The sequence below is a fragment of the Pseudomonas sp. 8AS genome (genome assembly GCF_902506505.1).
Classification (GTDB): domain Bacteria; phylum Pseudomonadota; class Gammaproteobacteria; order Pseudomonadales; family Pseudomonadaceae; genus Aquipseudomonas.
This window is the reverse complement of record NZ_LR733406.1, coordinates 1,405,515-1,460,397: the sequence shown is the minus strand read 5'-3', so window position 1 is coordinate 1,460,397 and position 54,883 is coordinate 1,405,515. Positions and strand designations below refer to the sequence as shown.

The following is a 54,883-nucleotide window of genomic DNA, read 5'->3' as shown; positions in this document are numbered from 1 at the left end:
GGCGGGTGGTCAAAGCCCTGGACTGGTTCCAGGAGCGCGGCTGGATCGAACTGGAAAGCAAGCAGATGACCGAGGTCTACGCCCTGCTCGACCCGCACTTCGACCCGCAGCAACTGAGCGAAGAACTGCACGCCTACTTCCGCCAGCAGGAAGCCAGCGAGATCGCCCGCATCCAGGCCATGCTCGAGCTGTTCGCCAGCGACCAGTGCCTGAGCCAGCGCCTGGCCGCCTACTTCGGCGACGCCCAGGCGCCGCAGCGCTGCGGCCACTGCTCGGTGTGCCACGGCCGGGTCGCCCGGCTGCCGGCGCCACCGGCGCTGCGCCCGCTGGCCGAGCAGGACTGCCAGGCCCTGTGCGGCGCCTTCGACCAGCGCCACCGGGACGCCAAGGGCCAGCCGCCCAGCGCCGAATGCCTGACCCGCTTTCTCTGCGGCATCAGCGTGCCGCTCTTCACCAAGCTCAAGGCCCGGCAGATTCCCGGCTTCGCCGCACTGGAGGACTACCCCTACGCCGAGGTGCGCGCCTGGCTCGAACAGCAGGCCTAGGCCTCAAGCCTCAGCCGCCGCGGGTCAGGCCGAACAGCAGATCAGCCACACCCCTGGTGCGCTGCGAGGTATCGGCGGTGGAGCCGCTGGACTGCTCCAGAACACCGAGCAGGGTGCCGTCAGCCCCGGCCCAGCACCACGATCTGCTCGATCAGCCACTGCAACGCCGCGTCGCGCTGGCGCAGGCCGAGGCTGACGATATCCAGGTGGAAGGGGCCGACCTCGAACGGCAGCGCGTGCAGCTGCAGCGGCAGCAGGCCGGCGAAGTAGTGCGCCAGGCGGCTGGGCAGCACGGCCACCAGCTCGCTGCTGGCGACTATGTGCGCGGCCTGCAGGTAGTTAGGCGTGGTGTAGAGGATATTGCGCGCCAGGCCCTGCTCGCCCAGCCACTGGTCGACCATGCCGCGGGTCTGCCCGCCGTGCACCCACAGGTGACGCAGGCCGAGGAAGCCGTCGAGATCGAGGCCTGCCGCAAGCTGCGGATGCTCGCGCCGGGCCACCAGCTGCAGGGTTTCACTGACCCACTGCTGGCGCTGAAAGCGTGCCGGCACCTGCTCGAAGCGGCCCAGCACCAGGTCCAGCTCGCCCTTGTCCAGCGCCTCGGCCGGCAGGCTGGGCGACAGGTGCTGGATGTCGATCTGCAGCCCCGGCGCCCGCTCGGCCAGCACGGCGAGCAGGCGCGGCATGAGGATCAGCTCGACATAGTCGGTGACCGCAATGCGAAAGCGCTGGCGGCTGCTGGCCGGGTCGAAGGGCGCGCCCTCGCCGAGGCTCTGCTCGATGCGCTGCAGGGCATCGCGGATCGGCGTTTCCAGGGCCAGGGCCCGCGGCGTCGGCTGCATGGCCCGGCCGACGCGCACCAGCAGCGGGTCGTCGAGCAGGTCGCGCAGGCGGCCCAGCGCATTGCTCACCGCCGGCTGGCTGAGCGCCAGGCGCTCGGCGGCGCGCGACACGTTGCGCTCGCGCAGCAGGGCATCGAGCACGCGCAGCAGGTTGAGGTCGAAGGTCAATATATTCACTTGCTGAATTCAACTTATCACAAGACAAAATTTCCCAAATAGTAGCCCGGTACTTAAGGTGCGTCAGTTCCGTTTTGTGTGACTGACTTCTTCTGTGGGGGCACTCGATGAGCAACAACTACACCATCCAGCAGGCCGCCGTGATCGGCGCCGGCACCATGGGCCGCGGCATCGTCATCAGCCTGGCCAACGCCAGCATCCCGGTGCTGTGGCTGGACAACAACCCGCAGATGGTCGAAGCCGGCCTCAAGATGGCCGAAGACACCTGGGCCCAGCACGTCGCCAAGGGCCGCATCAGCACCGGCGAGGCCAGCCTGCGCCGCGCGCGCATCCAGCAAGTCGGCAACTACTCCGACCTGGCCGACGCCGATCTGGTGATCGAGGCGGTCTACGAGAACCTCGAACTCAAGCAGCAGATCTTCCGCAGCCTGGACGCCGTTCTGAAACCGGGCGCGATCCTCGCCAGCAACACCTCGGCGCTGGATATCGACGCCATCGCCGCCGTCACCAAGCGCCCGCAGGATGTGCTCGGCCTGCACTTCTTCAGCCCGGCACACATCATGAAGCTGCTGGAGATCGTGCGCGGCGCCAAGACCGCTCCAGCCGTACTGGATGCCGCCCTGGCCCTCGGCCAGCGCATCGGCAAGGTCAGCGTGGTGGCCGGCAACTGCGACGGTTTCATCGGCAACCGCATGCTGCATACCTACGTGTTCGAGGCGCGCAGCCTGCTGCTCGAAGGCGCCTACCCGCATCAGGTGGACAGCGCCCTGCAGGGCTTCGGCTTCGCCATGGGGCCGTTCCGCATGTACGACGTGGTCGGCATCGACCTGGAATGGCGCGCCCGCGAACTGGCCGGCAAGGGCCAGGACGTGGCCCAGGTGCAGGTCGACAACCGCCTGTGCGAACTGGGCCGCTTCGGCCAGAAGTCCGGCAAGGGCTATTACCTCTACGCGCCGGGCAGCCGCCAGGCCGAGCACGATCCGCAAGTGGATGCCCTGGTGCAGCGCGAAGCCGAACGCCTCGGCTACCAGCGCCGCAGCATCGGCGCGGAGGAAATCCTCGAACGCTGCCTGCTGGCCCTGGTCAACGAAGGCGCGAAGATCCTCGAAGAGAACATCGCCGAGAGCAGCCACGACATCGATCTGGTGTATCTGAACGGCTACGGTTTCCCGGTCGACAAGAACGGCCCGACGGCCTGGGCCGACGCCCAGGGCGTGGCCGCCATCCGCGAGCGCCTGCTGCAGCTGGCCGAGCGCTTCGGCGCCCACTGGCAGCCGACCAAACTGATCGAAAAACTGGCCGCCAGCGGCAAGCGCTTCGCCGACGTCAAGGAGGGCAACGTATGACCTATCAGGCTCCCCTGCGCGACATGCGCTTCGTCATGCATGAACTGTTCGATGTCGCCGGCCACTGCGCACGCCTGGGCAACGGCCTGGACCGCGAGCTGATCGACGGCGTGCTGGAAGAAGCCGCCGCCTTCGCCGCGGGCGAGATCGCCCCGCTCAACCGCAACAGCGACGAGGAAGGTTGCCAGCTGGTCGACGGCAAGGTCACCACACCCAAGGGCTTTCGCGCCGCCTACCAGCAATTCGTCGACAACGGCTGGGCCAGCATGACCGGGCCGACCGAGTTCGGCGGCCAGGGCTTCCCGCAGCTGGTGGCCTTCGCCTTCCACGAAATGCTGATGTCTGCCTCGCTGTCGTTCCGCGTCTACTCCGGCCTCACCGAAGGTGCCGTGCTGGCCCTGCACAGGCACGGCAGCGACGATCTCAAGGACGCCTACCTGGCCAAGATGGTCAGCGGCCAGTGGACCGGCACCATGTGCCTGACCGAACCCCAGGCCGGCACCGACCTGGCCCTGCTCAGAACCCGCGCCGAGCCCCAGGCCAACGGCAGCTATCGGGTCACGGGGAGCAAGATCTTTATCAGCGGCGGCGAGCAGGACCTGTCCGAGAACATCGTCCACCTGGTGCTGGCGCGCCTGCCGGACGCCCCTGCCGGGGTGAAGGGCATCAGCCTGCTGCTGGTGCCCAAGTTCATCGCCACCGCCGAAGGCGGCCTGGGTGCGAGGAACGCCCTGAGCTGCGGCGCCATCGAGCACAAGATGGGCATCAAGGGTGCCTCCACCTGCGTGATGAACTTCGACGGCGCCACCGGCTGGCTGGTCGGCGAGGCCAACCAGGGCCTGGCGTGCATGTTCACAATGATGAACGACGCGCGCTTCCAGGTCGGCCTGCAGGGCCTGGGCATCGGCGAGGCGGCCTTCCAGGGCGCCTTGAGATACGCGAAGGAACGTCTGCAATCGCGCGGCCTGAACGGCGCCGTGGCACCGGAGAAGGCGGCCGACCCGATCATCAATCACCCGGATGTACGGCGCATGCTGCTGACCCAGAAGAGCCTGGTCGAGGGCTGCCGCATGCTGGCCGCCTACACCGCGCGCCAGCTCGACCTGGAACACGGCACAGGCGATGCGGCCGAGCGCAAGGCCGCCGGCAAGCGCGCGGCGTTGCTGATCCCGATCGTCAAGGCGTTCTTCACCGACATGGGCCAGGAAGTGGCCAGCCATGCGGTGCAGGTCTACGGCGGCCACGGTTTCATCCGCGAGTGGGGCATGGAACAGCTGATGCGCGATAGCCGCATCACCCAGCTCTACGAGGGCACCAACGGTATCCAGGCCCTCGACCTGATCCGCCGCAAGCTGCTCGGCGATGGCGGTGCCGAACTCGGTGCGCTGATCGCCGAGTTCAGCGAACTGTGCGACGACCAGGCTGGGCGCCCGGCGCTGAGCGCGATGGCCCGCACGCTGCAGGCGCGCCTGGGCGAATGGCGCGAGCTGACGGCCGAGGTGATCGCCCGCAGCCAGCGCGACGTGCAGGAAATCGGCGCGGTCTCGGTGGACTTCCTGCAGTACTCGGCCTATGTGCTATTGGCCGGCTTCTGGCTGCAGGCCGCCGCCACCGCGCAGGATGCCCTGGACGCCGGCAGCGGCGAAGCCGCGTTCTACCAGGCCAAGCTGCACAGCGCGACCTTCTACCTGCGCCGCGTGCTGCCGCGCGCCAGCAGCCACCGCGAGGCTCTGCTGGGCGGCGCGGCGTGCCTGATGGCGATGCCGGAGGAAAGCTTCGCGCTCTGAGGCCGGCTCACGCACCCGCAGTACCGCCCAGCAAGTAGCCCGGATTGCCTCCGGGCCATAACAAGAGGATCGACCATGCAGCCCTTCAGCTTCGCCACCACCGCGCAGATCCTCTGCGAAAGCGGCTCGGCCCGGCGCCTGGCTGAGCTGTGCCGCGAGCGTGGCGCCAGCCGGGTACTGATCGTCAGCGACCCCGGCATCACCCGCTTCGGCCTGCTCGACGGCGTGCTGCCCGGCTTCGCCCAGGCCGGCGTGGCCGTGGAAGTGTTCGACCAGGTGATCGCCGACCCGCCCGAGCCCATCGTGCTCAATGCCGTGGAGCGCGCCCGCGCGCTGGGCGCCGACCTGGTGGTCGGCTTCGGCGGCGGCAGCTCGATGGACGTGGCCAAGCTGATCGCCCTGCTCGCCCATCCGAGCAACAGCCAAGCGCTGAAAGACATCTACGGCGTGGGCAATGCCCGTGGCCAGCGCCTGCCGCTGATCCAGGTGCCGACCACCGCCGGCACCGGCTCGGAGGTGACACAGATCGCCATCATCACCACTGGCGAGACCACCAAGATGGGCGTGGTCTCACCGCTGCTGCTGCCGGACCTGGCCCTGCTCGACGCCGAACTGACCCTCGGCCTGCCGCCGGCGGTGACCGCCGCCACCGGCATCGACGCCATGGTCCACGCCATCGAGGCCTACACCAGCAAGCTGAAGAAGAACCCGCTGTCCGACCTGCTGGCCCGCGAGGCCCTGCGCCTGCTCGCCGCCAACCTGCACGAGGCGGTGCACAACGGGCAGAACCGCGAGGCACGCCAGGCCATGCTGCTGGGCGCCCTGCTGGCCGGCCAGGCCTTCGCCAACGCGCCGGTGGCGGCGGTACACGCCCTGGCCTATCCGCTGGGCGGGCACTTCCATATCCCCCACGGCCTGTCCAACGCCCTGGTGCTGCCCCATGTGCTGCGCTTCAACGCGGCAACGGCCGCGCCGCTGTATGCCGAGCTGGTGCCGCTGCTGCTCGGCGAGCGCTTCCAGGGCGGCAGCACGGAACAGCGCTGTACCGCCTTCATCGCCGAGCTGGCCGCGCTGAGTGAACGCTGCGGCCTGCCCAGCCGCCTGCGCGACGCCGGCGTGCCGCAGGCCATGCTGCCGACTCTGGCCAGCGACGCCATGCAGCAGCAGCGCCTGCTGGTGAACAATCCGCGCGAGGTGAACGAGGCCGACGCCCTGGCCATCTACCGGGCGGCGTACTGATCTTCCACCCCAGCCGGGTAGCTCGATGAAACACGATCCACCCGGCGAATGCTGGAGCCGGCCAATAGCCCGCAATACAGCCCACGAATCAAAGTATCCCGCGCACCACCCAGGCCTTAGGGTGATGCGCAAGCACGAGGACCGAGCATGAACCCACCGCAGCACTTGCGCGGCGACTACGCCCACTTCCAGCCGATCACCACGCGCTGGCACGACAACGACCTCTACGGTCACGTCAACAACGTCGTCTACTACGGCTTCTTCGACAGCGCGGTGAACAGCTACCTGATCGAGGTCGGCGGCCTGGATATCCACGAGGGCGAGGTGATCGGCTTCGTGGTCAGCTCGTCGTGCGACTACTTCGCCTCCATCGCCTTCCCCGAGCGCATCGAGGTCGGCCTGCGCGTCGGCACGCTGGGCAACAGCTCGGTGCAGTACGAACTGGCCATTTTCAAACAGGGCGAAGACCAGGCCTGCGCCGCCGGACGCTTCGTCCATGTATTCGTCGACCGCACCAGCAACCGCCCGGTGCCGATTCCCGAAACCCTGCGCACGGCGCTTGCCCGCCTGCTGCGCGACTGACACGACCACCACAGAGGATTCTGCCATGCAAGACGCCGTCATCGTCTCCACCGCCCGCACGCCGATCGCCAAGGCCTTCCGCGGCGCCTTCAACGACCTCAAGTCGCCGAGCATGGCCGCCGTCGCCATCCGTGCCGCGGTCGAGCGTTCCGGCATCGAGCCGGGCGAGATCGAAGACTTGGTGATGGGCACCGCCATGCAGGGCGGCACCGCCTCCACCAACCTGGCGCGCCTGTCGTTGCTGGCCGCCGGCCTGCCGCTGTCGGTCAGCGGGCAGACCATCGACCGCCAGTGCGCCTCGGGCCTGATGGCCATTTCCATCGCCGCCAAGCAGATCATGGTCGACGGCATGGCCGTCACCGTCGGCGCCGGCCAGGAGCAGATCAGCCTGGTGCAGAACACCCACATGAAGTGGACCGCCGCCGAGGCCGACCCGGCGGTGATCAAGATGGCCGAGCATGCCTACATGCCGATGCTGCACACCGCCGAGCTGGTGGCCAAGCGCTACGGCATCAGCCGCGAAGCCCAGGACGCCTACTCCCTGCAGTCCCAGCAGCGCACCGCCGCCGCCCAGGCCGCCGGCCTGTTCGCGGGTGAAATCGTCCCGGTCAGCGCCAGCAAGAAGCTGGTGGACAAGGAAACCGGCGCGGTCAGCTACGAGGAAGTGACCCTCTCTCTCGACGAAGGCAACCGCCCGCAGACCGTACTGGAGGACCTGACCAAGCTCAAGCCGGTCATCGAAGGCGGCTGCATCACCGCCGGCAACGCCAGCCAGCTGTCCGACGGCGCCAGCGCCAGCGTGCTGATGAGCGGCGCCCTGGCCGCCCAGCGCGGCATCGCCCCGCTGGGCCTGTACCGTGGCATCGCTGTGGCCGGCCTGGCCCCGGAAGAGATGGGCATCGGCCCGGTGTTCGCCGTACCCAAGCTGCTCAAGCAGCACGGCCTGACCGTCGACGACATCGGCCTGTGGGAACTCAACGAAGCCTTCGCCTGCCAGGTGCTGTACAGCGCGCAAAAGCTCGGCATCGACCCGGCCAAACTCAACGTCAACGGCGGCGCCATCGCCATCGGCCACCCCTACGGCATGAGCGGCGCACGCATGGTCGGCCACGCCCTGCTGGAAGGTAAGCGGCGCGGTGTGAAGTACGTGGTGATCACCATGTGCGTCGGCGGCGGCATGGGCGCTGCGGGGCTGTTCGAGGTGCTGTAAGCGGTACTGTGTGGCGGTAACAGAAACGGAGGCTTTGGCCTCCGTTTCTGTTTCTCATCCAGGGATAAATGCTGCGGGGTCGCCACCGCCTATGCGTGGCGCCATTGCGCGCCGAATGGGTGTGCCTATGCAGTTACCACAGCAAGGCATTGCCATTTTCCCGGTAGGTGCCCTGCCCTTGCAGGCTGCCTGCTTCCGGCCGATTCTGTTGAAAAACTCCCTCGACGATTTCCTTTGCCGAAAGTACGTGGCTGAGCCTGAAATCTGAATCGTTACGGTGGCCAAGCTGCCCTAGATTTCACATAGCAACGCTCGATTTTGGCGTTTTCAGGCTACGAACAAGCAGCTCTGTCGCACGCCGAGTTTTTCAACAGAATCGGCCAAAAGCTGCCTGTCGTTACCGGCTGAAATCGACCCGAAGTGGTCGGTAGTGATAGGCCGGAGCCGGCCATATGGGACATCCAAATAAGGGGACAGGTTTATCGCCCCTACACCACTTGCACAAGAGCGTCCTTCAGATTTGACGCGTGCAAGGATGGGCTACAGACATCAGCCTCGTGTTGGGCATGCTGAATCACCTATCAGAGCGGTAATCACACCGCTCTGATAGGTGACCAGTTGTGCGGCCCAGGCTCTCTGAACCTTGGCCGCTAGCCGTTACTTGTAAGCCCCAGCGGAATAAATCAGCTCGTAGCTGTGGCTATAGATTTCCAGGATGTTGCCAAAGGGGTCTTCCATATAAACCATGCGGTACGGCTTCTCGCCAGGAAAATACTCGCGTACGGGCATGCGCTGCTTGCCACCAGCGGCAACTATCTTGGCGGCCAGTCCTTCAACGTCTGGATCTTGGACGCAGAAGTGGAAGATCCCGGTCTTCCAGTACTCGAAGTTGTTCTGCGGCTTTTCCGCATTGCGAAACTCAAAGATCTCTACGCCGATCCGATCACCTGTGGACAGGTGCGCAATACGGAACGAACCCCAGCCGGCACCAAAGACATCGGTACACATTACTCCGATAGCTGATTCGTCCTCAGTAATCGTGGTCGGCGGCATGATCAGATACCAGCCCATGACCTCTGTGTAGAACTTCACAGCTGCGTCTAGATCGGTGACCGATAGACCGAGATGAGAAAAGCTACGCGGGTAGACGAATGACATAACCTGTACCTCTTAATCGTTGGTGATGTGGTTAGTCTAGGAAGGCAGCGCCATAATGAAAACTATCGCCAGATTATTGCATTGATAAGAGATTGTTATGCTGAGTCCGCAATGGCTACGCACCTTCGCCGCCCTGATCGAGCAGGGCAGTTTCACACGCTGCGCTGAGCACCTTGACCTGACCCAGGCCGCTGTCAGCCAACATGTACAAAAGCTTGAGGAGAGGCTCGGCCCATTGCTGATACGCCGTCCTCGTCAGCTCGAACTGACTCCCGCCGGGCGGGCGCTGTTGAGCTACTGCGAGGAGGTTGGCGCAGCCGACCAGCGTCTGCACAAGCGCCTGTCCGAGCATGATGACAAGCACGGAGAGATCGGTTTGATCTGTCCCGGCAGCATCGGACTGGTTCTCTATCCCATGCTGTTGAACGTACAGCAGGCAAGTCCCGGTCTGATCATTCGCCAGCGCTTTGCCCCGGATAGAGAGGTGCTCGAGGCTGTACTGGAGAATCGCTTCGAGCTGGGCTTGGTCACGCTTAAGCCTGACGACCCTCGTCTGTGCGTGAGTCGCTTCACCGAGGAGCCACTGGAGCTAATTGCACCCGCCTCAGAGCGAGTCGAAGGTTGGGACGATCTGAAACGCATAGGCTTCATCGATCACCCTGATGGCCGTGCCATGAGCGCTCGTCTGCTCAGTCGTTACTACCCTGAGGCACCAGGCGTCGGCAGCCTTCCCTGCCGTGGCTTCAACAATCAGATTGGTCTGATCCTTGAGCCTGTTGCGCGGGGGCTTGGCTTTACGGTGTTGCCGCGCTATGCACGCCTGGCATTTCAACGCCCAGAAAGTATCCAGGTCATCAAGGGGCCACGATTAGTCGAGGACACTCTATGGCTCATACATCGCGCCGAATGGCCACTGTCTACTCGGGCGGAGCTGATCGTTCAAAAGTTGAGGACACAGATTAAAGGTCTGTGACCGAGGGATGAGGGNATCCGACCCTGGCCGACGCCATCCTCGATCGCCTGGTGCACAACGCCTACCGGATCAATCTTAAGGGCGAATCGATGCGCAAGCGGGCGAAGAAATTGACGACGCCGGGCACCTCAGACTAACAATGCCACTCCTGCGTCGCTGCGCTCCGACTGCCTGTCCGAATGATCGTGGAACAGGTGTCCGGATCAGCGTGGGCTGAGTGTCCGAATGGCGTGGAATCCGCACGCAAGAGCCCGCAAACAGTCCGGCCGCCGGTGCTATCGGCTACCATGCGCGCACGCCCTAACCGCCCTGTGCTGCCATGCCCTATTCCGTCACCCCCGTTGGCTTTGTTCGCTCCTGCTTCAAGGAGAAGTTCGCCATTCCTCGGCAACCGCAACTGGCGCCGGCCGCCCGCGGGGTGCTGGAGCTGGTGGCGCCGTTCGACAAGGGCGCGGCCGTTGCGGGGCTGGAGCGGGTCAGCCATGTTTGGCTGCTGTTTCTCTTTCACCAGGCCCTGGAAGACAAGCCACGCCTGAAAGTGCGCCCGCCGCGGCTTGGCGGCAATGCGTCGATCGGGGTGTTTGCCAGCCGTGCGACCCACCGGCCCAATGGCATCGGCCAGTCGGTGGTGCGCCTGGACAGGGTCGAGCCCGGGCGGCTGTGGCTGTCGGGTATCGATCTGCTCGACGGCACGCCCGTGCTGGATATCAAGCCCTACGTGCCCTATGCCGACAGCCTCGCCGAGGCGCGCAACGAGATTGCCGAGGCGGCGCCGGTGCCTATCCCGGTGCAGTGGAGCGCCGAGGCCCTGGGCCAGGCCCGGCAGCACGCCTTGCGCCTGGACGAACCGCTGGTCGAGCTGATCGAGCAGTGCCTGGCCCAGGACCCGCGCCCGGCCTATCAGGTACCCGATGCCGAGCGGCGCTATGGCGTGCTGTTCTGGGATGTGCAGGTGCGCTGGCACTATCCGCAACCGGGCTTGATCCGCGTGCTGGAGGTGGTACGCGAGTAGCGCACGCATGCCTGGGCAGACCAGCAAGGATGCCGGCCCGTGCTGGCATGGGGTGGCGAGCCTGGGTTCAACTGCGCACATACGCGGATAGGTTGGCGCTGGGCGCTGCCCGCGGCAGCCTGGAGCAGAACGTCGGGCTTCGTCGCGCTGCGCCTGAGACCACGAGCTGCTGGCGCCTGAACAACAAAAAACCCGCCGATTGGCGGGTTTTTCGCGAGCGGCTGCGCTTACTTCTCGACGAAGGCGCGTTCGATCAGGTAGTCGCCCGGCTCGCGCATGCGCGCGGAGACTTTCAGGCCGAAGCTGTCGAGTACTGCGCTGGTTTCGTCGAGCATGCTCGGGCTGCCGCAGATCATTGCGCGATCGTCCTGCGGGTTGATCGGCGGCAGGCCGATGTCGGCGAACAGCTTGCCGCTGCGCATCAGGTCGGTGAGACGGCCCTGGTTCTCGAACGGCTCGCGGGTCACGGTCGGGTAGTAGATCAGCTTGTCTTTCAGGGCCTGGCCGAAGAACTCGTTCTGCGGCAGGTGCTCGGTGATGAACTCGCGGTAGGCGACTTCGTTCACGTAGCGCACGCCATGCACCAGGATGACCTTCTCGAAACGCTCGTAGGTTTCCGGGTCCTGGATCACGCTCATGAACGGCGCCAGGCCGGTGCCGGTGCTGAGCAGGTAGAGGTGCTTGCCCGGGTTGAGGTCGTCGAGCACCAGGGTGCCGGTGGGCTTCTTGCTGATGATGATCTCGTCGCCTTCCTTGAGGTGCTGCAGCTGGGAAGTCAGCGGGCCGTCCGGCACCTTGATGCTGAAGAACTCCAGATGCTCTTCCCAGTTCGGGCTGGCGATGGAGTAGGCGCGCATCAGCGGGCGACCGCTGGGCTGCTGCAGGCCGATCATGACGAACTGGCCATTCTCGAAGCGCAGGCCCGGATCACGGGTGCACTTGAAGCTGAACAGGGTGTCGTTCCAGTGATGCACGCTGACGATGCGCTCGACGTTCAGGTTGCTCATGCGTTAGTTCCTCAAGACTCTCTGTTCAGGTTGCCTGCAAAGCCCCTTGCACGTATTGCGGCAAGTCAACACCCAGGCCTCTGGTACGGCCGGTGCGGGGATGGGGCAAGGCAAATGTCCGGTCTGCCGGTGTCGGCAGCATTGCGCGCCATTCTAGTGAGGGCGATAATATCTGTTAAGTGGATTATCAAGATATGGTTTATCGGTTATATCGATATGCGATTTACTTTGCGTCAACTCGAAGTCTTCGTCGCCGTGGCCAAGCAGGAGAGCGTCTCCCAGGCTGCGCAGTCCCTGGCCCTGTCGCAGTCGGCGGCCAGTACCTCGCTGAGCGAGCTGGAGCGGCAATCCAATTGCCAGCTGTTCGACCGCGCCGGCAAGCGCCTGAGCCTCAACGCCCTCGGTGAGCAGCTGCTGCCGCAGGCGGTGGCGCTGCTCGAACAGGCCCGCGAGATCGCCCAGCTGCTCAACGGCAAGAGCGGCTTCGGCTCGCTGGCAGTGGGGGCGACGCTGACCGTCGGCAACTACCTGGCCACCCTGCTGATCGGCAATTTCATGCAGCGCCACCCGGAGTGCCGGGTAAAGCTGCATGTGCAGAACACCGCCCATGTGGTGCAGCAGGTCGCGCACTACGAGCTGGACCTGGGCCTGATCGAAGGCAACTGCCAGCATGCCGATATCGAAGTGCAGCCCTGGGTGGAAGATGAACTGGTGGTGTTCTGCGCGCCCGAGCATCCCTTTGCCCGCAGCGGCAAGGCCAGCCTGGAAGAGCTGACCCGCGAGGCCTGGGTGCTGCGTGAACGGGGCTCGGGCACGCGCCTGACCTTCGACCAGGCCATGCGCCATCACCCGGCGCCGCTGAATATCCGCCTGGAGCTGGAGCATACCGAGGCGATCAAGCGTGCGGTGGAGTCGGGCCTGGGCATCAGCTGCATCTCGCGCCTGGCGCTGCGCGATGCCTTCCGCCGCGGTAGCCTGGTGCCGGTGGAAACGCCGCAACTGGACCTGACCCGGCAGTTCTATTTCATCTGGCACCGGCAGAAGTACCAGACCGCCGCCATGCGCGAGTTTCTCGAGCTGTGCCGGGAGCTGACGGCCGGGATCAACCGCAGCGACGAGATCATCCTGCCGCCGATCGCCTAGGCGCGCCGGGGCACACTCGCGCGCGGGACAAAACACTGCGCCGGTGCCGGTGCGGTGCTTGTGTCGATCAATGGGTGAGGCGTTCAGGCGTCAGGCGGAAGCCTGCAAGGGACGAAAGCTGAAGTAGTGGCGCAGGGCATCGACCATCTCGACGTACTCGGCCGGTGGCGCCACCAGGGCAAAGCCGGAGTCGTAGCTGCCGGGGGTGACATCCTCGCGGCTCCACTGGCAGGTGGCGCAGAAGTCGATGTGGTGGACCTGGCCATCGCGGCCGGGAATCTTCAGGCGCATGTCGAAACGCGCATTGACCAGCATCGGCAGCTGGCTGATCAGCATCAGGCCGTCCAGGGAGACATTGCCGATGTAGCCCATCGGTTTGTCGGTGATGCGGTTGAACACCTTGAGGTAATACGGCAACTGGTGGCGTTCGATGTGGCGCTGAATCTGCATGACGGCCAATCGCTACGGAAGAGTGTTGAAGTATGGGCGCAGTCCCCGGCTCACGCCAGGCTCAGCTGCAGCGCTCGGCAATGCGGGTCGATAGACGGCTGCGCGCGCTCTCCAGCTCCTTGTCGCTGATATAGGTGCGGTTGCCCGCGTCATCGCCGACGAAGTAGCGGCCGTCGCGCTGGATCTGCGCCAGGTTGTTGCGCAGCTCGCGGCACTCGCCGGCCCGCTTGGCCTGGGCTTCGGCGGCCTGTTCCTGGGCCTTGGCCCGTTCCTCGCGGCGGGCATCGTAGAACTGCTCGGTACGCGCCTCGCGCTCGCGGGTGGCCGCGTCACGCTCGACCACCTGCGGCTTCACTTCCACCTGCTGGGCATTGCTGCCGCCCGGCTGCTCGCCGAAATGCACGCGGCCCTGGGCATCGGTCCAGCGGTAGATTTGCGCCGAGGCCAGGGCCGGCAGCAACAGGGCACACAACAGCAATAGACGCATGCTTCACTCCTTCGAATGGCGGGGCTCCGGCGCACACTCCCTGCCAGGGGCCCGCCCTAGAGACTGGCGGGCGAGGCCTTGGCCGGCTCGTGCTGGCGATAATGCCCGAGTTGCTCCAGGGTCTCCAGACGCGCCCGCGCGCGGTAGGCATATTCGCTGCTCGGGTACTGGTTGATGATGAAACGATAGGTCTGCGCCGCATCGACGAACAGGTTCTGCCGCTCCAGGCACTGGCCGCGCAGCAGGGAGATCTCCGGTTGCACGTAGCGCCGGGCCCGGCTGGTGCGCTCGGCCTGCGACAGGTCGAGCAGGGCCTGCTCGCAGTTGCCCTGGTCGTAATTGCGGTAGGCATCGTTCAGGTGGCCGTCCAGCGCCATGCGGCTGCAGCCGGCCAGGACAACCAGGGTAGAAAGCAGGATCAGGGTACGCATGGTGTTCTCCTCCACTGCGCAGTGTATCGACCGGCGCGGCCATTTCTCCAGAAGCCGGGCGTCGGCCGCGCCGCTGCGGGCAATTTCAAGGTAGTGCAACGGAACAATGACTACAGTGTTTGCCCGTAGTAGCCTCGCGACACGCCTTGAAACTGGAGTCCCTGCATGACCTTGCGTCGTACCAAAATCGTCGCCACCCTCGGCCCCGCCAGCAACTCGCCGGAAGTCCTCGAACAGCTGATCCTCGCCGGCATCGACGTGGCCCGCCTGAACTTCTCCCACGGCTCGCCGGACGACCACAAGGCCCGCGCACAACTGGTCCGCGACCTGGCCGCCAAGCACGGCCGCCACGTGGCCCTGCTCGGCGACCTGCAGGGGCCGAAGATCCGCATCGCCAAGTTCACCAACAAGCGCATCGAACTCAAGGAAGGCGACCTGTTCCGTCTGTCCTCCAGCCACTCGCGCACCGAGGGCACCCAGGAGGTGGTCGGCATCGACTACCCGGCGCTGATCCAGGACTGCAACGTCGGCGACGAACTGCTGCTGGACGACGGCCGCGTGGTCATGCAGGTCGAACTCAAGGGCGCCGACGAGCTGCATTGCCGCGTCACCATCGGCGGCCCGCTGTCGGACAACAAGGGCATCAACCGCCGTGGCGGCGGCCTGACTGCGCCGGCGCTGACCGAGAAGGACATGGCCGACATCAAGCTGGCCGCCGAGATGGACCTGGACTACCTGGCCGTGTCCTTCCCCCGCGATGCCGCCGACATGCAACTGGCCCGCCGCCTGCGCGACGAAGCCGGCAGCACGGCCTGGCTGGTGGCGAAGATCGAGCGCGCCGAAGCGGTGGCCGACGACGTCACCCTGGACGGCCTGATCCGTGCCAGCGACGCGGTGATGGTGGCTAGAGGCGACCTCGGCGTGGAAATCGGCGATGCCGAGCTGGTCGGCATCCAGAAGAAGATCATTGCCCACGCCCGCCGCCTCAATAAAGCCGTGATCACCGCCACGCAGATGATGGAGTCGATGATCCACAGCCCGATGCCGACCCGTGCGGAAGTCTCCGACGTAGCCAACGCCGCGCTGGACTACACCGACGCGGTGATGCTCTCGGCCGAGAGCGCCGCCGGCGAATACCCGCTGGAAGCGGTACAGGCCATGGCCCGCGTGTGCCTGGGTGCGGAGAAGCACCCGACCAGCCAGAAGTCCAGCCACCGCATCGGCCGCACCTTCGAGCGCTGCGACGAGAGCGTGGCCCTGGCCACCATGTACACCGCCAACCACTTCCCCGGCGTCAAGGCCATCATCAGCCTGACCGAGAGCGGCTACAGCCCGCTGATCATGTCGCGCATCCGCTCGTCGATCCCGATCTTCGCCTTCACTCCGCACCGCGAGGCCCAGGCCCGCGTGGCGCTGTTCCGCGGCGTCTACACCGTGCCGTTCGACCCGGCCGCCCTGCCGGCCAACAAGGTCAGCCAGGCGGCAGTGGACGAACTGCTCAAGCGCGGCGTGGTCGAGCCCGGCGACTGGGTGATCCTGACCAAGGGCGACAGCTACCACGGCACCGGCGGTACCAACACCATGAAGATCCTGCATGTCGGCGATCCGCTGGTGTGATGCCCTGGCCCACTAAAAAAGCCGCTCATTGAGCGGCTTTTTTGTGCCTGACGCAGTACCGGTAGGAGCCAGCTTGCTGGCGATCCGGACGCACCTAAGGCATCGCCAGCAAGCTGGCTCCTACAATGTCCCGGCGGATCGGTGAAGACCCTAGACGAACTTGGAGAAGTCCGGCTTGCGTCGCTGCATGAAGGCCGACAGCGCCTCGAGGGCTTCCGGCGAACGCAGGCGCTGGCCGAACAGCGCGCCCTCCTCCTCGATCACCCGGCGCAGCTCGGCGCGCCCCGGGTCGCGCATCAGGCGCTTGCTGTCGGCCACTGCCGAAGGGGCCAGGTCGAGGAAGCGCTGGGCCATCTCGCGGGCCTTGGCCAGCACCTCGGCGCCTCCTTCCAGCGCCGCATTGGCGATGCCCCACTGCGCCGCCTGCTCGCCGCTGAAGCTCTCGCCGAGCAGCAGCAACTCGGCTGCCCTGGCCTGGCCCAGCAGGCGCGGCAGGATCAGGCTGGAGCCGAATTCCGGGCACAGGCCGAGGTTGACGAAGGGCATCTTCAGTTTGGCCGCGCGGCTGACGTAGACCAGGTCGCAGTGCAGCAGCAGGGTGGTGCCAATGCCCACGGCCGGGCCGTTGACCGCGGCGATCACCGGCTTGCCGAAGTCGAACAGTGCACGCATGAACTGGAACACCGGGCTGTCCATGCCGGTCGGCGGCGCCTGGAGGAAATCCGCCACGTCGTTGCCGCTGGTGAAGCATTCGCTGCCGCCGGTGATCAGCACGGCACGCACGCTGCGGTCTTCGTTGGCGGCATCCAGCTGGTCGGCCAGCTGGCTGTACATGGCGCGGGTCAGCGCATTCATCTTGTCCGCACGATTCAGGCGCAGGGTCAGCAGACCGCCCTCACGCTCGACTACTACATGCTCGCTCATCACAACTCCTTGCAGATTCGGGGCACCCCGAACGCAAGCAGGCTAGGCGCGGGGCACAAAGATGTCGGCCAGCACCTGGTTGCGCGGCACGCCGGCCAGGTACAGGCGGCGCGCGAAGCTTTCCACGCTGGCGGGGGAGCCGCAGAGTAAGGCGCGGGTTTGCCGGGAAACAAGCTTCAGTTCCGCCAAAACCGCCGCCAGCTCGGTCGCCGTCAGCAGCTCCACCTGCAGCTGCGGGTGGGTGGTGGCCAACTCCCGCAGGGGGGCGGCCAGGTAATGCTCGCCGCTGTCGTGGGCCACATGCAGCACGCGGATGGGCCCCGCGTGCTGCTGGCGCAAGGCCTCGCGCAGGATGCCCCAGAGCGGCGCCAGGCCGGTGCCGGCCGCCAGCAGCCAGAGCGGATGGGCCTGCCAGTCCGGGTCATAGTGCAGGGCACCGCCGCGCAACTCGCCCAGGCGCAGGCTGTCGCCGGGCTGCAACCGGCGCGCCGCATCGCTGAACGCGCCGGGCTGGCGGCAGTCCAGGTGGAATTCCAGCCAGGCCTCCTCGCCCGGCAGGCTGGCCAGCGAATAGGGACGCGCCACGCCGGCGGCGGTCCACAGCACCAGGTGCTGGCCGGCGCTGTAGCGCAGGGGTTTGTCCGGCTGCAGGCGCAGGCGCAGCACCGTCGGGCTGAGCCAGTCGCAGGCCACGACTCTGGCCGGCAAACCGTCGCGGGCGGGGTCGAAGAGTTCCACGCTGAGGTCACCCAGCACCCGGCACTGACAGGCCAGGCGCCAGCCCTCGGCCAGGCGCTCGGGGCTCAGGGCATCCGGCGCGGCATTTTCCACCTCGCCCTGCAGGCAGCGCACCAGGCAGGCGTGGCAGCTGCCGGCGCGGCAACTGTAGGGCACGCGCAGGCCGGCGCCGTTGAGGGCATCGAGCAGGTTGCTACCGACGGGCACCGACCAGGACTGGCCGGCCACATGGAGCTCAGGCACCGCTACTCTCCCAGGCCGCATCGCAACGGTTGCGCCCGCCCCGCTTGGCCCGGTACAGGGCCTGGTCGGCCCGCTGAAGGGCCTCGTCGAGGTCGTCGCCCGGGCTGAGCAGGGTCATCCCGGCGGACAGGCTCAGGCTGGCCACCTGCACGCCCACCGGTTCGGCGGCGGCGAAGGCTTCGCGCAGGCGCTCGCAGCAGGTGGTCAGGCGATCGGCATCGGCATGCGGCAGGAGCAGGACGAACTCCTCGCCGCCGTAGCGCGCCAGCACGTCGCCATCGCGCACGCAGGCCCGCGCCACTGCGGCGAAGGTCTGCAGCACGCGGTCGCCGGCGGCATGGCCGTGCACGTCGTTGATCCGCTTGAAGTAGTCCAGGTCGATCAGCGCCAGGCCGTGCTGGCGGCCGGGGCCGAGATTGTCCAGTTCACGCAGGGCCAGGCGCAGGAAGTGCCGACGGTTGAACAGGCCGGTCAGCTCGTCAGTGGCCACCAGGTCTTCGAGCTGGCGCATCATGCCGCGCAGGGTGTCCTGGTGCGCCTGCAGCGCATAGCGGCGCTGGCGCATGCGCTGGCGCAGGGCCTGCACATAGCTGGCGAACAGGCTCTGCCAGACCAGCGCGACGAACAGGGCGCAGCTCTGCAGCAGGGCCAGGCCGGGGTCGGCCAGGCGCAGGTGGTAGCCTTCCCAGAGATTGAGGCTGGCAAAGGCGAAGAAGGCGAAGAAGGCACAGCGCACGAAGACCCGCGGCTGCAACTGGAACACGCCGAACAACAGGATGATCACGTAGAACAGCAGCAGGCTGCCGCGCGCACTGTCGAGGTTGGCCAGCAGCAGGGTGTGTAGGAACAGGGCCACCAGGATCTGCGCTTCGGTCAGACTGGGGTCGCGAAAGCGCAGGTTGAAATTGCTGCGAAACGCAGCCAGGAAGGCCAGCTGGGTGCCGACCAGCAAGGTGCTGAAGAGGATCGCGCCGGGCCAGCCGCCGGTGAACAGGTCGTTCAGCACCGCCACCCAGAACAGCAGCAGGGCCAGGGCGTAGGTCGCCACCGCCATGCCAAAGCGCTTGAACAACAGGCTTTGCAGGCTTCTTTGTATTGCCCGGGGAGTTGTTGTACTCATGGGCTCCGTCCCGTACTGGCACCTGGCCTCACTCTACCTTCGCGGTCAGAAAAAACCTAGGGCGATCGGGGTGGCGCAACGGAATAAAAGCCGCCGTCCATACGACCTGCGTCGACTACCGGCGGCTGTGCCCGAGGCCTCTGCCGCGCTATACTTCGGCGCCTTTTTTGTCGCAGTGCGCCGGGTCGTGGTCCGGCGCTTCCCTACCGATGTTCCCGTATTAGAGGAGCGCTTGCATGACCGTGATCAAGCAGGATGACCTGATTCAGAGCGTCGCCGACGCCCTACAGTTCATCTCCTACTACCACCCCGTCGACTTCATCCAGGCCATGCATGAGGCCTACCTGAAGGAAGAGTCGCCGGCCGCGCGCGACTCCATGGCGCAGATCCTGATCAACTCGCGCATGTGCGCCACCGGCCACCGGCCGATCTGCCAGGACACCGGCATCGTCACCGTATTCGTCCGCGTCGGCATGGACGTGCGCTGGGATGGCGCCACCATGAGCGTCGACGACATGATCAACGAGGGCGTGCGCCGCGCCTACAACCTGCCGGAAAACGTCCTGCGCGCCTCGATCCTGGCCGACCCGGCCGGTGCCCGCAAGAACACCAAGGACAACACCCCGGCGGTGATCCACTACTCCATCGTCCCCGGCGACAAGGTGGAAGTGGACGTCGCGGCCAAAGGCGGCGGCTCCGAGAACAAGTCGAAGATGGCCATGCTCAACCCGTCCGACTCGATCGTCGACTGGGTACTCAAGACCGTTCCCGAGATGGGCGCCGGCTGGTGCCCGCCGGGCATGCTCGGCATCGGCATCGGCGGTACTGCCGAGAAGGCCGCGGTGATGGCCAAGGAAGTGCTGATGGAGTCCATCGACATCCATGAGCTCAAAGCCCGCGGCCCGCAGAACAAGATCGAGGAAATGCGCCTCGAACTGTTCGACAAGGTCAACCAGCTGGGCATCGGTGCCCAGGGCCTCGGCGGCCTGACCACCGTGCTCGACGTGAAGATCATGGATTACCCGACCCATGCCGCCTCGCTGCCGGTGTGCATGATCCCCAACTGCGCCGCCACCCGTCACGCGCACTTCGTGCTCGACGGTTCTGGCCCGGCCGAACTGACCCCGCCGCCGCTGGACGCCTACCCGGAAATCGTCTGGGAAGCCGGCCCGAGCGCGCGCCGGGTGAACCTCGACACCATCACCCCGGAAGAAGTACAGAGCTGGCAGCCGGGCGAGACCGTGCTGCTCAACGGCAAGATGCTCACCGGCCGCGACGCCGCGCACAAGCGCATGGTAGACATGCTGAACAAGGGTGAAGAGCTGCCGGTCGACCTCAAAGGCCGCTTCATCTATTACGTCGGCCCGGTCGATCCGGTCGGCGACGAAGTGGTCGGCCCGGCCGGCCCGACCACCGCCACGCGGATGGACAAGTTCACCCGGCAGATCCTGGAAAGCACCGGCCTGCTGGGCATGATCGGCAAGTCCGAGCGCGGCCCGATCGCCATCGACGCGATCCGCGACAACAAGGCCGTGTACCTGATGGCCGTCGGTGGCGCCGCCTACCTGGTCGCCCAGGCGATCAAGAAGTCCAAGGTGCTGGCCTTCGCCGAACTGGGTATGGAAGCCATCTACGAGTTCGAAGTGAAGGACATGCCGGTTACCGTGGCCGTCGATACCAAGGGCGAGTCGGTGCACATCACCGGCCCGGCCATCTGGCAGAAGAAGATCCACGACAGCCTGGCGGTGGAAATCAAGTAACACCGCACAGCAGTGACCAAGCCCGGCCCAGTGCCGGGCTTTTTCATGGTGACCTACCCATTACGCCCCGCGTGGTAGCGAACTCACTCGCGATCGGCCTGCTCCGAGCGGCCTGTTTATCGCGAATAAATCCGCTGCCATAGAAGCAGCGATAGCCGCTTACCGACGACTCGCAGCAGATCGCCGGCAGGTTCTTCGGCATAATCGCGCCATGCCCGAACTCATCCACGCCCGCGTCGAGGCCTGCTACCGGCAGGCCGAGGACTTCTTCAAGCGCCGCTTCCCCCGCCCCGAGGTCAGCTTCAAACTGCGCGGGCAGAAGGCCGGCGTGGCCCACCTCACGGAAAACTTGCTGCGCTTCAACCCCAAGCTGTACACGGAAAACCGCGAGCACTTCCTCCTGCAGACCGTGGCCCACGAAGTGGCGCACCTGGTCGCCCACCAGATGTTCGGCGGGCGCATCCAGCCCCACGGCGAGGAGTGGCAGCTGATCATGCGCGGGGTCTACGAGCTGCCGCCGGATCGCTGCCACAGCTATGCCGTCAGCCGGCGCAAGAGCACCCGCTACCTTTACCAATGCCAGTGCCCGAACGGCGAGTTCCCCTTCTCCGCCCAGCGCCACAGCCTGGTGCGCCAGGGCCGCCGCTATTTCTGCCGGCGCTGCCGGGCGACCCTGGTGTTCAGCGGCGAACAGCGGGTCGAATAAGGCCTCAGCCCAACACCTTCTGCGCCTTTAGCGCGGCGATCTGCTCGTCGTCGAAGCCCAGCTCGCGCAGCACCTCCAGGCTGTGTGCGCCCACCGCCGCGCCGGTGTGGCGCGGCGCCTCCAGTCCCGCCGAGAACTTGATCGGGCAGGCGATCTGCCGCTGTGCCGGTTTGCCCGCGCGCGGCACCTCGGTGACCAGGCCGCGCGCCTGCAGCTGCGGGTGCTCGACCGCCTCGGACAGGTTCAGCAGTGGCTCGACGCAGGCATCCACCGCGGCGAAGCGCTGCTGCCACTCGGCCAGCTCGTGCTTCTCGATCTCGATCTCGATCTCGCGCTTGAGCGCCTTCTGCTCCTCCGGCTTGGGCGACAGGCCGCGCCCGGCCAGCTCCGGGCGGCCGATGACGGCGCAGAACTGCTGCATGAACTGCGGCTCCAGGCTGCCCACCGACAGCCAGCGGCCATCGCGGGTGCGGTAGTAGTCGTAGAAGCTGCCGCCATTCAGCGCCTGGTTCTCCATCGCCGGTTCCACCCCGGCGCCCAGGTAGCCGGCGCCGGCCATGGCGTGCAGGCTGAAGGCGCAGTCGGTCATGCTGATGTCCACGTGCTGGCCCTGCCCCGTGCCCTGGCGGGCGATGACCGCGGCGAGCAGGCCGATCACCCCGTGCAGCGAGCCGCCGGCGATATCCGCCACCTGCACGCCAAGCGGCAGCGGGCCGGTGTCGCGGCGCCCGGTGTAGCTGGCCAGGCCGCTCAGGGCCAGGTAGTTGAGGTCGTGCCCGGCGCGGTCCCGGTACGGCCCGCTCTGGCCGTAGCCGGTGATGGACACGTAAATCAGCCGCGGGTTGATTGCCTTCAGCGCTTCATAACCGAGGCCGAGCTTGTCCATCACTCCGGGGCGGAACTGCTCCAGGACGATGTCGTACTCGGCCACCAGCCGCTGCACCACCGCCAGCGCCGCGGGATTTTTCAGGTCGAGGGCCAGCGAGCGCTTGTTGCGGTTGAGGTAGGCGTGGCTGGTGCTGCTGTCGCCATCGAAGGGCGGCAGCAGCCGGACCAGGTCCACCCGCGTCGGCGACTCGATGCGCAGCACCTCGGCGCCCATGTCGGCCAGCAGCAGCGAGGCGAACGGCCCCGGCAGCAGGGTGGAAAAGTCGAGAACCTTGAGCGAAGACAACGGGCCTTTCATGGATAAACCTCGTGTGCGCCGGGCACCCTGCCCGGCTGGCTGACTATTACTCTTCCCAGACCAGCGGCTGGCGCGCCGGCAGGCTGGCGATCAGCTCGGCGTAGCGGCTTTCCAGGACGTTGCGGCGGATCTTCATGGTCGGCGTCATGCAGCCGTTGTCCACCGTCCACGGCTCGCGTACCAGGACCAAGTGGCTGATCCGTTCGTGCGGTTCCAGGCGCCCGTTGAGTGCCGCCAGGTCACGCTGCAGGTCGGCACCAACCTGCGCCTCGGGCTGCTGGCGCGCGGCGGGCGACAGCTCGATCAGCGCCAGCGGCTGGTCGAGGTTGCTGCCCATCAGGCAGACCTGCTCGACCCAGTTGCTCTTGGCGATCTCGCCCTCGATCGGCGCCGGCGCCACGTACTTGCCCTTGCTGGTCTTGAAGATGTCCTTGACCCGCCCGGTGATGCGCAGATAGCCGTCGGCATCCAGCTGGCCCTTGTCGCCGGTGTGCAGCCAGCCATCCCTGAGGGTCTCGGCGGTCTTCTGCGGGTCGCGGTAGTAGCCCTGCATCAGGGTCACGCTGCGCAGGAGGATCTCGCCGCTGTCGTCGATGCGCACCTCCAGCCCCGGCATCGGCCGCCCCACCGTGCCCAGGCGCACCTGCCCGGGACGGTTGAAGCAACCGTAGGCGAAGTGCTCGGTCATGCCGTAGCCCTCGCAGATGTTCAGCCCCAGGCGCCGGTACCACTGCAAGAGGCCGGTGGAGATGGCCGCCGCCCCCGATACCAGAATGCGCGCCCGGTCCAGGCCCAGCCCGCGGCGGATCTTGCGCGCCAGCAGCGCGCCGAGCAGCGGAATGCCCAGCAGTCGCTCGAGTTTCGCCGCCGGCAGTTTCTCCAGCACGCCCTGCTGGAAGCGCGTCCACAGGCGCGGCACGGAGAAGAACACGGTCGGGCGGATGTGACGCAGGTCGCTGGCGAAGGTCGCCAGCGACTCGACGAAGGCTACCGGCGCTCCGCCGTACAGGCTGTTGAATTCGACCAGGAAACGCTCGGCCGCATGGGACAACGGCAGGTAGGAGAAGAACTGGTCGCGCGGGCCGATGCCCAGCTCGGCGGTGGCATGGGCACCGGAAAAGGCCATGGCCAGCGCCGAGAGCATCACGCCCTTGGGCAGGCCGGTGGTGCCCGAGGTGTAGAGGATCGACAGCAGCTCGTCGGGCTGTTGCGCGCGGGTGCCCTGCAGCGGCTCATGGCGGGCCAGCAGGCTGTGCCAGTCATGGGCCGCGGCCATGGTCGGATAGGGCATGGCGATGCGCGTGATGTGCGCGCCGATGCCGCCGGCCAGCTTGTCCGGATCGTCCAGCTTGCCAACCAGGATCACCTTGCAGCCGGCATGCTCCAGCACATAGGCGATCTGCTCCGGCGCCTGCAGCGGGTACAGCGGCACGCTGACCAGCCCGGCCATTTGCAGGGCGATATCGCTGATAAACCACTCGGCGCAGTTCTTCGCCAGCAGCGCGACCCGCTCGCCGGCCACGCAGCCCAGGGCCAGCAAGGCGCTGGCCAGGCGCCGAGCCTGCTCGTCGACCTGGCGCCAGGTGAAGTCATGCCACTGGCCGTTGACCGGCTGGCGCAGCCAGACGCGATCAGGCTGTTCGGCCAGCCAGTGATTGAAGCGTTGCAGGGGCAGTTGTTCGGACATCGGACGCTCTCTTGTTTTTATTGGAGCCGGGTACGATCAAGCAGAACACCAAGCAGGTTAGGCAGCGCCTGAAACGAGCTCAATGACCCAAGCGCTCGGTGGCATTGACCCAATCGGCCAGCGCCCTCAAGCGATGCCGCGCGCGCCGAGAAACGCCTGCAGGTAGTCGATGAAGGCCACCACCTTGGCCGTGGCGCGGCGGTGGCTCGGGTAGACCGCGAGGATGTGCGGGCCGAAGGCGTCCGGGTCGATCTGGTAGTCGCTCATCAACTGCACCAGGCGGCCATCGGCCAGGTAGGGCGCGGCGCTCCACAGCGGCGTGTGCAGCACGCCACCGCCGGCCAGGGCCGCGGCCAGCAGCAGGTCGTAGTTGTCGCTTTCCAGGCGCGGCTGGCGCGGCTGCGGCAGGCCGATGCGCCGGCCCTCGCGTTCCACCCACCAGAGGCCTCGGTCCAGCGCCGGGTGCTGGTAGACCAGCCAGTCGTGCGCCTCGATGCTGTCCGGGGCCAGCGGCTGCGGCCGCCGCGCCAGGTAGGCGGGGCTGGCGCAGAGGGCGATGCGGTTCTGCCCGACCACCCGGGCGATCAGGCCCGGCAGATCGCTGCGGCCCTCGCGCAGGGCCAGGTCGTAGCCGCTCTCCAGCAGATCGACGAAGGCATCGCACAGGTCGATGCGCAGCTTGATCTGCGGGTACTGGGTGAGGAAGCCGGCACAGACCTCGTCGAGGAAGGCGCGGCCGAAGGCCAGCGGCGCGGTGATGCGCAGGTTGCCATACAGGCCGTGCTGCAGCTGGCCGATCTCCTCGCCCACCTCGTGCAGGCGCTGCAGCACCTGGCGCGCGGTTTCCAGGTAGACCCGCCCGGCCTCGGTGAGCACCGTGCGCCGGGTGCTGCGCTCGAACAGGCGCGCACCGAGCTCGGCCTCCAGGTGGCTGACCGCCTTGGTCAGGGCCGAGGGCGTCTTGCCCAGCTGCTCGGCGGCGCGGCTGAAACTGCCGTACTCGGCCGTGGCGACAAACATGTTCAGGGCACCGAGCTTGTCCATCGGATCTATTCCCATCAGGCAAAAGGGTTTTGCACGGCCTGGGCGTTCTGGCCCCGCACTGCAGTCGCTAGTCTCGCCTGCAGTCCAATAAAAACAAGGGGCACACATGAAAAGGTTTATCCCGAGCCTGCTGGCAAGCGCTGTCGCTTTTTCCTCGATGGAAGCCATGGCGGCGGCCGACCTGGTGCTGTTCAACGGCCAGGTGTTCACCGCCGAATCCGGCCAGCCACGCGCCCAGGCCGTGGCGGTGGAAAACGGCAAGATCCTCCGGGTCGGCAGCGACAAGGCCATCCTGGCCCTGGCCGATGCCGACACCCGGCGCGTCGACCTGGCCGGCAAGGTGCTGATGCCCGGCATGATCGACACCCACAGCCATCCGGTGATGGGCGCCCTGGCCAGCCTGCGGGCCAATCTGTACGACGAGGTCAAGCCGCTGGCCGAGCTGGAACAGTGGATAGTCGAGCAGGATGCGGCCGGCACCGCGCGCCTGGACGACATCATCGTCATCGACGGCGTCAGCTCGGCCTACTGGAAGGACAGCCGCGCGCTGGCCAAGCGCTTCAACCAGGGCCGCTGGGCCGAGCAGCCGCTGGTGCTGAGCGGCATCGACGGCCACACCGGCTGGGCCAACCAGGCCATGCTGCGCCGCGTCGGCATCGACGCCGCGCTGGTCAAGGGCCTGGACGCCAAGGAAGCCGGCTACATCGAACACGAGAGCGATCTGACGCCCACCGGCTTCCTCAGTGAAAACGGCTGGGACCGGGTGCGCGGCAAGCTGCCCAAACCCTCCCACGAGCTGATGCTGAAGGCCACCCGCGAGGCGGTGCGGATCAACCTGGAAGTGGGCGTCACCGCCTGGATGGATGCCGCGGCCAACGGCGGCGGCGAGCAGTCGCTGTTCGAGATGCGCCCCACCGAGAAGGACCTCGGCGTGCTGCCGCTGTACCGCCAGCTGGCCGAGAAGGGCGAGCTGAACGTGCACGTCGCCGCCCTGCTGCTCGCTCACCCGCAGAGCAAGCCGGACGACCTCAAAGTGCAGGCCAAGGTCATGCAGCAGTTCCACGGCGTGCCGAACCTGAGCTTCCCCGGCATCAAGATCTTCGCCGATGGCGTGCTCGAGTTCCCGGGGCAGACCGCCGCAGTGATCGACCCCTACACCAACAGCCACAAGCAGGGCCAGCTGCTGATCGACCCGCAGAACTTCGGCAAGCTGGTGGCCGCCATCGAACAGCAGGGCTGGATCGCGCACATCCATGCGGTGGGCGACCGTGCCGTGCGCGAATCGCTGAATGCCTTCGAATATGCCCGCGCGCTCAAGCCGACTCCGGTGCCGCACAGCATCAGCCACCTGCAACTGGTCAACCCCAAGGAGTTCCCGCGCTTCAAGCAGCTCGGCGTGATCGCCTCCATGCAGCTGCTGTGGGCCACCGCGGAAAGCTACACCGAGGAGTTGGTCAAGCCCTACGTCAGCGCCTACACCTACCGCTACCAGTACCCGGCCCGCTCGCTGCACAAGGCCGGCGCCACCATCGCCGGGGCCAGCGACTGGCCGGTATCCAGCCCCAACCCGTGGAACGCCATCGCCCAGGCCAGCACCCGCAGCGGCCCGCTCGGGGTGCTGAACAGCGCCGAGAGCATCGACCGCGAGACCATGTTCCAGGCCTACACCCTCAATGCCGCCAAGGCCCTGCGCCTGGAGCAGCAGATCGGCTCGCTGGCCCCCGGCAAGCAGGCCGACCTGATCGTGCTGGACCGCGACGTGTTCAAGGTCAGCGACGCCGAGCTGTTCGACACCCAGGTGCTGACCACCTACTTCGCCGGCCAGCCGGTGTACCAGGCAGCCGCCACGCCAGACGTCGCCCAGGCGCAATAACGCCTGCCCCGCCGCTCGCCTGCCCTGCGCCTGATCTCAGCGCGCAGCGGCCGGCTGCGGCCCGGCACCAGCTGCAAACCCGATAATCACAACTACAGGGTCCACCCCATGCGTACCTATCAGCACCTCACGCTCGCCATCACCGCCCTGACCTGCAGCCTGCAGGCCGCCGCCATCGAACTCAACGAGCAGTTCTCCCTGGTCGTCACCCCCATGCTGAGCAGCGACTACCGCTCCAGCGGCATCTCGCAGACCCTGGGCGACCCCGCCGCCCAGCTCGATGTCATGCTCAGTCACGTCAGCGGCCTGTATGCCGGGGTGTGGACCAGCAACGTCGAGTACGGCCATGACTGGGAAAACGACGATGACTACGGAACCCGCCAGGAAATCGACTACTACGCCGGCTACTACTGGCAGATCACCGATGCCATCAGCCTGGACGCCTACTACAACAAGTACAGCTACCCGGGTGAAAGCCAGTTCAACGGCGGTGATTTCTATATGACCCTGGAGGCCTACGGCTTCTTCATCGGCGGCAAGCACGCGGTCGGCACCGACGAGGACTACTTCAACACTTACCTCGGCTATCGCACCCAGCTGCCGCTGGAGATCGGCCTGGAGCTGCGCTACGAGAACGTCGACTACAAGGACGACGTGTTCTTCAACGCCGACTACAGCAAGGCCGAACAGGACTACGGCAACTGGGAGGTCAAGCTGACTCGCGACCTGCTTGGCGCCACCTGGGGCCTGAGCTACATCGACACCGACCTGTCCGACGCCGAGTGCGCCAGCTTCAGCGGCTACGACGACCTGTGCAGCGCTACCGCCGTGGCCAGCGTCAGCAAGACGTTCTGATAAGCAGAGCGGCGCACCCTTGGAACCCGCTGATTTGAAAGTCAGCTGTGGATTGCGCCGCCCGGCGAGAGGCGTAATCTGAGCGCCCCTGCCCTGGTGTGCCGCGCCATGAAACCTGCCGACCTGCTCCGCCTGCTCCTGCTCGCCGCCATCTGGGGCGCCAGTTTCCTGTTCATGCGCATCGCCGTGCCGGTGCTCGGCAGCCTGCCCACTGCCTTCTTCCGCGCCAGCCTGGGCGCCCTCGGCCTGCTGGCCTTCCTGCTGGTACTGCGCCCGGTGTGGAACTACAAGGGCAAGTTCCGCGCCTGCCTGCTGCTCGGGGTAATCAACGCCGGCCTGCCCTCGGTGATGTACTGCCTGGCGGCGCTGGTGCTGCCGGCCGGCTACTCGTCGATCTTCAATGCCACCACGCCGCTGATGGGCGTGCTGATCGGCGCGCTGTTCTTCAGCGAGGCAATGACCGCCAGCAAGGCCGCCGGCGTGGCGCTCGGCCTGTTCGGCGTGGCCGTGCTGACCCGCACCGGCCCGGTGGACTTCGACCTGCCGCTGCTGCTCGGCGCCGCCGCCTGCCTGGTGGCGACCACCTGCTACGGCTTCGCCGGCTTCCTCACCCGCCGCTGGATCGGCCCGCTGGGCCTGGACAACCGCCTGGTGGCCTGCGCCAGCCTGGTCGGCGCCAGCCTGTTCCAGCTGCCGCTGTTCGCCGCCAGCCTGGCCTGGCAGATGCCGGCCAGCTGGGGCGGGCCCGGGGTGTGGCTGTCCCTGGCCGGCCTGGGCCTGCTCTGCACCGCGTTCGCCTATGTCCTGTACTTCCGCCTGCTCAGCGATATCGGCCCGATCAAAGCCTCCACCACCACCTTCCTGATCCCGCCCTTCGGCGTGGTCTGGGGCGCCCTGCTGCTGGGCGAGCCGCTGAGCTGGGCCTACCTGCCGGGCTGCGCCCTGATCGGCGTGGCGCTGTGGCTGGTGGTGCGGCCGAGCGCGCCGCGCACCGCTCCGGCCAAGGCCTGATCGGGGAAACGAAAAAGCCGCCCGAGGGCGGCTTTTTCATCAAGGTTCAAGAACCGATCTCGTGAGCTAGAGCGAGACAAGGCGAAGATGGCTGAGGGTGCGGAGTTTACATGCTGTAAATGAGCAGCCCAAAGCCATCTTCAACGCAGTATCGCCGACGCGCAGCAGATCGGAACGGTACTTATTGCTGCAGCTCCTGCTCGGTGAACAGATCGCTGAACAGCATGCTCGACAGGTAGCGCTCGCCGGAGTCCGGCAGGATCACCACGATGGTCTTGCCCTGCATGTCCGCCCGCTCGGCCAGGCGCACCGCCGCCGCCATCGCCGCGCCGCAGGAGATGCCGCAGAGGATGCCTTCCTCCTGCATCAGGCGCAGGGCCATGGCCTTGGATTCCTCGTCCGTGACCTGCTCGACCCGGTCGACCATGGACAGGTCGAGGTTGTTCGGCACGAAGCCGGCGCCGATGCCCTGGATCTTGTGCGGTGCCGGCTTGAGCTCCTCGCCGGCCATGACCTGGCTGATCACCGGCGAGCTGACCGGCTCCACCGCCACCGAGAGAATCGGCTTGTGCCGGCTGTTCTTGATATAGCGCGACACCCCGGTGATGGTGCCGCCAGTGCCGACCCCGGCCACCAGCACGTCGATGGCGCCGTCGGTGTCGTTCCAGATTTCCGGACCGGTGGTCTTCTCGTGGATCGCCGGGTTGGCCGGGTTGTCGAACTGCCCGGGCAGGAAGTACTTGGCCGGGTCGGAACTGGCGATCTCGTTGGCCTTCTCGATGGCCCCCTTCATGCCCTTGGCCGGGTCGGTCAGCACCAGCTCGGCGCCCAGGGCCTTGAGCACCTTGCGCCGCTCCAGGCTCATGGACGCCGGCATGGTCAGCACCAGCTTATAGCCACGGGCGGCGGCGACGAAGGCCAGGCCAATGCCGGTATTGCCGGAGGTCGGCTCGACTATGGTCATGCCCGGCTTGAGCACGCCGCGCGACTCGGCATCCCAGATCATGCTGGCGCCGATCCGGCATTTGACCGAATAGCCCGGGTTGCGCCCCTCGATTTTCGCCAGAATGGTCACGCCCTTGGGGCCGAGGCGATTGATCTGCACCAGCGGGGTGTTGCCGATGGATTGGGCGTTGTCGGAATAGATGCGGCTCATGGCAGGGTCCTTGGACAGGCAGAGGCGAGACTCACAAGCCTAAGCCGCCAACCAGAGGGCGTCCAGCACCTGAGCGCGGACAGGCCACGGCCCTGGCCGACAGCGAACCGCCACGGCGCACCAGGCCCGCTATCTGAACCGCGGATCGGGTGACCCGCCATTCAGTGACTGAATGGCGCGTCTGCGTTCACAGCCTGGCAGACTGCGCGGTATAGTCGGTTTTTTACGCTACAACAGCGCCGGGCGCAGGTTCCGGGGCGTCACCGTTCGAGGATTACACGATGAAGTTCGAAGGCACCCAGTCCTACGTCGCCACCGACGACCTGAAGCTCGCGGTGAATGCCGCCATCACCCTGCAGCGCCCGCTGCTGGTCAAGGGCGAGCCGGGCACCGGCAAGACCATGCTGGCCGAGCAGCTGGCCGAGGCCTTCGGCGCCAAGCTGATCACCTGGCACATCAAGTCCACCACCAAGGCCCACCAGGGCCTGTACGAGTACGACGCGGTCAGCCGCCTGCGCGACTCGCAGCTGGACTCGGACAAGGTCCACGACGTACGCAACTACATCAAGAAGGGCAAGCTGTGGGAGGCCTTCGAGAGCGATGAGCGGGTGATCCTGCTGATCGACGAGATCGACAAGGCCGACATCGAGTTCCCCAACGACCTGTTGCAGGAACTCGACAAGATGGAGTTCTACGTTTACGAGACCAACGAGACGATCAAGGCCAAGCAGCGCCCGATCATCATCATCACCTCGAACAACGAGAAGGAACTGCCGGACGCCTTCCTGCGCCGCTGCTTCTTCCACTACATCGCCTTCCCCGACCGCAACACCCTGCAGAAGATCGTCGACGTGCACTACCCGAAGATCAGCGGCGAGCTGGTGGCCGAGGCGCTCGACGTGTTCTTCGACGTGCGCAAGGTGCCGGGCCTGAAGAAGAAGCCATCCACCAGCGAGCTGGTCGACTGGCTCAAGCTGTTGATGGCCGACAATATCGGCGAGGCGGTGCTGCGCGAGCGCGATCCGACCAAGGCCATCCCGCCGCTGGCCGGCGCCCTGGTGAAGAACGAGCAGGATGTGCAGCTGCTCGAGCGTCTGGCCTTCATGAGCCGTCGCGCCTCCCGATAAACGGGCCGGCTGCGCGTCGGCCAGACTGCGTTGAGAGCGGGCTCGGCATGCTCATTTACACCAGTAAACCCTGCTGCCTCGCCCGCTCTCGCCTTGCCTGGCCCTAGCTCGCTCGCCCCTCACCTGGTGCGAGCAATCAGGCCATAAGGCAGTTACAGACTTCCACGAGGGCACGCACATGCTGCTCAACCTGTTCAATGAAATGCGCGCCGCCAAGGTGCCGGTCTCGGTACGCGAGCTGCTCGACCTGATCAACGCGTTGAAACACAACGTGGTGTTCGCCGACATGGACGAGTTCTACTTCCTGTCGCGCACCATCCTGGTCAAGGACGAACGTCATTTCGACAAGTTCGACCGCGCCTTCGGCGCCTACTTCAAGGGCCTGGAGAACCTCAACCAGCACATCGAGGCGCTGATCCCCGATGAATGGCTGCGCAAGGAGTTCGAGCGCCTGCTGACCGACGAGGAGCGCGCGCAGATCCAGAGCCTCGGCGGCCTGGACAAGCTGATCGAGGAATTCAAGAAACGCCTCGAAGAGCAGAAGGAACGCCACGAAGGCGGCAACAAGTGGATCGGCACCGGCGGCACCAGCCCGTTCGGCTCCGGCGGCTACAACCCGGAAGGCATCCGCGTCGGCGACGCCGGCAAGCGCCAGGGCAAGGCCGCCAAGGTGTGGGACCAGCGCGAGTACAAGAACCTCGACGACCAGGTCGAACTGGGCACGCGCAACATCAAGGTGGCCCTGCGCCGCCTGCGCAAGTTCGCCCGCGAGGGCGCGGCGGAAGAATTCGACCTCGGCGGCACCATCGACCACACGGCCAAGGACGGCGGCCTGCTCAACATCCAGATGCGCCCGGAACGGCGCAACACGGTGAAGCTGCTGCTGCTGTTCGACATCGGCGGTTCGATGGACGCCCACGTCAAGGTCTGCGAGGAACTGTTCTCGGCCTGCAAGACCGAGTTCAAGCATTTGGAGTATTTCTACTTCCACAACTTCATCTACGAGAGCGTGTGGAAGAACAACCTGCGCCGCACCTCCGAGCGCTATTCCACCCTCGACCTGCTGCACAAGTACGGCCCGGACTACAAGGTGATCTTCATCGGCGACGCGGCCATGGCGCCCTACGAGATCACCCAGGCCGGCGGCAGCGTCGAGCACTGGAACGAGGAAGCCGGCTACGTGTGGATGAAGCGCTTCATGGAGAAGTACAAGAAGCTCATCTGGATCAACCCCTACCCCAAGGATGCGTGGAGCTACACCGCTTCCACCAACATCGTCCGCGAGCTGATCAACGACCAGATGCACCCGCTGACCCTGCGTGGCCTGGAAGAAGGCATGCGCTTTCTCAGCAAGTAAACAAAAGGCGATGTACCAATAGCGTGTTGTATGCAGCTCCATGGTTTGCGGGGTGGAAACCAAATCCGCGTAGCGGCAAGAAAGAGCCATCAAGCAGCTCGGAGCCCGAGTCCCCGTCAGGAGGCCTAGTGGAGGTGTTGCGTAGGGGGACGCGAGGCAGGACGCCGAGCGAGGAGCGAAGGGACAGGGACGTCCCTTCGTGACGGCCCCCGGAGCGGCGCCGGAAGGAGGGCACCCGGAGCGAAGCGCAGGGCCGGATGCCGGGGTGCGCTTTCTTTTGCTTACTTTTCTTTGCGCAAACAAAGAAAAGTGAGTCGCCTGGGTAGGCGAAACCCAAACCATCAGCCCACTCGGCAATCAGCTCAGCCTGGTGCCCTAGGGGCCATCAGGTGCGCACGGCGCACCCTACAACGCAGAGCTCGCACCCATGGATGGCACGCGTCTATCCAACACGCTATTAGGACATGGCCAAACAAAACGGGCCCGCTTGGGCCCGTCTCGTTTTGGCGCCTGCGCCGCCGGTCAGGGCGTGGCCAATATTGCGTCCTCGGCCGCGGCCTCAACCTCATGCCAGCTGCTGTCCGGATCGAAACGGCTCATGGTTGTCGCCAGTTTCGCGCCGTCCGGACCCAGATCCTTTTCGAACACCTGGCCGTCGTGACTGATCATGAAACTCATCACGCCGCTGTCGCCATATTTGGCCGGCCAGGCGATCAGGGCAAAGCCGCGGCTCATGTTGTCGCCGAGCCGGTAGTCGTAGGCGCCGCCCGGTGCCGAGGCGCCCTGGGCGTTGAGGATGCGGTAGTGGTAGCCGTGCCAGACGCCGTCGGGCAGCTCGTCGCCGAATAGCGGACCGAGTGGGCTTTCCTCGATACCGGGCTCCTCGGCCCAGTACAGCCCGTCGTACTGGCCGTCGCTGCTGATGAACTGCTGCGCGTACTCCAGCACCCCGTCGCCGTCCCGGTCGACCTCGGCATAGTCCATCTGTGCATCGTGGTAAGCCAGCATCGCCTGCACGGTGGCCAGCTCGTTGCGACCGATGCGGCGCACCCGGATTTCCTCACCGCCGGCCTTGGTATCGAAGGCCCAGCCATCCTTGCCCTGGACCAGCGGCAGGGGGAAGGTCCAGGGCGTGTTGCCCACCACCAGGGCGGCGCGCCCGGACGCGGTGGGCTGCAGCACGCTCTTCTGCCGATAGAGCGCGAGGAAGGCATCGACATCCTCGCGCTCGACGTCGCCGGTCGGGATGTAGCTTTGCCAGTCGGCGCCCAGCAAGGCCGCCAGGCGCTCGGCATCGCCCTTTTCGGTTCCCAGGGCAGCCACCAGCGCCTCGGCGGCGGCATCTGCAGTGGGGTAAGCCTGCTGCGCCTGTGCGGCCTGGACCAGAACGCCCAGCAACAGGATCGAGATCAAACGGAATCCAGCAATCATGGCGATTCTCCTGTCAGCGCCGGCGGCCGCCGCCGCTCCGGGACGGTGCCCGGGAGGCGCGTTGCACAGTCTGGCCGCTCGCGCGGGCCGTTTGCGGCCGGCTGGCGGTGGCCCGGCTGGTCTGGCCACGGCTGGCTTGCGCGCGTGACTGCGAGGGGCTGCGGGCACCAGTGAAGGCGTTGTCGCGGGTTCCGCGCGCACTGGCGTTCTGCTGGCGCACCTGCTGACGAGCCTGCGGATTGCTTTGCGCACGCTGGCGGGCCTGCGCATCGCGGGTCGAGGCCTGGGCTCGCTGGCGCGCCTGCGCGTCGCGGGTCGAAGCCTGAGCCCGCTCACGGGCCTGCGCATCACGGGTGGCGGCCTGGGCGCGCTCGCGGGCCGGATCCCGGCTGATATCGCGGGCCCCGGCCTGAGCCCGCTCGCGGGCCTGCGGATCCCGGTCGAGTTCGCGAGTCGCGCTCTGGGCCCGTTCGCGGGCCTGCTGGTTGCTGGTGGCCGGCGAGTCGATGCCGCGCTGCTCCAGTGACTGACGCGCCCGCTCGCGCTCGGCCACCCGCGCCGTATCGTACCCCCGAAAGGCATCGCGCTGCGCACTCCCCTCCAGGCGCCGGTTGTATTGCTCGCGATTGGCGCGGTCGCGGTAAGGCACTCCGTCGCGATTGACCGCGTTGTGCTGCCAGTTGTTCTGGTTGGCATTGATCTGCCGGTTGGAGTTGATGTTGTTGTAGCGGTCGACATCGATGTCGATGTCATCGTTGCCCCAGTCGCAATCGCCCCACAGCGAATCGATGATCGCCACACCGGCCGCGAAACCCAGGCCGGCAGCCAGCGCACCGCCGAAGTAGTAGCCCGGCGGTGGTGGGTAATACACCGGCGGCGAGGCCGGATAGGGCCAGGTGCCGTAGACCACGTTCGGGTTGTAGCTGGGCACATAGACCGTCTGCGGCTGGGCCGGCTCGATGATGATGGTCGGCGCGGCGGCCGGCTGCTCCACTATCACGGTCGACTCGGCCGAGACGGGAGCGGAGGCTGGCGCAGGGGCGGCGGGCTGCACGGTCACCCGCTGCTGCTCGTTGGATTCCAGGTTGCCGGCGGCTTGCGCCTGCCGCCGCAGGCGCTGCACCGAGTCCATCACCGCGTCGGGCTGGGCCAGGAAGGCATCGCCCACCCGCTGAACCCAGGCCGGATCCTGCCCCAGGGTGGCCAGTGCCGCCGGGAAGGCGACCAGCGACTGCACGCTCGGGTCCCAGGGCTGATCCGCCACCTCGCGCACCGCGCTATCGCCGCTGCTGTTCGGATGCGCCTTGGACCAGACCACGGCGTCGGCGACATCGCCCGGATAGGTCGAGGCCATCAACACCTGGGCCAGCAGCGCGTCCGGGTACAGGGCCAGCGGCGCCATCATCTGGTCCAGCTCCTCCTGTGTGAATACGGCGTTGCTGACCGCGGCCGGCGCTGGTGTTGGTGCTGGCGCCACGGGAGGGGTGACGGCGGCTGGAGCCGCTACCGGCGCCTCGGCAGCAGGAGCTTGCGCCTTGGTGGGTTCCTCATCCGGGCAACCGGACAGGGCCAGCACGGCAAGCAGGATGGTGGAGCGATGGCACACACGCATGGCGCTTCTCCAATGGCGAAGAAAAGCGGGGTTAGAGGCGGGGCCACCTGACTGTCGCAGCGTGACCACGTCCGAGGGATCGTGCGCAGAGCCAGGCCGGCGCGGCGATTGCCTTCAGCCTAGTCAATCGGCCCGACTTTGCCGCATTGATCTGGCCAGTGACGGCTAGCCTCCGCCAGGCCTCGTCGATAAGCACGCCCCAGCGTGGTCGAGGAAGAAGTCGCAGGCCGATCGCCCAAACCGGGAAGCCGGCAGGCGCCGGGCAGAAACGACAAGGGCCCCAGTGGGGCCCTTGTGGGTGCAATGCGCGATCAGACTCAGGGCTTATCGCCGTCCGGCTTGTTCAGGTCCAGCACAGTGCTCGCTGGCGGTGTTACGGCTTCGGCGGCAGTCGGCTCGGCTACCGGCTCGACAGAAGCCACCGGCGTCTCCACCTGTTTCTTGCCGAACAGGCGCTTGCCCAGCCAGCCGATGGCCAGCAGCGGCACGATCCACAGTTTCTTCAGCAGGATCAGCAGGGTGGCGAACAGGCCGGCCTTGGCCGCCAGCTTACCGGCGATCAGCGCACCGATGCCGTAGGCCGCCACTTCGTCCATGTCCGGGTCGAACTCGGCGTAGCGATGGCCCTGGTTGAAGTCGGTCATGGCCAGTACGGTCGGCACGTGCTGCTGGATATCGGCCAGCTGATCCATGTTGGCGATGAAGTTCAGCACCAGCACACCTTTGCGACCGAGCACGCGGATGTTGTAGTTGAGGGTGTTGGTTTCGCTGTCGCCGAACTTGAGTTCCTTGGCCCAGTGCAGCTTCTTGCCCTGGTCGTCGTAGTGCGGCTGAGCGGCCCAGCCGATCAGCTCGACCGGCTCGTAGCCGTTCTCGGCGCGCCACTGGTTGTCGGCCACGGACTCTTCCTGCAGGTCCTTGAGCATGTCGTCGTAATCGATGTCGGCGGCATCCTCATCGGATACGTAGCCGCTTTCCTCGTATTCGATGGTCGCCGCCCAGGACTCGGCGGCCAGCGGCGAGATGCCGGCCGGCAGCACCATGCCCAGCGGCAGCTCGGCATCCGGCGGGTTGCCCCAGGCCTCGACCAGCAGGCGCTCGGCGTCGGCGCCGTCGAGGAAGACCAGGTTGTCCGGCAGGTTGAGGGTGGCCAGGTTGTCGCCGATCACCACTTGGCCGGTCTGAAAGTTCAGGCTGGCGATGAAGGCTTCTTCGTCGAATTCCTCGACTTCGTCCTCGGTGACCGCGGCGCTCTCCTCCTCCGGCGCGGCGGCTTCGGCGGCTGCGGGAGCCGGGGCATCGGGGGCCACGACCACGGCGTGGGCGGCGGGTACGGCGGCGGCCAGCAAGGCGGCCAGGATCAATTCCTTGATCGACATAACAACTCCATGACGATGGGGGTAAATGGGGAGCGCCAGCCTAACATGCACCCCCGGGCATTTCGGCGAGCCAGCGCAATCTTTTGCAACAACCTCGCGGCTAGCGCCGGTTCAGCGCCAGTGGCGCTGCTCGTGGGCGATGATCTTGTGCTTGCGGCCAAACCCCAGGGTCCAGCCGGCGCCGAGCACGACCAGCTCCACCAGCCAGGCCAGCAGCAGCCCGCCACTCAGCCCCCAGGCAATCGCCTGCGGGGCCAGCAGCACCTGGTAGCTGTAGGCCGCGATGGTTTCGTCCAGCAGCTCGCGGTCCGCCGCACTGGCCAGGTGCCAGGCCTGGGCGTACCAGGGCCCCTGCATGGCCAGCCATTCGCCTTCGAGCAGTTCGGCGCGGTACACCAGGTGCTCGACGCTCTGCGCGTCGCTGCGCATCACCTCGTCGCTGCTGGCCTTGTAGTGGGCAACCAGGGCGTTGAGATCGCCGTTGAAGAAGCGCGCCGCGGTCTCGCGGAAACCGCTCAGGCTTTCCTCCGATTCGGCGCGGTGCGCGGCCACGCGCTTGCCGTAGTCGTCGATGAAGCCCGGCACCTGAACCCCGACCAGCAGGCCGAAACCGAACAGCAGCAGACGCAGATAACCCCGAAACATTGCCCTACTCCCCCATCTGCCCGTGGGCCACGCGCTCACCGCGCCGCCACAGGCTCCATTCGCCCGGCTGGAACAGGTTCCAGCGCTCGTTAGCGGTCAGCGGTTCGGTGGCGATCACCGTGACCACGTCGTTCGGCGTGGTTTCCGCCTGGAAATCCACCACCACTTCGGCATCCTTCAGCCGCGCCGGGCCGAACGGCGCACGGCGGGTGATCTGCGCCAGCTTGCTCGAGCAGAAGGCGAACAGCCAGTCGCCATTGCTCAGCAGGCAGTTGAACACGCCGTGCCGGCGGTAGTGCTGCGCCGCCTGGATCAGCACCGGCAGCACGGCTTCGACCGGCACCGGCTCGGGAAAGGCGCTGCGCACGCGGTTGAGCAGGTCACAGAAGGCCGCTTCGCTGTCGGTGTCGCCCACCGGCCGGTAGAAGCTGGTCGTGGGGGCGAAAGCGGCCAGCTGGCCGTTGTGCGCGAAACACCAGTTGCGCCCCCACAGCTCGCGCACGAAGGGATGGGTGTTGGCCAGCGCGACCTGGCCGACGTTGGCCTGGCGGATATGGCCGATCACCGTCTCGCTCTTGATCGGGTAGCGCTGCACCAGGCGCGCCACTTCCGACTCGACGCTGGCGGCCGGGTCCTGGAACAGTCGCAGGCCGCGGCCCTCGTAGAAGGCGATGCCCCAGCCGTCGCGGTGCGGGCCGGTGCCGCCGCCGCGCTGCATCAGCCCGGTGAAGCTGAAGACGATATCGGTGGGGACGTTGGCACTCATGCCGAGCAGTTCACACATGCTTGCTGACTCTCATTGCAGGGCGCTGCGCAGCCGCTGCGCGTGCTGTTGCAACCGCGCCTCGATGCGCTTGCGGTCCAGCGGCAGGAAGCGGGTAAGGATGCGCCAGCATAGCGCCGGCAGGTCGCCTGTGCGGCGCGGAATCAGGTGCAGATGCAGGTGCGGTACGTGCTGATTGGCTACCGGGCCGTCGTTGATCAGGAAGTTGATCCCCAGCACGCGCGGATCGCTGCGATAGAGCGCTTGGCCCACCCGGTCGGCCAAGGCCAGCAGGGCCTCGCGGGCAACCGGCGGCAGGTCGGCGAGCAGCGGTGCATGGCCCTTGGCGACTATCAGCAGATGGGCCGGGCGCAACGGGAAGATATCCAGCAACACCAGGAAGTGTTCGTCCTCATGGACGAGGTGGGCCGGCAGCCGGCCGTCGACGATGGCGCAGAACACGCAGTCCATGGGCACTCCTTGTCTCTTGCCGTTTGCGGGCCTTGGCGGGGCAAGCCTTACAGGCGCGGCTCGATGCGCAGGCGGCGGTCGCCGTTGGCATCCAGGCGGGTATCGCCGTGCACGCCCTCGTCGCGGGCCATCATTTCGCGCAGGGTCGGCTCGTCTTCCGCCGCTGTGGTTGGCGCCGGCGCACGCCGTGCGTTCCACCAGCGCTCGATCGGCCAGCGCAGGGCGGCGAAGGCCAGCCACACGCCGAAGGCGATCAGCCCGTACATGGCCAGATCGGCCACCGCGCGCCAGGCGTTGTTGCCGACCTTGAGCAGCAGATCCATGGCGGTGATGGCGATGGCCGGGGCGAACAGCTCGCGGGCCGGGTCGACCGGGGTCGGCGTCAGCAGCAGCACGGCCACCAGCAGGCGCAGCGGCTCGCGCAGCCAGCGCCAGATCCAGCCGGTCATCTGGAACCAGACCAGCAGGCAGCCGAGTGCGGAAACGACGTAAATGGCCCAGGCAAGCAGATAGTCTTGTTCAGTCATGCGGGTTGATGGCTTGGCCGGCAAAGGGGCGCTTATGATAACGGCTTTTGCGCGCCCCGGCGCCCCTGCCGTCGCCGGCACCCCCAAGCCACCCTGGAAGCCCCATGCCCAACGCCCCGATTGCCCGCCGCGAAGCCGCTGCCGACCCCTACCACTGGCTGGAGCAGCGCGACGCCGCCGAGGTGCTCGACTACCTCAAGGCGGAGAACGCCTACCTGGAGGCCGAGCTGGCCGAGCAGGCGCCGCTGCGCGAGGCGCTGTTCGAGGAGATCAAGGGGCGCATCCGCGAGACCGACCTGTCGCTGCCGACGCCCTGGGGCCCCTGGCTGTACTACCAGCGCACCACCGCCGGCGACGAATACCCGCGCCACTACCGCTGCCCGTTGCCGGCCGACGGCAGCCTGACGGTGGACGAAAGCACCGAACAGCTGCTGCTCGACCCCAACCAGCTGGCCGGCGACGGCTACCTGGCGCTGGGCGCCTTCAGCACCAGCCCGGACCACAATCTGCTCGGCTACAGCCTGGATACCGCCGGCGACGAGGTCTACCAGCTGTTCGTCAAGGATCTGCGCACGGGCGCCGTCAGCGCCCTGCCCTTCGAAGACTGCGACGGCAGCCTGACCTGGGCCAACGACAGCCAGACCCTGTTCTTCACCACCCTCGACGACTGCCATCGTCCGCACCAGCTGCACCGCCACCGCCTGGGCGAGGCCAGCGCCGAACTGGTGTTCGAGGAAAGCGACGGGCGCTTCTTCCTCAGCTGCTACCGCGCCAGTTCCGAACGCCAGCTGGTGCTGCTGCTCGGCAGCAAGACCACCAGCGAGAGCTGGGTGCTAGATGCCGACACGCCGCAGGGCCAATTCGCCTGCCTGGCGCCGCGCGAGGAAGGCCACGAATACTATGTGGATCACGGCCAGCTGGACGGCGCCTGGACCTGGCTGATCCGCAGCAACCAGAGCGGCATCAACTTCGCCCTGTTCTGCGTCAAAGGGAGCGGGGCCAGCGCACAGCAACCGACCCGCGCGCACTGGCAGCCACTGATCGGCCACGACCCGCAGCGCATGCTCGAAGGCGTCAGCCTGAATGCCGGCGCCTTCATCCTCAGCCTGCGCCAGGGCGGCCTGCCGATCATCGAGGTGCACCCGCAGGGCGCCACGCCCTATCCGGTGCAACTGCCGGATGCCGCCTACAGCCTGCACGTACAGGACAACCTGGAGTTCACCAGCCCGGTGATTCGCCTGCGCTACGAGGCGCTGGGCCGCCCGGCGCAGATCCGCCAGCTGGACCTGCGCAGCGCCGAACAGAAGGTGCTCAAACAGACCCCGGTGGAAGGCCCGTTCGATGCCGACGCCTACGAGAGCCGCCGCCTGTGGGCCACGGCCGCCGATGGCAGCCAGGTGCCGATCAGCCTGGTGGCGCGCCGCGAGGTGCTCGCCGCAGGCCAGCCGGCGCCACTCTACCTGTATGGCTACGGCGCCTACGGCGAATGCCTCGACCCCTGGTTCTCCCATGCGCGCCTGAGCCTGCTCGATCGCGGCTTCGTCTTCGCCATCGCCCACGTGCGCGGCGGCGGCGAGCTGGGCGAGGCCTGGTACCGGGCCGGCAAGCTGGAGCATAAAGCCAATACGTTCGGCGACTTTATCGCCTGCGCCGAGCATCTGATCGCTGCCGGCCTGACCTCGCCCGCGCAGCTGGCCATCAGCGGCGGCAGCGCCGGCGGCCTGCTGATCGGCGCGGTGCTCAACCAGCGTCCCGACTTGTTCGCCGCGGCCATCGCCGAAGTGCCCTTCGTCGACGTGCTCAACACCATGCAGAACCCCGACCTGCCGCTGACCGTCACCGAGTACGACGAATGGGGCGACCCGCACCAGCCCGAGGTGTACGAGCGGATCAAGGGCTACGCGCCCTACGAGAACGTGCGCGCCCAGGCCTACCCGGCGCTGCTCGCCGTGGCCGGCTACAACGACAGCCGCGTGCAGTACTGGGAAGCCGCCAAATGGGTGGCCAAGCTGCGCGCCACCCGCACCGACAACCACCTGCTGCTGCTGAAGACCGACCTCGGCGCCGGCCATGGCGGCATGAGCGGGCGCTACCAGGGGCTCAAGGACGTGGCACTGGAATATGCCTTCCTGCTCAAGGTGCTGGGGCGCGCCTGAGCCTCAGCGCTGCCCGGCCGGCCTGGCCGGCGCGGGGCTGGAGGTGCGCGGCCGCTCCAGCTGCGGCAGGGGCTGATCCCTGGGCACCGGCCGCGGCTGACTCAACGGCCGGTGCTGGGCCGGGCTGTTGAGCAGGGGCGGATTGCGGTTGCTGCCCCCCAGGGGGCGAGCCTGCGGCTGGCCATAGGGCTGCGGAGTGGCGGTACCCGGCGAGCCCGGTGGCGGCCCGGCCATATTGAGGGTGGAAACGAGGAGCAACGGCAGGATCAGGCTAATGCGGGGAAAAAGTCGCATCGGGGGGCTCCAGCTGCGCGGACTTTGGCTTTATTCTGGCAGCATCGGAACCACCGCGTTCGCCACCCGACCACAGGTCCTGCCATGAGCACCAACCCCAGCTACACCTTGTCGGCCAAGGCCGAAGCAGACTACCGGCAGAAAGCCCTGAAGATGTACCCGCACGTGTGCGGCCGCTGCGCCCGCGAGTTCAGCGGCAAGCGCCTGAGCGAGCTGACCGTGCACCACCGCGACCACAACCACGACAACAACCCGGCGGATGGCTCCAACTGGGAACTGCTGTGCCTGTTCTGTCACGACAACGAGCACTCGCGCTACACCGACCAGCAGTACTTCGCCGAAGGCTCCACCGCCAGCCCCCAGGCGGCGAAGACCACCTACAAGGCCTTCGGCGACCTGGCCAGCCTGCTGAAAAAGGACGAGTAGCCGGGCGCCGGCCTGGCCGCGCCCGTATAATCGCGTTTTTTTGCGCGAGCCTCACCGTGGCCAACAAACGTTACAGCTGCATCGGCCTGTTCAACCCCAAGTCACCGGAAAACGTCGGTTCGATCATGCGCGCCGCCGGCTGCTATGGCGTCAGCTCGGTGTTCTACACCGGCACCCGCTATGACCGCGCCAAGGACTTCGTCACCGACACCAAGAAGGTCCACCAGGACATTCCGCTGATCAACATCGATGATCTGCGCCGCATCGTGCCGCTGGGCTGCACGCCGGTGGCGGTGGAGCTGGTGGAAGGCGCCCGCGCCCTGCCCGACTACACCCACCCGGATCGCGCGCTGTACATCTTCGGCCCGGAAGACGGTTCGCTGGACAAGGCCATCCGCGACTGGTGCGGCGACGAAGTGGTGTACATCCCCACCAATGGCTGCATGAACCTGGCGGCCACGGTCAACGTGGTGCTCTACGACCGCCTGGCCAAGGGCAACAACACCCGCTCGGGGCCGTTGTTCTAAGAGCCTGTTTACGATCTCCTGGCCGTCGGCCATACGGCGTTAAAAACAGCCTCGGAATGCTCATTTACAGCTGTAAACTCCGCTTCCTCGGCTGTTTTTGCCTTGTCTGGCTCTAGTCCAAAAGATCGTAAACAGGTTCTAAGGCACTCGGGGCTTTGCGCAGGAGCGGCTGAAGCCGCCCGCTGGAGCAGTCTTGGCTTAGCGCAACAACGGGCTGTCCAGCACATCCGAGGCGCGGCCCATGACGTTCTCGCTGATCTCGATGAGGTCCTTGGTGCTGGCCTTGTCCAGGCGCATCAGGCCGCGGGTGACATCGTCCAGCGAGCGCTGGTTGTTGGTGTGCTTGCGGATTTCCCGGTCCAGCTCCTGCAGCAGCAGCACCGCCCGGGCGGTGCTCGGCCCGCTGGACTCCTCGCTGCGCAGGGTCTCGACCGGCTTGCTCCAGCCGATCAGTTTCTTGCGGATCGCCTGGTAGCGGTCCTCGCTCATGCCGCCGGCGCGGCGCATCAGTTCGATGGCGTAGTACTCGGCCAGGCCTTCGCTGATCCAGTCGCTCTTGTCGGTATCGCGGATGCGGCTGAACACGTGGACCAGCTCGTGCACCAGGGAGCTGGTGCCGTTTTCGCTGATCAGCGGGCGATCGCTGTGCATGAACAGCGAATTGGGCGCCGACAGGCCGCCGCGCCACATCGGGTCGCCGGCGCCGACGATCAGCAGCTTGGCCGGGTCGCGCGGGAACACCGCCTGGGCTTCCGGCCAGATGAAGGTCAGCAGGGTGAGGATATCCATCCGCCGCATGCCCTCGCCCACCGGCGCGGCCACGGTCACCTCGGTATCGCCGAGCCGCGCGCGGCGGCTGCCGATCTTGCCGGCGAGGATCCAGCCGGTCGGGCGGTCCAGCTTGCGCGCCGGATTGTCGATGCGGAAGCGGTTCTCGCCGATGCGCGGCCAGCCGGTCTCCACGCCTTTCCAGCCCTTGGGCAGCTCGAACTGCAGGCGCGCGACCAGTTCGACCTGGTCGTCCTTGACCAGGTGCGCGCTGGGCACTAGGTCATCGCCACGCAGCAGGGCCCAGTCCGGCGTCATCCGTGCGTCGAAACTGCCGGACTGGCGCGGGTGGTTGACCTTGACCCTGTAGCTGAGCCTGCTCTTGCCTTTGCCCGGCTGCCAGGTGCCGCTTTGCGGGCTGTCCTGCTGCCAGCTGCCGTCGGCCTGGAAGTCGCTGTAGTAGCCCTTGTCGCCGAGGTCGAAGGTCAGGCTGCGCACCAGGTCGCTGTTTTCCAGGATCAGGCTGACTTCGGCCTGGTCGCTTTCGGGCAGGAAGCGCACCTGGTAGTCCAGGTCGACTTTCTTCGCCGCCCAGAGCGGCGCGCTCAGGCCCAGCAGGATGGCGGCGGACAACAGTTTGAGACGGGCGGGCATTGTGCAGGCTCCATGCATGAACAGGTATAGGCCTAGGACCAGCCTTGGCGCGAATCGCTCAACCGGCGCGGAAAATCAGATGCTCCTCCCAGTCCTCCTCGGCCACGCTGTTCTCGCTGAGCATGCGGCCGGACTGGGAAATGCGTTCGTGGTGCACCGCGTCGGGGTCGCCACAGACCAGATGGTGCCAGAGTGGCAGGTCCTTGCCCTCGCTGACCAGGCGGTAGGCGCAGGTCGGCGGCAGCCACTGGAACTGGTCGGCCTGCGCCGGGGTGAGCTGGATGCAGTCCGGCACCTGGGCGCGGCGCTTGGCGTAGTCGGTGCAGCGGCAGGTCTGCAGGTCCAGCAGCTTGCAGGCGATGCGCGTGTAATAGACGCTGCCGTCGTCCTCGTCCTCGAGTTTCTGCAGGCAGCACAGGCCGCAGCCGTCGCACAGCGACTCCCACTCGTCCTGATCAAGCTGGGCGAGGGTCTTGCGTTTCCAGAAGGGTTCGACTTTGGCGGCCATGACTCGGACTGCTGGGCGGAAAAGGCCGGCAGTCTAGCCCTTGCGCGAGGGCGGGCCAAGCGCCGGCGACTGATGGTTAGCGGATCGCGCGGATGATAATGGCACGCGCTTAGCCACCCGCAACGTTGCTGACCAAGCGTGCAGTTTTTACTGAAATCGGGCAGATCTAGTCTAGGCTGGATGCAACGCTGGCCTATCGCCACGGCGCAACGGAAGCCGCCTTTCGTCAAGGAAGATAATAATGAAAAGCTGGAAGATCAGAACCCATCTATTGCTGCTGGTTGTCATCCTGTTATCCGGTCTGCTGCTGGTCGGCCTGCTCGGCATGCATGGCCTCAAGACTACCGTGCGCGGCCTGGAAACCGTTTACCTCGACCGCGTGGTACCGCTGCGCGATCTCAAGCTGATCGCCGACCTGTATGCGGTGAACATCGTCGACGCCACCCACAAGGCGCGCAGCGGAGCCCTCACGCCGGCGGCGGCGCAGCAACTGATCGAACAGGCCAGGCAACGCATCGAGGACACCTGGCAGGCCTACCTGGCGACCCAGCTGATCGTCGAGGAAAGCCGCCTGATCGAAGCGATCAAGCCACTGATGGCCGACGCCAACCAACCGCTCGACGAGCTGCAGCACATGCTGCGACAGAACGACCTGAGCGCGGTCGGACAATTCGCCGACAGCCGCCTCTACCCGCTGATCGATCCCCTCTCGACCAAGTTCTCCGAGCTGATCGAGGTGCAACTGCTCGAAGCCAAGCATCAGTTCGAGCTGGGTCAGAGCGCCTATGCCAGCAACCTGCAGCTGAGCGTGGCGGTGCTGCTGCTCGGCCTGCTCTTGGGTGCGGCCCAGGCCCTGTACTTCGCCCGTCTGCTCAAACGCCAGCTGGGTGCCGAACCGGGCGAACTGGAAGCCATCAGCGCACGCATCGCCCAGGGCCAGCTGGCCACGCAAACCAGCCTGGAACAGGCCAGCACCGGGGTGATGAGGTCGGTGCAGAGCATGCACCATGGCCTGCGCGACATGATCGGCAATATCGGCGAGGCTTCCGAGCAAATCGAATGCGCCTCCCTGCAACTGGCCGCCTCCTCCGAGCAGGTGCTCAACAGCGCCAATATCCAGAGCGATACCGCCTCGGCCATCGCCGCCACCATGGAAGAAATGGCGGTGAGCATCAGCCAGATCGCCGAGAATGCCCAGCAGACCCGCGACATGGCGCAGAAGGCCGGCAGCCTGAGTGACGACGGCCTGCGCGTGACCGCCGCGGCCATCGCGGAAATGCGCGGCATCGCCGAACTGGTGACCCAGAGTGCGGCGGATATCGAACAACTGGCCGATCAGTCGGCCAACATCAGCGCCATAGTCGACGTGATCAAGGGCATCGCCGAGCAGACCAACCTGCTCGCCCTGAATGCCGCCATCGAGGCGGCACGGGCCGGTGAGCAGGGCCGCGGCTTCGCCGTGGTGGCCGACGAAGTGCGCGGCCTGGCCAGCCGCACGGCGCAGTCGACCACCGAAATCGTCGGCCTGGTCGACTCGATCCAGAGCGGCATGCACAAGGCCAGGAGCAGCATGAGCGCCGGGCGCGAGCGGCTCAGCAGCGGCACGCAGCTGGTGGAACAGGCTGGCACGGCGATGCAGGACATCCGCACGGCGTTGGGCGAGTCGCTGCAGGCGGTCAATGTGATCTCCCTGTCCCTGCAGGAGCAGCGCGCCGCCAGCGAGCAAGTGGCGATGAACGTGGAGCGGGTGGCGCAGGTAGTCGAGGAGAACTCGGCGGCCCAGAGCGGCATAGTCCAGGCCATCCAGGGCCTGCAGACCATGTCCGGGCGCCTGCAGGGCATGCTGCAGCGTTTCAGTTTCTAAGAGCCTGTCACACAGACTCTAGGCAGCAGCACACCTCACACCGGCCCGGTGTAGGCGGCGCTCCTACGACAGAGCCGGGATCTGCTGCTGACGGTCAGTAGCCGCGGGCGAAATCCACCCGGCCGCGCAGCTCCTGCCCGGTCTGCCAGCGGCGCAGGTTGTCGAGGAACAGCTCGACCATGGCCGCCGGCTCGGTCGGTGCCGAACTGTGCCCGGTGAGCAGCAGGCGCGGCGCCTCCCAGAACGGATGGCCCGGCGGCAGCGGCTCCTGGCGGCACACATCGAGCACCACGCCGCCGAGCAGGCCGCCGTGCAGGGCCGCCAGCAGGTCGGCCTCGACCACCGCCACGCCGCGCCCGGCATTGATGAACAGGGCCTGCGCCGGCATCCGTGCAAACAGCGCGGCGTCGAAGATATCGCGGGTCGCCGGGGTGTCCGGCAGCAGGTTGACCAGCACCTCGGCCCAGGCGGCCTGCTCGGCCAGCGCGGCCAGGCCATGCACCTCGGCGAACGGGGCGATGGCGCGCGGCGAATGGGCGATGCCGCGCAGCTCGACGCCGAACGGTTCGAGGAACCGCGCCACCGCACAGCCGATATCGCCGGCGCCGACGATCAGCACCTTCATCCCGCGCAGGCTCGCCGGCGGCAAGGCGTCCCAGCGCTGCTCCACCTGGCTGACCAGGCGCGCCAGCAGGCGCCGGCGATGGGCCAGCAGGTAGGTCAGCACGTATTCGGCCATGACCTGACCGAAGATGCCGACCGCGCGGGTCAGCGCATAGTCGCGCGGCAGCCCGGCCGCCAGCAGCGGCGTGATGCCGGCCCAGGTCGACTGCAGCCACTGCGGCCGCTGGCCCTGGCGCAGCAGGGGCGCCAGCTGGTCCGGCTGGCCCAGCCAGATCGGGCAGCTGGCGGCCTGGCGAGCCAGCTCCCGCTCATCGCCAGCCACCGGCTGCAGCTGCGGCGCGGCGGCCGCGAGCAGTTCGGCGTAATGCGCGGCGCCCTGTTCGGCGAGGAGTATCCGCATCAGACCGGGTCGTTGCGGCGCAGCAGCTCTTCCGGCAGGTGCTGGATGTAGTCCTCTTCCGGCGGCGGCATCTGCAGGTGGTAGCCCTGGGTCTCGAGGTTTTCCAGGACCTTGTGGATGTCCTCACGGGCCAGCGACTTGTCCGGCGACAGCACCAGGCTGAACGCCAGCTGCGGCGGGCCGAAGGCGGCCAGCAGGCCTTCCGGCACGCGCTTCAGCTCATCGGCCTTGAGCACGTAGAGGTACATCTCGTTCTTGCGCGGGCTGCGGTAGATCGAACAGATTTTCTTCATATCAGGCTTCCAGGGCGGCTAATAACGCATCGCCCATCAGTTCACGGCGCCAGCCACGCAGGTTGTCCGGCAGCTGGTAGGGGCCGTCCGGGTAACCGCTTTTCAGCAGGGCCTCGAGGGATTTCTTGCGCAGCATCAGTTCCGGGGCGATCTGCAGGCGCTCGGCCTCGCGCTGACCGACCGCACGCAGCTTCTTCAGCAGCGCGGTGGATTCCAGCGGCAGCGGCGCCGGCAGCGCCTCGGGCCATTCGGCCGGTGGCAGGCTGGCGGCCTGGCTGATCAGCTTGAGCAGGGTCTCGCCGTCCTGGCGCACGGTCTTGGGGTGCATGTCTTCGATGCGCGCCAGGGCCACCAGGTTGTCCGGCTGGGTCTTGGCCAGCGGCCACAGCGAATGCTCGCGGATGATGCGGTTGCGCGGCTGGTTGCGCGCCCGCGCCTGGCGCTCGCGCCAGGCACACAGGGCACGCAGCACCGCCAGCTGCTGGGGCGACAGTTTCCAGGCCAGCTTGGCCTCGCGGTACAGCTGCTCGGGGTCGGTCTCGCGGCGCAGGTTGGCGATCAGCTCGGCGCCGTCTTCCAGTACCCAGGCCAGCTTGTCGGCGCCGAGCCTGGGCTGCAGCACGCGGTAGACCTCGGCCAGGTGCTGGGCATCCTCGGCGGCGTAGCTGATCTGGGTCGGCGACAGCGGGCGCTGCAGCCAGTCGGAGCGGGTCTCGCCCTTGGGCAGCTCGATGCCGAGCACCTCCTGGACCAGACGCGAATAGCCCATGGAGAAGCCCAGGTTGAGGTAGCCGGCGGCCAGCTGGGTATCGAACAGCGGGCTGGGCAGGCTGCCGGTCAGGCGCAGGAACACTTCCAGGTCTTCGCTGCAGGCGTGCAGCACCTTGACCACGGCCGGATCAATGAGCAACTCGGCGAAGGGCGACCAGTCGCCGATGCCCAGCGGGTCGATGAGGAAGGCGCGCTCGCCATCGCCCACCTGCAGCAGGCCGGCGATCGGGTAGAAGGTGTCGACCCGCATGAACTCGGTGTCGAGGGCAACGAACGGCAGACGCCGCCAGTCGGCGCAGTGACGGGCCAGGCTGGCGTCGTCGAGGATCCACTGAATATCGATAGCCACGCGGCACTCCTTGGGCAATGTCGCGCAGTATATATGCCCGGCACACGGGCCGGGCATTTGCCAGCACGGAACGCCTGGCTTATATCCGCCTATTCCAGAACCCAAGCAACCCTCTACGGCATGACTTAAGGGTTAAACTGCCGCCCATCTCAGCACAGGGAAGAACAAGATGAAGAAACTCCTAAGCCTGCTGGCCCTGGCGATCGCTGGCGCGGCCGGCTACCTGGCCCTCACCCCCAGCCCGATCGACCCGCTGGCCTGGCAACCGCCGCTGGCGCCGCTGATGACCGGCGCCCTGGAGCCCAACGACACGTTGATGAAGGCCGAGCTGCTGGCCCAGGGCCAGATCCACGGCCCGGAAGACACCGCCGTGGACGCCCAGGGCCGCGTCTACGCCGGCCTGCATGACGGGCGCATCGTGCGCATCGGCGCCGACGGTAAGGCCGAGACATTCGCCGCCACCGGCGGCCGCCCGCTGGGCATGGACTTCGACGCCCAGGGCAACCTGATCGTCGCCGACGCCTACAAGGGCCTGCTGCGCATCAGCCCCGCCGGGCAGAGTGAAGTGCTCGCCACAGAGGCCGACGGCGTGCCGTTCGCCTTCACCGACGACCTCGACATCGCCAGCGACGGGCGCATCTACTTCAGCGACGCCTCCAGCAAGTTCCACCAGCCGGACTACCTGCTCGACCTGCTCGAAGGCCGCCCCTACGGCCGCCTGCTGCGCTACGACCCGGCCACCGGCAAGAGCGAGACCCTGCTCAAGGACCTGTACTTCGCCAACGGCGTGGCACTGTCGCAGAATGAGGACTTCGTGCTGGTCAACGAGACCTACCGCTACCGCATCACCCGCTACTGGCTGAAGGGCGACAAGGCCGGCAGCCACGACGTGTTCATCGACAACCTGCCGGGCATGCCGGACAACCTGCAGGGCGACCGCGCCGGCACCTTCTGGGTGGCCCTGCCGACCCCGCGCAAGGCCGACGCCGACTTCCTGCAGAACCAGCCCTGGCTGAAGGCCCAGCTGGCCAAGCTGCCGCGCTCGATGTGGCCCAAGCCGCAGGACTACGGCCTGGCCATCGCGCTCAACGAGCAGGGGCAGATCGTGCAGAGCCTGCACGACACCAGCGGCACGCACCTGCGCATGGTCACCTCGGTCAAGCCGGTGGGCAATTACCTCTACTTCGGCAGCCTGAACAACGACCGCATCGGCAAGCTGCAGTACCGCTGAACCCGACCCGAACAGGGCGACAGCGCCTCGCCCTGTTCCTATGCTGATTACCGTCCCGCATCCGCCAACGGAGTTCCCATGCCGCTCGCGCAACTGCTCAGCCCCGCTCAACTACAGACCCGCCTGCACCAGCCGAACCTGGTGCTACTCGACTGCCGCTTCGCCCTCGACGACCCGGGCTACGGCGCCCGCAGCTACGCCGAGGAGCATATTCCCGGCGCGCAGTTCGCCGACCTGGAACGCGACCTGTCCGGCCCGGTGCACAAGGGCGTGACCGGGCGTCATCCGCTGCCGGAGGCGGCCCAGCTGCTCGCGCGCCTGCGCGCCTGGGGCATCAACCAGGACAGCGAGGTGGTGCTGTACGACGACGGCCCCGGCGCCTTCGCCGCGCGGGCCTGGTGGTTGCTGGCCTGGCTGGGCAAGCGCGAGGGCGTGTACCTGCTCGATGGCGGGCTCAAGGCCTGGAAGGCCGCCGGCCTGGCGCTGGACGCGGCCATCCCGGCGGTCAGCCCCGGCAGTTTCAGCGGCCAGGCCGACGCCAGCCTGCTGCGCGATGCCGCGCAGCTGCAGCAGGACCTGCACAGCCCGGCCCTGACCCTGCTCGACGCCCGCGCCCTGCCGCGCTTTCGCGGCGAGGTGGAGCCGCTGGACCCGGTCGCCGGGCATATTCCCGGCGCCCGCTGTGCGCTGTTCACCGACAACCTGGACAGCGACGGGCGCTTCCTGCCCGCCGCCGAGCTGCGCCAGCGCTTCGCCGCCCTGCTCGGCGAGCGCCCGGTGCAGGAACTGGTGGCCTACTGCGGCTCGGGCGTCACCGCCTGCCACAACCTGTTCGCCCTGTGCCTGGCCGGCTACCCGCTGGCGCAGCTGTACGCCGGCTCCTGGAGCGAATGGGTGACCGACCCGGCCCGTCCGGTGGCGACCGGCGACTGAGTGCTGCGCTAACGGTGGGTGGAGCCGCTGGCCTGGCGCTTACTGGTTGCGCAGGCGCTTGGGAGTGAGGCCGAGGTAGCGGCGCATCGCCGTGGTCAGCGCGCTCTGGCTGGAAAAGCCGCACTCCTCGGCGATCCGCACCAGCGGCAGCGGGCTCTCGCGCAGCAGGCGCGCGGCACGGTCGAGGCGGGTCTTGAGCAGGTACTGGTGCGGGGTGAGGCCGAGGCTGTCCTTGAACTGGGCATGGAAGTGGCTCGGGCTCAGGCAGGCGACCTGGGCCAGCTCGATCACCGTGATGCGCCGCGCCAGGTGCTCGGCGATGTAGCGGTCGAGCCGCTCGACATCCAGCGCGCCGCCCCCCGGCGCGGTCTGCTCGCCGAACAGGCGCAGGTGCAGCGCGCGCAGCAGCACGCCGCCGAGGGCGCGGGCCAGGTGCGGGTCGCTGCCATAGCGCGCCAGCTCGGCCCCGGCATAGCTCAGCAGGTTCTGGAAGTCGGCATCCAGCGCCGGGTAGCGCGGGCTCTCGAACAGCTCGGCGAGCAGGCTGAGGTCTTCCGAAGACGTGCCCTGCTCGTCCAGGTCGAGGATCAGCATGCGGTTGTCGCCCATGCCGGCGAACTGGTGGTCGGCATCGCCCGGCACCAGGCAGGCACGCATGCGGCAGACCTCGCCGCCGCGGCCATTGACCTCGAATTCCGCGCGCCCGGACAACGACATCACCAGCTGGTGATAGTCGTGGGCATGTTCGTGGGCCTGGTCGTCCAGGCGCAGCAGGCGGGCTTTGAGCATGTGCGGGTGCAGGTCGGGGGTAATCTTGCACTTTACCCAGTCGGGCCGGGCAACGACAGGGCTACCGACAGGCGGCAGGCAAATCTGCCCGGCTGGCCAGCATCTTGCTACGCCCCAGGCATTACTGCCCTGTCTGAAGTTGGATGCCCCTATGCTGGAACTCGGCGTTTACTGCCTGGAACGCTGCGGCTCGGTGCGGGCCTGGTTGCTCGCCCTGCTCGCCCTCGCCACCACCCTGCTGGCCCTGCTCGGCCAGCCCTACCCGGCCGCCGCGCTGCTGCTCCTGCTGCTCTATCTCGGCGGCGCCCAGCACCTGCTCTGGTGGCGCCTGCAGCGTGACCAGCAGCGCCTCCTGCAGCAGCTCGCCAGCCTGTTCGGTGGCCAGGCCGAAGCGGCGCAGCTGCTGGTCAGCTGCAGCGGCGAGCAACGCAGTGCCGAGCGCCTGCGCAGCGAAGTGCAGTTCGCCAGCGCCGCGCTGGAACGCATGGCCAGGCAGACCGAGCAGCAGGGCGAACAGCAGAGCCAGCGGGTCGACATGATCGCCGCCGCCAGCGAGGAAATCAGCCAGACCCTGCTGCACATCGAGGGCCTGGCCGAACAGGCGCTGCAGGCCTTCGCGCAAATGCACCAAATGAGTGAGGACGGCCGCCAGGATGCCCAACAGGTGGGCGCCACCATGCACGGCATCCAGCTCAGCCTGGGCCGCACCGCCGAAGCGGTGGGCCAGCTGCTGCAGCATACCGGCGCCGTGGAGCGCGCCGTGCAACTGATCCAGGCGCTGGCCAAGCAGACCCAGCTGCTGGCCCTGAATGCCTCGATCGAGGCGGCCCGCGCCGGCGAGCATGGCCGCGGCTTCGCCGTGGTCGCTGCGGAGGTGCGCAACCTGGCGCAATCCACCGACAGCGCGGCCAGCGAGATCACCGCCGTGGTCGGTGCGATCACCCGGGCCGTCGGCCAGGTGCACGGCGAAGTCGGCGAGCACCGCGACCTACTGGACGCCAGCAGCCGGCAGAGCAGCCAGCTGGCGGAGCAGCTGCGGGGCCAGGCCGGCTTCAGCCAGGACACCCTGCAGCGCTTCGGCGCCATGCGCCAGGCCCTGGCCGAGCACACCCAGGCCAACCAGTCGCTCAACCAGCAGCTGCACCAGATCGGCGCCGCCCTGCAGCAGCAGAGCGCAGAGAACCACGAGCTGCACGAGCTCACCCTGTACCTCACCCGCCTGACCGGAGGCACCGCGCCATGAGCCCCACTCTCCTGCTCGCCGGCGCCGCCAGTGCCGCCCTGCTGCTCGGCGCCGGCCTGTTCCGCTGGCGCAAGCGCGGCCGCACGCAACAGCGCCGCCAGGCTCTGCAACAGGGCCTGCTGCTGTGCCTGGAGCTGCTCCAGCGCATCCAGAAGCACCGCGGCCTCGGCGGCCAGGGCGGCGCACCGGCGCGCCAGCAATGCCAGGCCCTGGCCGCGGAGATCGACGCGCTCTGGCGTGAAGCCCCGGCCGAACCCGCCCTGGACGGGCTGCGCCAGCACTGGTTGCCGCTGCGCCAGCAGGCCGGCGACTTCGACGGCCACTGCCAGCTGATCGAGCAGCTGCTGGAACACACCCAGCTGCTGGAGCTGCAACTGGTCGGCCTGCACGCCGAGCCCGCCGGCATCGCCCGCGACTGCCGCGAGCTGGAGGAGCTGGCGCGCCTGCGCGGCCTGGCCGTGCGCGGTGCCGGGGCGCCGCGCTGCCCGCTGCCCTTGCAGGTGCAGCTGCGCTACCTGAGCCAGCGCCTGCAACCGCGTGCGGCCCGCCAGAGCGGCCTGGCCCGCGCCCTGGACAGCCTGCAGCGGCAGCTGATCGACCCGCCGCGGGTGCTGATCGCCCCAGCCGAGTGCTTCAGCCTGCTCACTCCGCTGATCGACGAGCAGCTCGGCCAGCTGCGCCAGCGCCTGAACTGAATGGCGGATTGAAAAGCCGGCCGGCCCGCCCCATCTACCCTTGCAGAGCGATCGATCTGGAAGGGTCCCATGAGCGAGCAAGACCACCACGCGGAATTCATCACGGCCCCGGGCACCCGCCTGGCCCTGCCGGGGCAGAACCTGCCGGACAAGCTGTACGTCATCCCGGTCCACAACCGCCCGTTCTTCCCGGCGCAGGTGCTGCCGGTCATCGTCAGCGAAGAGCAGTGGGCCGAAACCCTCGACCTGGTGGCCAGCACCGAGCACAAATGCCTGGCGCTGTTCTACGTCGACCAGCCGCTGGACGACCCGCGCCACTTCGACACCACCAGCCTGCCCGAGCACGGCACCCTGGTACGCATCCACCATGCCAGCCGCGTCGACGGCAAGCTGCAGTTCGTTGCCCAGGGCCTGTCGCGGGTGCGCATCCGCGGCTGGCTCAAGCGCCATCGCCCGCCCTACCTGGCCGAGGTGGAATACCCGCTGAGCGCCGACGACCCGCGCGACGAGGTCAAGGCCTATGGCATGGCGCTGATCAACGCGATCAAGGAACTGGTGCCGCTCAACCCGCTGTACAGCGAGGAGCTGAAGAACTACCTGAACCGCTTCAGCCCCAACCAGCCCTCGCCGCTGACCGACTTCGCCGCCACCCTGACCACCGCCCCGGCCGCCGTGCTGCAGGAGGTGCTGGACTGCGTGCCGATCCTCAAGCGCATGGAGAAGGTGCTGCCGCTGCT

53 protein-coding genes and 2 pseudogenes (2 of these 55 only partly in view) are annotated in these 54,883 nt (G+C 67.0%); 28 read left to right on the top strand and 27 right to left on the bottom strand.

Annotation, left to right across the window (positions count from 1 at the left end; translation table 11 throughout):
- Positions 1 to 545: the end of an ATP-dependent DNA helicase RecQ gene (locus GV001_RS06795; RefSeq protein WP_160078886.1), read on the top strand. It extends 1,384 nt beyond the left edge of the window; the window shows 545 of its 1,929 coding nt (coding positions 1,385-1,929); its start codon lies off the left edge, out of view; the stop codon is at positions 543 to 545.
- 119 nt (positions 546 to 664) lie between these two features.
- Here the strand turns inward: GV001_RS06795 and GV001_RS06790 are convergent, their stop codons facing one another.
- Positions 665 to 1,564 (bottom strand): LysR family transcriptional regulator, encoded by a 900-nt coding sequence (locus GV001_RS06790; RefSeq protein ID WP_160078885.1) that lies wholly within the window; start codon positions 1,562 to 1,564, stop codon positions 665 to 667.
- A gap of 107 nt (positions 1,565 to 1,671) precedes the next feature.
- Between GV001_RS06790 and GV001_RS06785 the strand changes: the two genes are divergently transcribed.
- From GV001_RS06785 to GV001_RS06765, 5 genes are all read left to right on the top strand, one after another.
- Positions 1,672 to 2,910, top strand: a complete 1,239-nt coding sequence (locus GV001_RS06785) for a 3-hydroxyacyl-CoA dehydrogenase (RefSeq protein WP_160078884.1) — start codon at positions 1,672 to 1,674, stop codon at positions 2,908 to 2,910.
- Positions 2,907 to 4,697 (top strand): acyl-CoA dehydrogenase C-terminal domain-containing protein, encoded by a 1,791-nt coding sequence (locus GV001_RS06780; RefSeq protein ID WP_160078883.1) that lies wholly within the window; start codon positions 2,907 to 2,909, stop codon positions 4,695 to 4,697. Before GV001_RS06785 ends, GV001_RS06780 begins: the two co-directional genes overlap by 4 nt.
- Before the next feature lie 75 nt (positions 4,698 to 4,772).
- Positions 4,773 to 5,936, top strand: coding sequence for an iron-containing alcohol dehydrogenase (locus GV001_RS06775; RefSeq protein ID WP_160078882.1), 1,164 nt, complete (start codon positions 4,773 to 4,775; stop codon positions 5,934 to 5,936).
- Between the two features lie 147 nt (positions 5,937 to 6,083).
- Entirely contained in the window at positions 6,084 to 6,518 is a 435-nt protein-coding gene (locus tag GV001_RS06770) for a thioesterase family protein (protein ID WP_160078881.1), read from the top strand.
- 25 nt (positions 6,519 to 6,543) lie between these two features.
- A complete protein-coding gene (locus tag GV001_RS06765; RefSeq protein WP_160078880.1) occupies positions 6,544 to 7,728 on the top strand; it encodes an acetyl-CoA C-acyltransferase in 1,185 nt (394 codons plus the stop codon).
- A 657-nt stretch (positions 7,729 to 8,385) separates the two neighbouring features.
- On the opposite strand, the gene GV001_RS06760 is transcribed toward GV001_RS06765, so the two are convergent.
- Positions 8,386 to 8,886: a lactoylglutathione lyase family protein gene (locus tag GV001_RS06760; RefSeq protein ID WP_160078879.1), complete on the bottom strand. Its 501-nt coding sequence runs from the start codon at positions 8,884 to 8,886 to the stop codon at positions 8,386 to 8,388.
- Between the two features lie 97 nt (positions 8,887 to 8,983).
- Here GV001_RS06760 and GV001_RS06755 point away from each other — a divergent pair, with 97 nt between their 5' ends.
- The 3 genes from GV001_RS06755 to tsaA all read left to right on the top strand — a co-directional run bounded on the left by GV001_RS06755 (position 8,984) and on the right by tsaA (position 10,871).
- Positions 8,984 to 9,859 (top strand): LysR family transcriptional regulator, encoded by an 876-nt coding sequence (locus GV001_RS06755; protein ID WP_160078878.1) that lies wholly within the window; start codon positions 8,984 to 8,986, stop codon positions 9,857 to 9,859.
- Positions 9,860 to 9,874: 15 nt separating this feature from the next.
- A partial coding sequence (locus tag GV001_RS06750; protein WP_256664986.1) for an ATP-binding protein occupies positions 9,875 to 9,996 on the top strand: 122 nt, incomplete at its 5' end.
- A gap of 182 nt (positions 9,997 to 10,178) precedes the next feature.
- Complete coding sequence (gene tsaA / locus GV001_RS06745) at positions 10,179 to 10,871, top strand: tRNA (N6-threonylcarbamoyladenosine(37)-N6)-methyltransferase TrmO (protein ID WP_160078877.1); 693 nt, start codon at positions 10,179 to 10,181, stop codon at positions 10,869 to 10,871.
- Between the two features lie 227 nt (positions 10,872 to 11,098).
- On the opposite strand, the gene fpr is transcribed toward tsaA, so the two are convergent.
- On the bottom strand, positions 11,099 to 11,878 hold the full coding sequence (gene fpr, locus GV001_RS06740) for a ferredoxin-NADP reductase (RefSeq protein ID WP_160078876.1): 780 nt from the start codon (positions 11,876 to 11,878) through the stop codon (positions 11,099 to 11,101).
- 216 nt (positions 11,879 to 12,094) lie between these two features.
- On the opposite strand from fpr, the gene GV001_RS06735 reads away from it, so the two are divergent.
- On the top strand, positions 12,095 to 13,021 hold the full coding sequence (locus GV001_RS06735; RefSeq protein WP_178091806.1) for a LysR family transcriptional regulator: 927 nt from the start codon (positions 12,095 to 12,097) through the stop codon (positions 13,019 to 13,021).
- 90 nt (positions 13,022 to 13,111) lie between these two features.
- On the opposite strand, the gene GV001_RS06730 is transcribed toward GV001_RS06735, so the two are convergent.
- The 3 genes from GV001_RS06730 to GV001_RS06720 form a co-directional block, all read right to left on the bottom strand.
- The gene (locus GV001_RS06730; RefSeq protein WP_160078875.1) at positions 13,112 to 13,471 is read right to left on the bottom strand and encodes a PilZ domain-containing protein; all 360 of its coding nucleotides are present in this window, start codon (positions 13,469 to 13,471) and stop codon (positions 13,112 to 13,114) included.
- 61 nt (positions 13,472 to 13,532) lie between these two features.
- On the bottom strand, positions 13,533 to 13,958 hold the full coding sequence (locus tag GV001_RS06725) for a DUF4124 domain-containing protein (RefSeq protein WP_160078874.1): 426 nt from the start codon (positions 13,956 to 13,958) through the stop codon (positions 13,533 to 13,535).
- Positions 13,959 to 14,014: 56 nt separating this feature from the next.
- Positions 14,015 to 14,389, bottom strand: a complete 375-nt coding sequence (locus GV001_RS06720; RefSeq protein WP_160078873.1) for a tol-pal system YbgF family protein — start codon at positions 14,387 to 14,389, stop codon at positions 14,015 to 14,017.
- Between the two features lie 165 nt (positions 14,390 to 14,554).
- Between GV001_RS06720 and pyk the strand changes: the two genes are divergently transcribed.
- Complete coding sequence (gene pyk, locus GV001_RS06715; RefSeq protein ID WP_160078872.1) at positions 14,555 to 16,006, top strand: pyruvate kinase; 1,452 nt, start codon at positions 14,555 to 14,557, stop codon at positions 16,004 to 16,006.
- Between the two features lie 150 nt (positions 16,007 to 16,156).
- Here the strand turns inward: pyk and GV001_RS06710 are convergent, their stop codons facing one another.
- The 3 genes from GV001_RS06710 to GV001_RS06700 are packed head-to-tail and all read right to left on the bottom strand — an operon-like array spanning position 16,157 to position 19,031.
- Positions 16,157 to 16,930 (bottom strand): enoyl-CoA hydratase, encoded by a 774-nt coding sequence (locus GV001_RS06710; RefSeq protein ID WP_160078871.1) that lies wholly within the window; start codon positions 16,928 to 16,930, stop codon positions 16,157 to 16,159.
- Between the two features lie 42 nt (positions 16,931 to 16,972).
- Entirely contained in the window at positions 16,973 to 17,911 is a 939-nt protein-coding gene (locus GV001_RS06705) for an iron-sulfur-binding ferredoxin reductase (protein ID WP_160078870.1), read from the bottom strand.
- Positions 17,904 to 19,031 (bottom strand): diguanylate cyclase, encoded by a 1,128-nt coding sequence (locus GV001_RS06700; protein WP_160078869.1) that lies wholly within the window; start codon positions 19,029 to 19,031, stop codon positions 17,904 to 17,906. The genes GV001_RS06705 and GV001_RS06700 overlap by 8 nt, the downstream gene beginning before the upstream one ends.
- Positions 19,032 to 19,267: 236 nt before the next feature.
- Here GV001_RS06700 and GV001_RS06695 point away from each other — a divergent pair, with 236 nt between their 5' ends.
- Entirely contained in the window at positions 19,268 to 20,791 is a 1,524-nt protein-coding gene (locus GV001_RS06695) for a fumarate hydratase (RefSeq protein ID WP_160078868.1), read from the top strand.
- Between the two features lie 151 nt (positions 20,792 to 20,942).
- Positions 20,943 to 21,497: a SprT family zinc-dependent metalloprotease gene (locus tag GV001_RS06690; RefSeq protein WP_256664985.1), complete on the top strand. Its 555-nt coding sequence runs from the start codon at positions 20,943 to 20,945 to the stop codon at positions 21,495 to 21,497.
- A gap of 4 nt (positions 21,498 to 21,501) precedes the next feature.
- Here the strand turns inward: GV001_RS06690 and GV001_RS06685 are convergent, their stop codons facing one another.
- The 3 genes from GV001_RS06685 to GV001_RS06675 all read right to left on the bottom strand — a co-directional run bounded on the left by GV001_RS06685 (position 21,502) and on the right by GV001_RS06675 (position 25,414).
- Positions 21,502 to 22,683, bottom strand: a complete 1,182-nt coding sequence (locus GV001_RS06685; RefSeq protein ID WP_160078866.1) for a CaiB/BaiF CoA-transferase family protein — start codon at positions 22,681 to 22,683, stop codon at positions 21,502 to 21,504.
- Positions 22,684 to 22,729: 46 nt separating this feature from the next.
- Positions 22,730 to 24,370 carry an AMP-binding protein gene (locus tag GV001_RS06680; RefSeq protein WP_160078865.1) on the bottom strand — a complete coding sequence of 547 codons (1,641 nt, stop codon included), beginning with the start codon at positions 24,368 to 24,370 and terminating at the stop codon, positions 22,730 to 22,732.
- 126 nt (positions 24,371 to 24,496) lie between these two features.
- Positions 24,497 to 25,414, bottom strand: coding sequence for a LysR family transcriptional regulator (locus GV001_RS06675; RefSeq protein ID WP_160078864.1), 918 nt, complete (start codon positions 25,412 to 25,414; stop codon positions 24,497 to 24,499).
- 106 nt (positions 25,415 to 25,520) lie between these two features.
- Between GV001_RS06675 and GV001_RS06670 the strand changes: the two genes are divergently transcribed.
- The 3 genes from GV001_RS06670 (at position 25,521) to GV001_RS06660 (ending at position 29,153) form a co-directional block, all read left to right on the top strand.
- Positions 25,521 to 27,287: an amidohydrolase gene (locus tag GV001_RS06670; protein WP_160078863.1), complete on the top strand. Its 1,767-nt coding sequence runs from the start codon at positions 25,521 to 25,523 to the stop codon at positions 27,285 to 27,287.
- A 108-nt stretch (positions 27,288 to 27,395) separates the two neighbouring features.
- The gene (locus GV001_RS06665) at positions 27,396 to 28,142 is read left to right on the top strand and encodes a TorF family putative porin (protein ID WP_160078862.1); all 747 of its coding nucleotides are present in this window, start codon (positions 27,396 to 27,398) and stop codon (positions 28,140 to 28,142) included.
- Positions 28,143 to 28,250: 108 nt separating this feature from the next.
- Positions 28,251 to 29,153 carry a DMT family transporter gene (locus GV001_RS06660; protein WP_160078861.1) on the top strand — a complete coding sequence of 301 codons (903 nt, stop codon included), beginning with the start codon at positions 28,251 to 28,253 and terminating at the stop codon, positions 29,151 to 29,153.
- Positions 29,154 to 29,334: 181 nt separating this feature from the next.
- Here GV001_RS06660 and cysK read toward each other — a convergent pair whose 3' ends face one another.
- Complete coding sequence (cysK, locus tag GV001_RS06655; protein WP_160078860.1) at positions 29,335 to 30,309, bottom strand: cysteine synthase A; 975 nt, start codon at positions 30,307 to 30,309, stop codon at positions 29,335 to 29,337.
- A 281-nt stretch (positions 30,310 to 30,590) separates the two neighbouring features.
- Here cysK and GV001_RS06650 point away from each other — a divergent pair, with 281 nt between their 5' ends.
- The gene (locus GV001_RS06650) at positions 30,591 to 31,436 is read left to right on the top strand and encodes a MoxR family ATPase (protein WP_160078859.1); all 846 of its coding nucleotides are present in this window, start codon (positions 30,591 to 30,593) and stop codon (positions 31,434 to 31,436) included.
- Positions 31,437 to 31,614: 178 nt separating this feature from the next.
- On the top strand, positions 31,615 to 32,793 hold the full coding sequence (locus GV001_RS06645; protein WP_160078858.1) for a VWA domain-containing protein: 1,179 nt from the start codon (positions 31,615 to 31,617) through the stop codon (positions 32,791 to 32,793).
- 522 nt (positions 32,794 to 33,315) lie between these two features.
- On the opposite strand, the gene GV001_RS06640 is transcribed toward GV001_RS06645, so the two are convergent.
- The 7 genes from GV001_RS06640 to GV001_RS06610 form a co-directional block, all read right to left on the bottom strand.
- Entirely contained in the window at positions 33,316 to 34,224 is a 909-nt protein-coding gene (locus GV001_RS06640; protein WP_160078857.1) for a DUF2950 domain-containing protein, read from the bottom strand.
- A gap of 13 nt (positions 34,225 to 34,237) precedes the next feature.
- On the bottom strand, positions 34,238 to 35,836 hold the full coding sequence (locus GV001_RS06635) for a DUF3300 domain-containing protein (RefSeq protein WP_160078856.1): 1,599 nt from the start codon (positions 35,834 to 35,836) through the stop codon (positions 34,238 to 34,240).
- Between the two features lie 317 nt (positions 35,837 to 36,153).
- Positions 36,154 to 37,215, bottom strand: a complete 1,062-nt coding sequence (locus GV001_RS06630) for a DUF2167 domain-containing protein (RefSeq protein WP_160078855.1) — start codon at positions 37,213 to 37,215, stop codon at positions 36,154 to 36,156.
- 111 nt (positions 37,216 to 37,326) lie between these two features.
- The gene (locus GV001_RS06625; protein WP_160078854.1) at positions 37,327 to 37,860 is read right to left on the bottom strand and encodes a DUF2937 family protein; all 534 of its coding nucleotides are present in this window, start codon (positions 37,858 to 37,860) and stop codon (positions 37,327 to 37,329) included.
- A 4-nt stretch (positions 37,861 to 37,864) separates the two neighbouring features.
- A complete protein-coding gene (locus GV001_RS06620) occupies positions 37,865 to 38,644 on the bottom strand; it encodes a class II glutamine amidotransferase (RefSeq protein WP_160078853.1) in 780 nt (259 codons plus the stop codon).
- Positions 38,645 to 38,656: 12 nt separating this feature from the next.
- Positions 38,657 to 39,094, bottom strand: coding sequence for an HIT family protein (locus GV001_RS06615; RefSeq protein WP_160078852.1), 438 nt, complete (start codon positions 39,092 to 39,094; stop codon positions 38,657 to 38,659).
- A 47-nt stretch (positions 39,095 to 39,141) separates the two neighbouring features.
- On the bottom strand, positions 39,142 to 39,621 hold the full coding sequence (locus tag GV001_RS06610) for an MFS transporter (RefSeq protein WP_160078851.1): 480 nt from the start codon (positions 39,619 to 39,621) through the stop codon (positions 39,142 to 39,144).
- 104 nt (positions 39,622 to 39,725) lie between these two features.
- Here GV001_RS06610 and GV001_RS06605 point away from each other — a divergent pair, with 104 nt between their 5' ends.
- Positions 39,726 to 41,777, top strand: coding sequence for a S9 family peptidase (locus GV001_RS06605; RefSeq protein WP_160078850.1), 2,052 nt, complete (start codon positions 39,726 to 39,728; stop codon positions 41,775 to 41,777).
- Between the two features lie 3 nt (positions 41,778 to 41,780).
- On the opposite strand, the gene GV001_RS06600 is transcribed toward GV001_RS06605, so the two are convergent.
- A complete protein-coding gene (locus tag GV001_RS06600) occupies positions 41,781 to 42,071 on the bottom strand; it encodes a hypothetical protein (RefSeq protein WP_160078849.1) in 291 nt (96 codons plus the stop codon).
- Positions 42,072 to 42,203: 132 nt separating this feature from the next.
- Here GV001_RS06600 and GV001_RS06595 point away from each other — a divergent pair.
- Both GV001_RS06595 and GV001_RS06590 read left to right on the top strand, forming a co-directional pair.
- Positions 42,204 to 42,497: pseudogene (locus GV001_RS06595) on the top strand (YajD family HNH nuclease); the annotation flags it as partial.
- Between the two features lie 56 nt (positions 42,498 to 42,553).
- Entirely contained in the window at positions 42,554 to 43,024 is a 471-nt protein-coding gene (locus GV001_RS06590; RefSeq protein ID WP_160078847.1) for an RNA methyltransferase, read from the top strand.
- Between the two features lie 198 nt (positions 43,025 to 43,222).
- Here the strand turns inward: GV001_RS06590 and GV001_RS06585 are convergent, their stop codons facing one another.
- Positions 43,223 to 44,446 carry a hypothetical protein gene (locus GV001_RS06585; protein ID WP_160078846.1) on the bottom strand — a complete coding sequence of 408 codons (1,224 nt, stop codon included), beginning with the start codon at positions 44,444 to 44,446 and terminating at the stop codon, positions 43,223 to 43,225.
- A 58-nt stretch (positions 44,447 to 44,504) separates the two neighbouring features.
- A complete protein-coding gene (locus GV001_RS06580; protein ID WP_160078845.1) occupies positions 44,505 to 44,954 on the bottom strand; it encodes a YcgN family cysteine cluster protein in 450 nt (149 codons plus the stop codon).
- A gap of 241 nt (positions 44,955 to 45,195) precedes the next feature.
- On the opposite strand from GV001_RS06580, the pseudogene GV001_RS20315 reads away from it, so the two are divergent.
- Positions 45,196 to 45,702: pseudogene (locus tag GV001_RS20315) on the top strand (Tar ligand binding domain-containing protein); the annotation flags it as partial.
- A gap of 234 nt (positions 45,703 to 45,936) precedes the next feature.
- Positions 45,937 to 46,818 carry a methyl-accepting chemotaxis protein gene (locus GV001_RS20310; RefSeq protein WP_372238576.1) on the top strand — a complete coding sequence of 294 codons (882 nt, stop codon included), beginning with the start codon at positions 45,937 to 45,939 and terminating at the stop codon, positions 46,816 to 46,818.
- Between the two features lie 94 nt (positions 46,819 to 46,912).
- Here the strand turns inward: GV001_RS20310 and GV001_RS06570 are convergent, their stop codons facing one another.
- From GV001_RS06570 to rnd, 3 genes are read right to left on the bottom strand one after another with little or no spacing between them, the layout of a single operon-like run.
- Positions 46,913 to 47,842, bottom strand: a complete 930-nt coding sequence (locus GV001_RS06570) for a D-2-hydroxyacid dehydrogenase (protein ID WP_160078843.1) — start codon at positions 47,840 to 47,842, stop codon at positions 46,913 to 46,915.
- On the bottom strand, positions 47,842 to 48,135 hold the full coding sequence (locus GV001_RS06565; RefSeq protein ID WP_160078842.1) for a YcgL domain-containing protein: 294 nt from the start codon (positions 48,133 to 48,135) through the stop codon (positions 47,842 to 47,844). The genes GV001_RS06570 and GV001_RS06565 overlap by 1 nt, the downstream gene beginning before the upstream one ends.
- Before the next feature lies 1 nt (position 48,136).
- The gene (rnd, locus tag GV001_RS06560; RefSeq protein ID WP_160078841.1) at positions 48,137 to 49,255 is read right to left on the bottom strand and encodes a ribonuclease D; all 1,119 of its coding nucleotides are present in this window, start codon (positions 49,253 to 49,255) and stop codon (positions 48,137 to 48,139) included.
- 169 nt (positions 49,256 to 49,424) lie between these two features.
- On the opposite strand from rnd, the gene GV001_RS06555 reads away from it, so the two are divergent.
- Both GV001_RS06555 and GV001_RS06550 read left to right on the top strand, forming a co-directional pair.
- The gene (locus GV001_RS06555; RefSeq protein ID WP_160078840.1) at positions 49,425 to 50,486 is read left to right on the top strand and encodes an SMP-30/gluconolactonase/LRE family protein; all 1,062 of its coding nucleotides are present in this window, start codon (positions 49,425 to 49,427) and stop codon (positions 50,484 to 50,486) included.
- A 78-nt stretch (positions 50,487 to 50,564) separates the two neighbouring features.
- Positions 50,565 to 51,419: a sulfurtransferase gene (locus GV001_RS06550; RefSeq protein ID WP_160078839.1), complete on the top strand. Its 855-nt coding sequence runs from the start codon at positions 50,565 to 50,567 to the stop codon at positions 51,417 to 51,419.
- A gap of 39 nt (positions 51,420 to 51,458) precedes the next feature.
- Here the strand turns inward: GV001_RS06550 and GV001_RS06545 are convergent, their stop codons facing one another.
- Positions 51,459 to 52,208 (bottom strand): AraC family transcriptional regulator, encoded by a 750-nt coding sequence (locus GV001_RS06545; RefSeq protein WP_160078838.1) that lies wholly within the window; start codon positions 52,206 to 52,208, stop codon positions 51,459 to 51,461.
- Here GV001_RS06545 and GV001_RS06540 point away from each other — a divergent pair.
- From GV001_RS06540 to lon, 3 genes are all read left to right on the top strand, one after another.
- A complete protein-coding gene (locus GV001_RS06540; RefSeq protein ID WP_160078837.1) occupies positions 52,207 to 53,451 on the top strand; it encodes a methyl-accepting chemotaxis protein in 1,245 nt (414 codons plus the stop codon). The two genes, GV001_RS06545 and GV001_RS06540, sit on opposite strands and share 2 nt — an antisense overlap.
- A complete protein-coding gene (locus GV001_RS06535; protein ID WP_256664876.1) occupies positions 53,448 to 54,146 on the top strand; it encodes a hypothetical protein in 699 nt (232 codons plus the stop codon). The genes GV001_RS06540 and GV001_RS06535 overlap by 4 nt, the downstream gene beginning before the upstream one ends.
- Before the next feature lie 69 nt (positions 54,147 to 54,215).
- Positions 54,216 to 54,883, top strand: the beginning of a protein-coding gene (lon, locus tag GV001_RS06530; protein ID WP_160078836.1) for an endopeptidase La. 1,720 nt of this gene lie beyond the right edge of the window; the window shows 668 of its 2,388 coding nt (coding positions 1-668); it begins with the start codon at positions 54,216 to 54,218; the stop codon falls past the right edge of the window.

What these genes read in the sequence shown, in the direction of transcription:
- GV001_RS06785 (WP_160078884.1), top strand. Translation starts at nt 1,672, where the DNA reads ATGAGCAACAACTACACCATCCAGCAGGCCGCCGTGATCGGCGCCGGC.
- GV001_RS06780 (WP_160078883.1), top strand. Translation starts at nt 2,907, where the DNA reads ATGACCTATCAGGCTCCCCTGCGCGACATGCGCTTCGTCATGCATGAA.
- GV001_RS06775 (WP_160078882.1), top strand. Translation starts at nt 4,773, where the DNA reads ATGCAGCCCTTCAGCTTCGCCACCACCGCGCAGATCCTCTGCGAAAGC.
- GV001_RS06770 (WP_160078881.1), top strand. Translation starts at nt 6,084, where the DNA reads ATGAACCCACCGCAGCACTTGCGCGGCGACTACGCCCACTTCCAGCCG.
- GV001_RS06765 (WP_160078880.1), top strand. Translation starts at nt 6,544, where the DNA reads ATGCAAGACGCCGTCATCGTCTCCACCGCCCGCACGCCGATCGCCAAG.
- GV001_RS06760 (WP_160078879.1), bottom strand. Translation starts at nt 8,886, where the DNA reads ATGTCATTCGTCTACCCGCGTAGCTTTTCTCATCTCGGTCTATCGGTC.
- GV001_RS06755 (WP_160078878.1), top strand. Translation starts at nt 8,984, where the DNA reads ATGCTGAGTCCGCAATGGCTACGCACCTTCGCCGCCCTGATCGAGCAG.
- tsaA (WP_160078877.1), top strand. Translation starts at nt 10,179, where the DNA reads ATGCCCTATTCCGTCACCCCCGTTGGCTTTGTTCGCTCCTGCTTCAAG.
- fpr (WP_160078876.1), bottom strand. Translation starts at nt 11,878, where the DNA reads ATGAGCAACCTGAACGTCGAGCGCATCGTCAGCGTGCATCACTGGAAC.
- GV001_RS06735 (WP_178091806.1), top strand. Translation starts at nt 12,095, where the DNA reads ATGCGATTTACTTTGCGTCAACTCGAAGTCTTCGTCGCCGTGGCCAAG.
- GV001_RS06730 (WP_160078875.1), bottom strand. Translation starts at nt 13,471, where the DNA reads ATGCAGATTCAGCGCCACATCGAACGCCACCAGTTGCCGTATTACCTC.
- GV001_RS06725 (WP_160078874.1), bottom strand. Translation starts at nt 13,958, where the DNA reads ATGCGTCTATTGCTGTTGTGTGCCCTGTTGCTGCCGGCCCTGGCCTCG.
- GV001_RS06720 (WP_160078873.1), bottom strand. Translation starts at nt 14,389, where the DNA reads ATGCGTACCCTGATCCTGCTTTCTACCCTGGTTGTCCTGGCCGGCTGC.
- pyk (WP_160078872.1), top strand. Translation starts at nt 14,555, where the DNA reads ATGACCTTGCGTCGTACCAAAATCGTCGCCACCCTCGGCCCCGCCAGC.
- GV001_RS06710 (WP_160078871.1), bottom strand. Translation starts at nt 16,930, where the DNA reads ATGAGCGAGCATGTAGTAGTCGAGCGTGAGGGCGGTCTGCTGACCCTG.
- GV001_RS06700 (WP_160078869.1), bottom strand. Translation starts at nt 19,031, where the DNA reads ATGAGTACAACAACTCCCCGGGCAATACAAAGAAGCCTGCAAAGCCTG.
- GV001_RS06695 (WP_160078868.1), top strand. Translation starts at nt 19,268, where the DNA reads ATGACCGTGATCAAGCAGGATGACCTGATTCAGAGCGTCGCCGACGCC.
- GV001_RS06685 (WP_160078866.1), bottom strand. Translation starts at nt 22,683, where the DNA reads ATGAAAGGCCCGTTGTCTTCGCTCAAGGTTCTCGACTTTTCCACCCTG.
- GV001_RS06680 (WP_160078865.1), bottom strand. Translation starts at nt 24,370, where the DNA reads ATGTCCGAACAACTGCCCCTGCAACGCTTCAATCACTGGCTGGCCGAA.
- GV001_RS06675 (WP_160078864.1), bottom strand. Translation starts at nt 25,414, where the DNA reads ATGGACAAGCTCGGTGCCCTGAACATGTTTGTCGCCACGGCCGAGTAC.
- GV001_RS06670 (WP_160078863.1), top strand. Translation starts at nt 25,521, where the DNA reads ATGAAAAGGTTTATCCCGAGCCTGCTGGCAAGCGCTGTCGCTTTTTCC.
- GV001_RS06665 (WP_160078862.1), top strand. Translation starts at nt 27,396, where the DNA reads ATGCGTACCTATCAGCACCTCACGCTCGCCATCACCGCCCTGACCTGC.
- GV001_RS06660 (WP_160078861.1), top strand. Translation starts at nt 28,251, where the DNA reads ATGAAACCTGCCGACCTGCTCCGCCTGCTCCTGCTCGCCGCCATCTGG.
- cysK (WP_160078860.1), bottom strand. Translation starts at nt 30,309, where the DNA reads ATGAGCCGCATCTATTCCGACAACGCCCAATCCATCGGCAACACCCCG.
- GV001_RS06650 (WP_160078859.1), top strand. Translation starts at nt 30,591, where the DNA reads ATGAAGTTCGAAGGCACCCAGTCCTACGTCGCCACCGACGACCTGAAG.
- GV001_RS06645 (WP_160078858.1), top strand. Translation starts at nt 31,615, where the DNA reads ATGCTGCTCAACCTGTTCAATGAAATGCGCGCCGCCAAGGTGCCGGTC.
- GV001_RS06640 (WP_160078857.1), bottom strand. Translation starts at nt 34,224, where the DNA reads ATGATTGCTGGATTCCGTTTGATCTCGATCCTGTTGCTGGGCGTTCTG.
- GV001_RS06635 (WP_160078856.1), bottom strand. Translation starts at nt 35,836, where the DNA reads ATGCGTGTGTGCCATCGCTCCACCATCCTGCTTGCCGTGCTGGCCCTG.
- GV001_RS06630 (WP_160078855.1), bottom strand. Translation starts at nt 37,215, where the DNA reads ATGTCGATCAAGGAATTGATCCTGGCCGCCTTGCTGGCCGCCGCCGTA.
- GV001_RS06625 (WP_160078854.1), bottom strand. Translation starts at nt 37,860, where the DNA reads ATGTTTCGGGGTTATCTGCGTCTGCTGCTGTTCGGTTTCGGCCTGCTG.
- GV001_RS06620 (WP_160078853.1), bottom strand. Translation starts at nt 38,644, where the DNA reads ATGTGTGAACTGCTCGGCATGAGTGCCAACGTCCCCACCGATATCGTC.
- GV001_RS06615 (WP_160078852.1), bottom strand. Translation starts at nt 39,094, where the DNA reads ATGGACTGCGTGTTCTGCGCCATCGTCGACGGCCGGCTGCCGGCCCAC.
- GV001_RS06610 (WP_160078851.1), bottom strand. Translation starts at nt 39,621, where the DNA reads ATGACTGAACAAGACTATCTGCTTGCCTGGGCCATTTACGTCGTTTCC.
- GV001_RS06605 (WP_160078850.1), top strand. Translation starts at nt 39,726, where the DNA reads ATGCCCAACGCCCCGATTGCCCGCCGCGAAGCCGCTGCCGACCCCTAC.
- GV001_RS06600 (WP_160078849.1), bottom strand. Translation starts at nt 42,071, where the DNA reads ATGCGACTTTTTCCCCGCATTAGCCTGATCCTGCCGTTGCTCCTCGTT.
- GV001_RS06585 (WP_160078846.1), bottom strand. Translation starts at nt 44,446, where the DNA reads ATGCCCGCCCGTCTCAAACTGTTGTCCGCCGCCATCCTGCTGGGCCTG.
- GV001_RS06580 (WP_160078845.1), bottom strand. Translation starts at nt 44,954, where the DNA reads ATGGCCGCCAAAGTCGAACCCTTCTGGAAACGCAAGACCCTCGCCCAG.
- GV001_RS20310 (WP_372238576.1), top strand. Translation starts at nt 45,937, where the DNA reads ATGAGGTCGGTGCAGAGCATGCACCATGGCCTGCGCGACATGATCGGC.
- GV001_RS06570 (WP_160078843.1), bottom strand. Translation starts at nt 47,842, where the DNA reads ATGCGGATACTCCTCGCCGAACAGGGCGCCGCGCATTACGCCGAACTG.
- GV001_RS06565 (WP_160078842.1), bottom strand. Translation starts at nt 48,135, where the DNA reads ATGAAGAAAATCTGTTCGATCTACCGCAGCCCGCGCAAGAACGAGATG.
- GV001_RS06555 (WP_160078840.1), top strand. Translation starts at nt 49,425, where the DNA reads ATGAAGAAACTCCTAAGCCTGCTGGCCCTGGCGATCGCTGGCGCGGCC.
- GV001_RS06550 (WP_160078839.1), top strand. Translation starts at nt 50,565, where the DNA reads ATGCCGCTCGCGCAACTGCTCAGCCCCGCTCAACTACAGACCCGCCTG.
- GV001_RS06540 (WP_160078837.1), top strand. Translation starts at nt 52,207, where the DNA reads ATGTGCGGGTGCAGGTCGGGGGTAATCTTGCACTTTACCCAGTCGGGC.
- GV001_RS06545 (WP_160078838.1), bottom strand. Translation starts at nt 52,208, where the DNA reads ATGCTCAAAGCCCGCCTGCTGCGCCTGGACGACCAGGCCCACGAACAT.
- GV001_RS06535 (WP_256664876.1), top strand. Translation starts at nt 53,448, where the DNA reads ATGAGCCCCACTCTCCTGCTCGCCGGCGCCGCCAGTGCCGCCCTGCTG.